General features: G+C 61.3%; 49 protein-coding genes. 34 read left to right on the top strand and 15 right to left on the bottom strand.

Annotated elements, in window-relative coordinates:
• The coding region (locus tag SYN65AY6A5_RS01235) for a transposase (protein ID WP_206336947.1) at positions 1–396 on the top strand (396 nt) is incomplete at its 5' end.
• Positions 397–598: 202 nt separating this feature from the next.
• The gene (locus SYN65AY6A5_RS01240) at positions 599–856 is read left to right on the top strand and encodes a hypothetical protein (protein WP_049749773.1); all 258 of its coding nucleotides are present in this window, start codon (positions 599–601) and stop codon (positions 854–856) included.
• Between the two features lie 210 nt (positions 857–1,066).
• Here SYN65AY6A5_RS01240 and SYN65AY6A5_RS01245 read toward each other — a convergent pair whose 3' ends face one another.
• Positions 1,067–3,235 carry a toll/interleukin-1 receptor domain-containing protein gene (locus SYN65AY6A5_RS01245; protein ID WP_041438461.1) on the bottom strand — a complete coding sequence of 723 codons (2,169 nt, stop codon included), beginning with the start codon at positions 3,233–3,235 and terminating at the stop codon, positions 1,067–1,069.
• 196 nt (positions 3,236–3,431) lie between these two features.
• On the opposite strand from SYN65AY6A5_RS01245, the gene SYN65AY6A5_RS01250 reads away from it, so the two are divergent.
• The 3 genes from SYN65AY6A5_RS01250 to SYN65AY6A5_RS01260 are packed head-to-tail and all read left to right on the top strand — an operon-like array spanning position 3,432 to position 5,898.
• Entirely contained in the window at positions 3,432–4,940 is a 1,509-nt protein-coding gene (locus tag SYN65AY6A5_RS01250) for a hypothetical protein (RefSeq protein ID WP_011430892.1), read from the top strand.
• Between the two features lie 33 nt (positions 4,941–4,973).
• Complete coding sequence (locus tag SYN65AY6A5_RS01255) at positions 4,974–5,360, top strand: hotdog domain-containing protein (RefSeq protein WP_099813344.1); 387 nt, start codon at positions 4,974–4,976, stop codon at positions 5,358–5,360.
• Positions 5,347–5,898, top strand: a complete 552-nt coding sequence (locus SYN65AY6A5_RS01260; RefSeq protein WP_011430890.1) for a hypothetical protein — start codon at positions 5,347–5,349, stop codon at positions 5,896–5,898. The genes SYN65AY6A5_RS01255 and SYN65AY6A5_RS01260 overlap by 14 nt, the downstream gene beginning before the upstream one ends.
• Before the next feature lie 39 nt (positions 5,899–5,937).
• Here the strand turns inward: SYN65AY6A5_RS01260 and SYN65AY6A5_RS14740 are convergent, their stop codons facing one another.
• Entirely contained in the window at positions 5,938–6,093 is a 156-nt protein-coding gene (locus SYN65AY6A5_RS14740; RefSeq protein WP_346426067.1) for a PepSY domain-containing protein, read from the bottom strand.
• A gap of 532 nt (positions 6,094–6,625) precedes the next feature.
• On the opposite strand from SYN65AY6A5_RS14740, the gene ilvB reads away from it, so the two are divergent.
• The gene (gene ilvB / locus SYN65AY6A5_RS01265) at positions 6,626–8,422 is read left to right on the top strand and encodes a biosynthetic-type acetolactate synthase large subunit (protein WP_099883747.1); all 1,797 of its coding nucleotides are present in this window, start codon (positions 6,626–6,628) and stop codon (positions 8,420–8,422) included.
• A gap of 282 nt (positions 8,423–8,704) precedes the next feature.
• Here the strand turns inward: ilvB and SYN65AY6A5_RS01270 are convergent, their stop codons facing one another.
• The 7 genes from SYN65AY6A5_RS01270 to tatA form a co-directional block, all read right to left on the bottom strand.
• Positions 8,705–10,312: a 1,4-alpha-glucan branching protein domain-containing protein gene (locus SYN65AY6A5_RS01270; protein WP_011430886.1), complete on the bottom strand. Its 1,608-nt coding sequence runs from the start codon at positions 10,310–10,312 to the stop codon at positions 8,705–8,707.
• A 152-nt stretch (positions 10,313–10,464) separates the two neighbouring features.
• The gene (glgA, locus tag SYN65AY6A5_RS01275) at positions 10,465–11,940 is read right to left on the bottom strand and encodes a glycogen synthase GlgA (RefSeq protein WP_011430885.1); all 1,476 of its coding nucleotides are present in this window, start codon (positions 11,938–11,940) and stop codon (positions 10,465–10,467) included.
• 197 nt (positions 11,941–12,137) lie between these two features.
• The gene (locus SYN65AY6A5_RS01280; protein ID WP_099813003.1) at positions 12,138–12,590 is read right to left on the bottom strand and encodes a DUF2996 domain-containing protein; all 453 of its coding nucleotides are present in this window, start codon (positions 12,588–12,590) and stop codon (positions 12,138–12,140) included.
• A 74-nt stretch (positions 12,591–12,664) separates the two neighbouring features.
• Entirely contained in the window at positions 12,665–13,030 is a 366-nt protein-coding gene (locus SYN65AY6A5_RS01285) for an NAD(P)H-quinone oxidoreductase subunit M (protein WP_011430883.1), read from the bottom strand.
• A 270-nt stretch (positions 13,031–13,300) separates the two neighbouring features.
• Positions 13,301–14,161: a bestrophin family ion channel gene (locus SYN65AY6A5_RS01290; protein WP_240527344.1), complete on the bottom strand. Its 861-nt coding sequence runs from the start codon at positions 14,159–14,161 to the stop codon at positions 13,301–13,303.
• 193 nt (positions 14,162–14,354) lie between these two features.
• Entirely contained in the window at positions 14,355–15,188 is an 834-nt protein-coding gene (locus SYN65AY6A5_RS01295) for an anti-sigma factor (RefSeq protein WP_011430880.1), read from the bottom strand.
• Between the two features lie 238 nt (positions 15,189–15,426).
• Positions 15,427–15,705 (bottom strand): twin-arginine translocase TatA/TatE family subunit, encoded by a 279-nt coding sequence (tatA, locus tag SYN65AY6A5_RS01300; protein ID WP_011430879.1) that lies wholly within the window; start codon positions 15,703–15,705, stop codon positions 15,427–15,429.
• Between the two features lie 200 nt (positions 15,706–15,905).
• Here tatA and glgB point away from each other — a divergent pair, with 200 nt between their 5' ends.
• Entirely contained in the window at positions 15,906–18,218 is a 2,313-nt protein-coding gene (gene glgB / locus SYN65AY6A5_RS01305; protein WP_099883749.1) for a 1,4-alpha-glucan branching protein GlgB, read from the top strand.
• 24 nt (positions 18,219–18,242) lie between these two features.
• Positions 18,243–19,634 carry a TldD/PmbA family protein gene (locus tag SYN65AY6A5_RS01310; protein WP_099883751.1) on the top strand — a complete coding sequence of 464 codons (1,392 nt, stop codon included), beginning with the start codon at positions 18,243–18,245 and terminating at the stop codon, positions 19,632–19,634.
• Positions 19,635–19,672: 38 nt separating this feature from the next.
• Here SYN65AY6A5_RS01310 and SYN65AY6A5_RS01315 read toward each other — a convergent pair whose 3' ends face one another.
• Together SYN65AY6A5_RS01315 and lpdA are read right to left on the bottom strand one after the other, a co-directional pair.
• Positions 19,673–20,980: a class I SAM-dependent methyltransferase gene (locus tag SYN65AY6A5_RS01315; protein ID WP_240530957.1), complete on the bottom strand. Its 1,308-nt coding sequence runs from the start codon at positions 20,978–20,980 to the stop codon at positions 19,673–19,675.
• 99 nt (positions 20,981–21,079) lie between these two features.
• Entirely contained in the window at positions 21,080–22,462 is a 1,383-nt protein-coding gene (lpdA, locus tag SYN65AY6A5_RS01320) for a dihydrolipoyl dehydrogenase (protein ID WP_099883753.1), read from the bottom strand.
• Positions 22,463–22,606: 144 nt separating this feature from the next.
• On the opposite strand from lpdA, the gene SYN65AY6A5_RS01325 reads away from it, so the two are divergent.
• The 13 genes from SYN65AY6A5_RS01325 (at position 22,607) to SYN65AY6A5_RS01390 (ending at position 33,920) form a co-directional block, all read left to right on the top strand.
• Positions 22,607–23,389 carry an HAD family hydrolase gene (locus SYN65AY6A5_RS01325; RefSeq protein WP_099884476.1) on the top strand — a complete coding sequence of 261 codons (783 nt, stop codon included), beginning with the start codon at positions 22,607–22,609 and terminating at the stop codon, positions 23,387–23,389.
• The gene (locus SYN65AY6A5_RS01330; protein WP_099883755.1) at positions 23,386–24,240 is read left to right on the top strand and encodes a M28 family peptidase; all 855 of its coding nucleotides are present in this window, start codon (positions 23,386–23,388) and stop codon (positions 24,238–24,240) included. The genes SYN65AY6A5_RS01325 and SYN65AY6A5_RS01330 overlap by 4 nt, the downstream gene beginning before the upstream one ends.
• Positions 24,241–24,516: 276 nt before the next feature.
• Positions 24,517–25,278 (top strand): ChaB family protein, encoded by a 762-nt coding sequence (locus tag SYN65AY6A5_RS01340; protein ID WP_099883757.1) that lies wholly within the window; start codon positions 24,517–24,519, stop codon positions 25,276–25,278.
• 121 nt (positions 25,279–25,399) lie between these two features.
• Positions 25,400–26,332 carry a DnaJ C-terminal domain-containing protein gene (locus SYN65AY6A5_RS01345; protein WP_011430869.1) on the top strand — a complete coding sequence of 311 codons (933 nt, stop codon included), beginning with the start codon at positions 25,400–25,402 and terminating at the stop codon, positions 26,330–26,332.
• Positions 26,329–26,610, top strand: coding sequence for a chaperone modulator CbpM (locus SYN65AY6A5_RS01350; RefSeq protein WP_011430868.1), 282 nt, complete (start codon positions 26,329–26,331; stop codon positions 26,608–26,610). Before SYN65AY6A5_RS01345 ends, SYN65AY6A5_RS01350 begins: the two co-directional genes overlap by 4 nt.
• Positions 26,611–26,662: 52 nt before the next feature.
• A complete protein-coding gene (locus SYN65AY6A5_RS01355; RefSeq protein ID WP_099883759.1) occupies positions 26,663–27,412 on the top strand; it encodes a photosystem reaction center subunit H in 750 nt (249 codons plus the stop codon).
• Positions 27,413–27,569: 157 nt separating this feature from the next.
• Complete coding sequence (gene rplU / locus SYN65AY6A5_RS01360) at positions 27,570–27,977, top strand: 50S ribosomal protein L21 (protein ID WP_011430866.1); 408 nt, start codon at positions 27,570–27,572, stop codon at positions 27,975–27,977.
• Positions 27,978–28,036: 59 nt separating this feature from the next.
• Positions 28,037–28,306, top strand: coding sequence for a 50S ribosomal protein L27 (gene rpmA / locus SYN65AY6A5_RS01365; protein WP_011430865.1), 270 nt, complete (start codon positions 28,037–28,039; stop codon positions 28,304–28,306).
• A 126-nt stretch (positions 28,307–28,432) separates the two neighbouring features.
• Positions 28,433–29,926, top strand: coding sequence for a cellulose synthase (locus tag SYN65AY6A5_RS01370; RefSeq protein WP_099834820.1), 1,494 nt, complete (start codon positions 28,433–28,435; stop codon positions 29,924–29,926).
• Between the two features lie 258 nt (positions 29,927–30,184).
• Positions 30,185–31,951, top strand: coding sequence for an MBL fold metallo-hydrolase (locus SYN65AY6A5_RS01375; protein ID WP_099834821.1), 1,767 nt, complete (start codon positions 30,185–30,187; stop codon positions 31,949–31,951).
• Between the two features lie 59 nt (positions 31,952–32,010).
• On the top strand, positions 32,011–32,754 hold the full coding sequence (locus SYN65AY6A5_RS01380) for an ABC transporter ATP-binding protein (protein WP_011430862.1): 744 nt from the start codon (positions 32,011–32,013) through the stop codon (positions 32,752–32,754).
• A gap of 87 nt (positions 32,755–32,841) precedes the next feature.
• Positions 32,842–33,426 (top strand): TIGR04376 family protein, encoded by a 585-nt coding sequence (locus SYN65AY6A5_RS01385; RefSeq protein WP_011430861.1) that lies wholly within the window; start codon positions 32,842–32,844, stop codon positions 33,424–33,426.
• A gap of 197 nt (positions 33,427–33,623) precedes the next feature.
• Entirely contained in the window at positions 33,624–33,920 is a 297-nt protein-coding gene (locus tag SYN65AY6A5_RS01390) for a PipX family protein (RefSeq protein ID WP_099834822.1), read from the top strand.
• Position 33,921: 1 nt separating this feature from the next.
• On the opposite strand, the gene pheS is transcribed toward SYN65AY6A5_RS01390, so the two are convergent.
• Both pheS and SYN65AY6A5_RS01400 read right to left on the bottom strand, forming a co-directional pair.
• Positions 33,922–34,923 (bottom strand): phenylalanine--tRNA ligase subunit alpha, encoded by a 1,002-nt coding sequence (gene pheS, locus SYN65AY6A5_RS01395; protein ID WP_011430859.1) that lies wholly within the window; start codon positions 34,921–34,923, stop codon positions 33,922–33,924.
• Positions 34,924–35,074: 151 nt separating this feature from the next.
• Positions 35,075–35,686: a chromophore lyase CpcT/CpeT gene (locus SYN65AY6A5_RS01400; RefSeq protein ID WP_041438454.1), complete on the bottom strand. Its 612-nt coding sequence runs from the start codon at positions 35,684–35,686 to the stop codon at positions 35,075–35,077.
• A gap of 719 nt (positions 35,687–36,405) precedes the next feature.
• On the opposite strand from SYN65AY6A5_RS01400, the gene SYN65AY6A5_RS01405 reads away from it, so the two are divergent.
• The 6 genes from SYN65AY6A5_RS01405 to murJ all read left to right on the top strand — a co-directional run bounded on the left by SYN65AY6A5_RS01405 (position 36,406) and on the right by murJ (position 41,965).
• A complete protein-coding gene (locus SYN65AY6A5_RS01405) occupies positions 36,406–36,924 on the top strand; it encodes a phycocyanin subunit beta (protein WP_011430857.1) in 519 nt (172 codons plus the stop codon).
• Positions 36,925–37,111: 187 nt separating this feature from the next.
• A complete protein-coding gene (locus SYN65AY6A5_RS01410; RefSeq protein ID WP_011430856.1) occupies positions 37,112–37,594 on the top strand; it encodes a phycocyanin subunit alpha in 483 nt (160 codons plus the stop codon).
• Positions 37,595–37,868: 274 nt separating this feature from the next.
• Positions 37,869–38,726 carry a phycobilisome rod-core linker polypeptide gene (locus SYN65AY6A5_RS01415; protein ID WP_011430855.1) on the top strand — a complete coding sequence of 286 codons (858 nt, stop codon included), beginning with the start codon at positions 37,869–37,871 and terminating at the stop codon, positions 38,724–38,726.
• 32 nt (positions 38,727–38,758) lie between these two features.
• Positions 38,759–39,586, top strand: a complete 828-nt coding sequence (locus tag SYN65AY6A5_RS01420) for a HEAT repeat domain-containing protein (protein WP_099813014.1) — start codon at positions 38,759–38,761, stop codon at positions 39,584–39,586.
• 213 nt (positions 39,587–39,799) lie between these two features.
• Positions 39,800–40,165, top strand: a complete 366-nt coding sequence (locus SYN65AY6A5_RS01425) for a DUF4278 domain-containing protein (RefSeq protein ID WP_011430853.1) — start codon at positions 39,800–39,802, stop codon at positions 40,163–40,165.
• Positions 40,166–40,330: 165 nt separating this feature from the next.
• Positions 40,331–41,965, top strand: a complete 1,635-nt coding sequence (gene murJ, locus SYN65AY6A5_RS01430; protein WP_011430852.1) for a murein biosynthesis integral membrane protein MurJ — start codon at positions 40,331–40,333, stop codon at positions 41,963–41,965.
• 10 nt (positions 41,966–41,975) lie between these two features.
• On the opposite strand, the gene sigC is transcribed toward murJ, so the two are convergent.
• Entirely contained in the window at positions 41,976–43,079 is a 1,104-nt protein-coding gene (gene sigC, locus SYN65AY6A5_RS01435; protein WP_041439130.1) for an RNA polymerase sigma factor SigC, read from the bottom strand.
• A gap of 456 nt (positions 43,080–43,535) precedes the next feature.
• On the opposite strand from sigC, the gene SYN65AY6A5_RS01440 reads away from it, so the two are divergent.
• Positions 43,536–44,192 carry a cofactor assembly of complex C subunit B gene (locus SYN65AY6A5_RS01440; RefSeq protein ID WP_099813015.1) on the top strand — a complete coding sequence of 219 codons (657 nt, stop codon included), beginning with the start codon at positions 43,536–43,538 and terminating at the stop codon, positions 44,190–44,192.
• A gap of 2 nt (positions 44,193–44,194) precedes the next feature.
• Here the strand turns inward: SYN65AY6A5_RS01440 and mutS are convergent, their stop codons facing one another.
• Entirely contained in the window at positions 44,195–46,882 is a 2,688-nt protein-coding gene (gene mutS / locus SYN65AY6A5_RS01445; RefSeq protein ID WP_071813525.1) for a DNA mismatch repair protein MutS, read from the bottom strand.
• 209 nt (positions 46,883–47,091) lie between these two features.
• On the opposite strand from mutS, the gene SYN65AY6A5_RS01450 reads away from it, so the two are divergent.
• The 6 genes from SYN65AY6A5_RS01450 (at position 47,092) to SYN65AY6A5_RS01475 (ending at position 55,369) form a co-directional block, all read left to right on the top strand.
• Positions 47,092–48,372, top strand: coding sequence for an RNA-guided endonuclease TnpB family protein (locus SYN65AY6A5_RS01450; RefSeq protein WP_011430848.1), 1,281 nt, complete (start codon positions 47,092–47,094; stop codon positions 48,370–48,372).
• 391 nt (positions 48,373–48,763) lie between these two features.
• Positions 48,764–49,807, top strand: a complete 1,044-nt coding sequence (locus SYN65AY6A5_RS01455; RefSeq protein ID WP_011430847.1) for an iron ABC transporter permease — start codon at positions 48,764–48,766, stop codon at positions 49,805–49,807.
• A complete protein-coding gene (locus SYN65AY6A5_RS01460) occupies positions 49,804–50,649 on the top strand; it encodes an ABC transporter ATP-binding protein (protein WP_011430846.1) in 846 nt (281 codons plus the stop codon). Before SYN65AY6A5_RS01455 ends, SYN65AY6A5_RS01460 begins: the two co-directional genes overlap by 4 nt.
• A 37-nt stretch (positions 50,650–50,686) precedes the next feature.
• Positions 50,687–53,107, top strand: a complete 2,421-nt coding sequence (locus SYN65AY6A5_RS01465) for a TonB-dependent hemoglobin/transferrin/lactoferrin family receptor (RefSeq protein ID WP_099813016.1) — start codon at positions 50,687–50,689, stop codon at positions 53,105–53,107.
• Between the two features lie 40 nt (positions 53,108–53,147).
• The gene (locus SYN65AY6A5_RS14635) at positions 53,148–54,467 is read left to right on the top strand and encodes an energy transducer TonB (RefSeq protein WP_011430844.1); all 1,320 of its coding nucleotides are present in this window, start codon (positions 53,148–53,150) and stop codon (positions 54,465–54,467) included.
• Between the two features lie 29 nt (positions 54,468–54,496).
• The gene (locus SYN65AY6A5_RS01475) at positions 54,497–55,369 is read left to right on the top strand and encodes an ABC transporter substrate-binding protein (protein WP_099813017.1); all 873 of its coding nucleotides are present in this window, start codon (positions 54,497–54,499) and stop codon (positions 55,367–55,369) included.
• Positions 55,370–55,655 lie beyond the last annotated feature (286 nt).

Consider the following 55,655-nt stretch of genomic DNA (forward strand, 5'->3'; position numbering starts at 1 on the left):
AAGAGTGAAAAGTATACGGTTATTGGAGCTATTTCCTTGAGAGGTGTAGTTGGCTGTCGTGTCATCAAGGGTGGGATGAAGAAAGGAGATTTTTTGGAGTTTTTGAGAAGCGAGCTATGTCCGAAGCTAGATGCGAGGAAGGATTTAAATATCCACAAGAGTCGGGAAGTTGAGGAATTGATTAGGGGGACAGGAGCACGAATCCTATACCTACCTGTGTATGCGCCGGAGTTGAATCCCATTGAGATGATGTGGTCGGTGTTGAAGCATTTTATTCGGCAGCTTTGCAGAATTGGGAAATATAGCATGGGGCAGATAGTGAAGACTTCTTTACTACTGATCAATCCATCCTCCTTCCAAAGTTGGTTTGCTAAGTGCTGCTATTGTACCCCTTGAGTCCTTAACAGGCTGTAAGCTCAACCACTTTACGGTCATTTCGGCTGATGGAGTTTCTCTTTCCTGACAGAAGCCAAAACCAGTGGTACACTACCGCTACGGTGAGTTGGTCAGATTGATGGCAGGGATCCCTCATTTCTATTGGCGTTGGGCTAGGTGGGCTACACCGGCTCTGTGGGCGTTGCTGCTGTCGCCTGCTCCTATGGCTTGGGCTTCTGCTCTGGAGGTGCCTCAATTTGATCTGAGTGTTGTCCGCTCTCGTTCTTTGCCGTGGCGGCACCCGCTCCCTTGGCCAGAGATAGGGGATCCCAACCCATCTGAAGCTGAGGTCGAGGCGGCGGAGCATCTTTTCTTGGAGTTCACCCTCGAAGAGAGCAACGCCGCCATTGCCCTGTTCGGGTGTGATTGCCCAGCCCATATCAACCAACTGCGACGACTGCGCGGCCTGCCCTTGCTGTGAACGGGGGAGAGCTGACGGCCCCTCTGAACAGCACAGTTTGTATATTGCTAAGGCTGAGGTTCTCCCCCTGCTCAGTAGCCTGCTTCCGCGCTTCAGTTCGCGGATGGTCTACATAGCCCTGAGCCGGTGGAGTTTTGTCAGGCAGGGAGGCAAGCTGTCCCTGGGCATAAATCCAGTCAGGGCGTTGTGGGGATTGGCACAAGACAAGGGCTAAGCGGAGGGATCCGGTAGGGGCCTACGGTCTACCGGTTGCGGCTCCTCTTGAGGGGTGAGGGTTTTCAGTTCTGGCAGCGCCGTTCCTGCCGGCGCGTCAGCAGCAGGGCTCTCGGCAAAGTTGCCCGGCAACGGTGTCGGCGAGCTGGAGCCGGCGCGGTTCAGCTCCTGCAGAGCAGCTTGGGCCGGCTGAAACTGGGGATCCAGTTCCAGGCAGCGCTGCAAACTGGCCTGGGCCGCCTCCCGCTGGCCGGCCTGTAGTTGGATTAGCGCCAAGGTATGCCAGAAGGCGGGCCGCTGCGGCTCCAGTTCTGTGGCCCGTTGGGCGTCGGCTAGAGCCAGCTCCAATTTCCCCAGCTTCAGGGCCTCCCAGGCGCGGTTGTTGAGGGCCACCGCGTCTTCTGGGGTGAGCTGCAAAACCCGCGAGTAGGCCTCCACCGCTTTTTCTGCCTCTTTCAGGTCGCCATACACTAGCCCTAAGGCAAACCAGCCCCAGGGATCCCGTTCGTTGAGGCGGGTCATCTGTTGGGCGGCAGCAAGGGCTTCTTCCAACCGGCCCAAGCGCCGCAGGCTGGTGATCTGGCCAAACCAGCAGGCAAAGCTGCCGGGACGCTGTTGCACCAGGCGCCGGAACTGCTCCAGGCTGGCTTCGTATTGCCCCAGCTCCTGCTGGGCCACCGCCAGGGCGTAGCGAGCCGGGAAGTCCTCTGGCCGGATTTTCAGGGCTTCCTCGAAGTGAATGCAAGCCTCCCTCAGGTAGCCCAATTTCTGGAAGGCCACGCCGCGGGCATACCAGCTTTTGGGGTTGTCGGCGTCGTAGCGCAGAGCACGTTCCAGGGCCTTGCTGGCCAGCCGATACTGCCCCAGGCGCAGCAGAGCCACCCCTAGGTTGTGGAGCGTAATGGGATCCCGGCGGCGCAGCCGCAGCGAGCGCTTGTAACACTCGATGGCCGAGCGCAGCCGCTGGCAGTGGAACAGGGCATTGCCTTGGTAGCGCCAGACCCGGCCACTTCTGGGGTTGAGCTTCAGGACGCGGGCAAAGCTGGCCGCCGCCGAGCTGGGCCGCCGCAGCCGCCGCAGCACGATCCCACGCGCCAGCCAGGTGCGGGGCTGTTGGGGGTTGTAGCGCAGCGCCTTGTTCAGGCTGTTGAGGGCCAGCTTGGGCCGCTTCAGTTGCATGAGGCGAATGCCGCGATTGTGCCAGGCCAAGGCATCTTCGGGGTTGCTCTCCAGCACCTTGTCGTAGTTGACCACCGCCGCTTTGTACTGGCCCAGGCGCCCCAAAATCAGGGCCAGGCGCAGCCGCGTCTCCTCGTCGTAGGGGTTGATGCTCAGGGATCCGTTGTAGCTGTCCACCGCCTCGCGGTAGCGGGCCAACTGCACCAGCACATCGCCGCGCCGGCTCCAGGCCAGGGCAAAGTTGGGATCCATGTTCAAGGCACGGTCGTAGGCGGCCAGCGCCTCGCTCAGGTTGCCCCGCTTGCGCCACTCCTCGGCCCGCTCAAATTGAATGTCGGCGCTGTTCCACTGAAACAGCCGCTGAATAAATTGCAAAATGGCAATCTTGCGTGCTCCTTCCTCCGGCGTGGCAGAGGGCATTTCGCCGGTGGCAATGCGCAGGATGGCCATTTGAATGGCCCGCAAAAAGGCCTGGAACCCCCGCACCTCCTCATCTTCAGGGAGTTCCTCGCGGCGACGGTATTGCAGCCGAAATCGCTGCAGATCCCCGGGGGCGGGAAAGCTGGGATCCAAAAAGTGCATCAGCTCCCGGGCCCGGTACTCGAACAGCACCGGATCCTCATCGGAGCCGCTAAAGTCCAGCAGCGGCGCTTCTGCCAGGGGGCGGGGCAGCTCGGCGGGCGTGTGCAGCAGCGTCAGCAGGCGCTGGTTCTGCCGGGGCGGGGCGTGGGAGAAGCCGCTGTAGAGCTCATCTCTGGGCCAGGGATTGGCGACAAACTCCGGCGAGGCCACCACCCCGACCCAGCGGCACTGTTCGATGGCCAGTTGCAGCTCCAGCCGGCGGTCGTCTCCTGGCTGTAGCATCCAGCGGTCAAACCAGACCTTGAAGCCCTCCCGATCCAACCGCTCCGCCAACTGCCGCGCCCAACGGGCCTGGGCCCGGTGGTAACGCAAGAAGAGGTCGAACTTGTAATGCTCGGAAGACATGAACGCCCGCTCGCTGCTCTTTTCCAGCTTATCTTTGCCACCGCCTCGGCGGCTTGGGGCATTGCCCTTCCCCGGCTGGGGGATAAGGCACCAAGTTTCTGTCAACCCTTTTGCCGTTTGCGCCAGCGGGACGGAGTCCTTCGATGGCCAGACCAAGATCGGCGATAGTTGAGGAAGGGTTGGTCAGGAGGGGGAGATGGTAAGCGGAGCGCTGGCGATTGGGGCTGCAATTGGCTTGGTGGTTTTGCTGTTGGAAGCGATTCGCTATCGCCGCTGGGGATCCCTTCGCCGTTGGCAGCCGGCAGTGGGGCTGGGCTTGGCAGCCTTGGCGGCGCTGGGGGCAGGGCTGGGACAGTTGTCGGAGCCGATCCCGCTAGCGGTGTTGCTGGGGGGACTGGTGGGGTTGGGTCTGCTGGGCTTGAGCGGCTGCGGGCGGGCCGGGCAGGGGCTGGCGGTGCTGCTGCTCAGCTTGGCCAGCGTGTGGGGCCTAGCCCGCGGTGCTTTCGAGGAATCTGAGGCGGGAGCTGCTTTTTCTCTGCTGCTGTGGGGCTGCGGCCTGGGGATGGGCTTGGTGGGGATCCCGTTGCTGGGCTGCTTGGCCGAGGCGGAGATGCTGTCTGTGCTGATGGGTCTGGGCCAGGGCTGGAGCGGCATCGCCGCCTTGACCTGGGGATCCCGCCTGCTGGAGATGGGCTCCCCCCAAGATCTCCCTTGGTCGGTGCTGCTGCCGGTGGGGCTGGCTGCCCTCAGCCTGGTGGCGGGCACGCTGCCCCTGCTGATCCTCCCCGTTCCCGCCAGCGGGACGGAGTCCTCGCGCGACAGCGAGGTGGGCTCCAACCGGCTGCTGTCGGCCCTGGGGCACGGTGTGGGATGGCTGGTGGCGACGGCGCTGGCTTTGGCCCTGGTGCGCAACGGGCTGTACCAGGATCCCTTTTGGGCGCTGCTGTACGGGGCGGGGGTGCTGCTCTCGTGGGCTCTGCTGGCTTTGGAGGGCGGGATCCCGGCACCCGAGGGAAAAGAGGCCTTGCTCTGGCGGGCCTGTGTGAGCCTGACGCTGGTAGGCGGTGGGGCGCTGCTGGCGCTGCGGCTGGGGGGATCCTACGGGGCGGCGCTGCTGGGGCTGGGGTGTCTGGCTTTTCCCAGCCGCTGGGGGGCAATGGCCGCCCTGTTTTTGTCGGCCCAACCCCTGCTGCAAAACCTGCTGCACCAGTTCAACCTGCAGGTGGCCGGGATCGACCTCACCCAGCCCTATGTGGCGGCGGCGCTGTACCTGGGCATGGCGAGCATGGGGCTGGCAGCGCTTGTCCACTGGGTGTACGGGCAAGACAGGCCGCTGCCGACGGGGATCGGCCTGACGCTGGCCAGCCTGCTCCTGCCGCTGGGGGTGGGCTATTTCGTCCACGCCCAGCCGCAGGCGGCCTTCTTGCTGGCAGCCTTGATCACCGCCTTGATCTTGGCAGCGCTGCAGCCCATAGCCCTAAACCAAGAAAGGGGAAGGGCACCTTGGACAGGGACCCAAGCTTTGGGCCTGGCTATGCTTGCCATTTTGGGCTCCAACCTCAGCCGCAACTGGACGGTGACGGGGTTCTATGCCACCCGCCTGGAGCGGGCCCTGGTGCTGGTGGTTCTCGTCGGGATCCTGGTTCTCTGCCTCTTGCTTGGGCAGGGCTGGCGCCTGTGGCAGTCCAGGACTGCATCCCGCTAAATGCCCACCCTCGCCTGTTGGGGCTCCCAGACCGTGAAACCTGTTCCTCTCGGCACCCGCGGCACCTGGCAAGGGATCCCCGGCCCCGAGCAAACGGCAGAGGCCCTGGGCAACCCCGGCGTGAGGGTGATCGGATCCCCGGCGCTGTTGGCGCTGATCGAGCGGTGCGGCCACAACACCTTGCAGCCCTTCTACGAGGGGGAAGAAGCCGTCGTCGGGATCCGCTTTGCCCTGGAACACTGCTCGGCAGCCGTGGTCGGGGATCCTCTACACGTTCAGGTTGAGGTTGTGCAAGCGGTGGGAAGGCGCATTGAATTTCAGGTGAAGATCACGCAGCAGGGGCGCTTGGTCATGCAGGGATCCTATACCTGTCAGGTGGTCGATTTGCCCCGTTTTCTGGCTCGCTATGGGCTGGCCTGAGGTCATCCAGCGCCTGGCAGGGCTGTTGCTGGTCACGGGGTTGGGGCTGTTTTTGTTCTGGCCACAACAGCTCCTGCTGCGCTACCGCAAGCCTTGGCAGGGCCCCCTCGCCTGGGTTGGGGAATGGCGCGGGTGGAGGGGCTTGGCTCTGCGGGGCAGCCGTCGGGGTTGGGAATGGCGCTGCGGGTCCCTATACGTTCGCGGGCATTGGCCAGCCTGGGTGGGCTGCCGTCTCTCCTTTGCCGACTGGCCTCGCTTCTGGCCCCTTCTGAGGCGGTTGGCCGAGGGGATCCAGATCCAGTCCTGGCGAGGCGGCCTGGAAATCGGCTTTGCCGACCCGGCCTTGACGGGGCAGTGCCTAGGGCTTTTGGCAACCCTCCCCCCCTCGCTGGCTTGCCACCTGCGCTTGACCTTCGCCCACACCGGCTGGCACGGACAGGGATCCCTGCTGCTTTGCTTTCGCGCCTGGCGAGTGCTGGGGCCGGCCTTGGAATTGGCATGGCTCATCCTGCGCAGCAGCCGCTCGAGGATCCGATAGAACTCGTCAGCCCTCTCTTGGGCTCTTGCAGCAGCCCAACTACCAGTCATCATCGATGTCTAGAATTTTCCCGGCTCTGCCATCGATTTTGACCTCAATGTCGTTGGCAAACCCCACCTTCCAAACCCAGCGCCCATTCTCCCGCTCCAGTTCGACTTCTTCAACGGAAGCAGCGGGAACAACTAAGCGAGCAATCCAATAGTTTCTTCATCGATTGCTGAGACAGAAGACTGGGCAAAAACCAGCTCTGGGCCGGTCTTGAGGCCAGCCAGCGGGTTGCCGACCAGCATCGCAATCATCAAACCTAGATAGATAACAGCAGGTTTTAGAGAAGTAGGGGAGCTCGAGGGGCAATAATCCCCTCAATAAATATTGAGGGGAGGATGCCATCAATTTCAGGTTCAACCCTCTGAGAACCGGATGGTCTCACGTCGGCCTGGGCAGGTTTTGCAGCGCAGGATCCCCAGGGCAGCGGATCCCTTCTCATCTAGAGCCACCTCTGCTGGGGATGCGACAGCTCAGCCTTAAAGGGCTCTCCAAGGCAAAAGCAGGGTGAAGGAAAAAACCGGTTGCCACCCCCCAGGCAAATCTCAACCCTGCGGAGCAAACCCCTGCTAGACTGTTGAATTAAATACACAACCTAAAAAGCCGGCCAATAGCTGGCTGGTCTTCTAGCTCAAACCCTTCAGGTTGAGCGCTCGGTCGTCTTCAGTGGGGAGAAGATATCGTGGCAACAGGGGCCTATGCACTGGTGGATAGCCTGCATCGACATGGGGTGCAGCACATTTTCGGCTATCCAGGAGGAGCGATCTTGCCCATCTACGACGAGCTGTACAAGGCCGAATCCCAAGGGCTACTCAAACATTTCCTAGTCCGCCACGAACAGGCCGCTGCCCATGCTGCCGATGGCTACGCCCGCGCTACCGGCAAGGTGGGGGTGTGCTTTGCCACCTCGGGGCCAGGAGCAACCAACCTGGTGACGGGCATTGCCAATGCCATGATGGACTCTGTGCCCATGGTGGTGATCACCGGCCAGGTGCCCCGCCATTTGATCGGCACCGACGGCTTTCAGGAGACCGACATCTTTGGCATCACCCTGCCCATCGTCAAGCACTCCTACGTGGTGCGGGATCCGCGCCAAATGGCTCGGATCGTGGCCGAGGCTTTTCACATTGCTGGCACCGGGCGACCGGGGCCGGTGCTGATCGACATTCCCAAAGATGTGGGGCTGGAAGAGTTCGACTACCAGCCGGTTAGCGAAGTCAACATCCCCGGCTACCGGCCCACGGTGCGGGGGAACCCGCGCCAGATCCACGCGGCGGCCAAGCTGATCCTGCAGGCCAAGCGGCCCCTGCTCTACGTGGGGGGCGGGGCCATCATCTCGGGTGCCCATGCCGAGATTGCCGAGCTGGCCCACACCTATCAGATCCCGGTGACCACCACCCTCATGGGCAAAGGGGCCTTCGATGAGAACGATCCCCTCTCGGTGGGGATGCTGGGCATGCACGGCACCGCCTACGCCAACTTCGCCGTTACCGAGTGCGACCTGCTGATTGCCGTGGGGGCCCGCTTTGACGACCGCGTAACCGGCAAGCTGGACGAATTTGCCAAGCACGCCAAGGTTATCCACATTGATATCGACCCGGCAGAAGTGGGCAAAAACCGCACTCCGGACGTGCCGATTGTGGGAGATGTGCGCACCGTCCTGGTGGAGCTGTTGGCGCAGCTAAGCAAAATGCCCTACACCCCTGGCCAAACGCAAGCTTGGCTGGCGCGGATCGAGCGCTGGAAACGGGACTACCCCCTGCAGGTGCCCCGCTATGAGGGCGTGATCGCCCCGCAGCAGGTGATCGATGCCTTTCGTCGCCATGCTCCCCACGCCTACTACACCACCGATGTCGGTCAGCACCAAATGTGGGCGGCGCAGTTTCTGCGTAACGGGCCGCGCCAGTGGATCTCCAGTTCTGGCCTGGGCACCATGGGCTACGGTTTCCCGGCGGCCATGGGGGTCAAAGTGGCCCTGCCCCACGCCGAGGTGATCTGCATCAGCGGCGACGCCAGCTTCCAGATGAACATGCAGGAGCTGGGCACGGTGGCCCAGTACGGCATTGCCACCAAGGTGGCCATCATCAACAACGGCTGGCAGGGCATGGTGCGGCAGTGGCAACAGGCTTTCCACGGCGAGCGCTATTCTCACTCCGATATGGCGGCGGGCATGCCAGATTTTGTCAAGCTGGCCGAAGCCTTTGGTATCAAGGGCATGCGCGTCGATCACCCCGATCAAGTGGACGACGCCATCCAAGAGATGCTGCGCCACGAGGGGCCGGTGGTGGTCGATTTTGTGGTCAAGCGGGACGAGAACTGCTACCCGATGGTGCCCGCCGGCAAAGCCAACTACCAGATGATCGGCCTGCCGGAAAAGCGGCAACTGGAGCAAGCCGCCGAGCTGATTTACTGCCCCAATTGCGGCACCAAAAACCCCAGCCTGCACAAGTTCTGCGCCGAGTGCGGCACCAAGCTCTAGAACCGGCAGGGCTGGCCATCAGGGCAGGGAAGTTGGGATCCCTTCGCAACAAGGCCCGCCCTCGGCAGCGGAAAGTCCGCAGGGATGCCGATGATGGCTATTTCAAACTGCAGTCGTTTCAAACCCGATTGAAGAAAACACTTCCCGAGCGCCCCTCTGCTGCGACCAACCCCAGCCCATCGTCCAAGAGGAAGGGGGGGAGTGAGGCTCAAGTAGTCGGAAATTCTTTTTTCCACGCGGTGCGGGTGGAAGTTGCCAAAAGGTTCCGGCCTTACCCAATGGTCAGAGGGGCCGGTAGACACGGTAGTTGAGGTTGGGGAAGATGTTGTCCATGTATTCCACCTTGGCCAGCCACTGCTCGTCTTCAGGGGTGGCTTTTTCTCGCCGAAACTGGCCGGCTTGGATCTTCTCGTAGAGGTGATTGAAGCGCAGCAGGTGGGATTTGGTGCGGCGTACCGCATAGGGAACCATCGTCCCCGTGCGCATGATGAAGGCCCAGTCGGAAGATTGGGCCAGGAGCAATTCCCGCGCCGCCTGGTTCAGGGCCCGCCACTCCAGGTCATCGGCAGGCTCGCGGCGGCTCAGCTCGATCATCCGCTCGGTAGCCTTGTGCAGGTGGGGGTAGATCCAGGCGTTGGTGGGGTTGAGCCAGTACTCGTGGAAGCCGCGCGCCCCCCAACTGGACTGGGCAGGTTTGCACACCTGGTGGGTGGGGTTCTCCCGCAAGTACTCCGCCAGGTGAGTCATGCGATAGGTATTTTGGTCGAAGTAGCTCTTGCGAATGAGGAAATCCAAAAACCAGGGGCCCTCATACCACCAATGGCCGAACAGCTCGGCATCATAAGGGGCCACCACCAGCGGCGGACGCCCCATGACGCTGTACAAATACTCGATCTGCCGCTGGCGGTTGAACATGAAGTTGCCCGCATGTTCTGCCGCCTTCTCCCTGGCCCAGTAGGGATCGTAAAGTTGCTTCTGTCCCAGATCGAGGTTGCGCCCCGTGATGCGGTGGTACTTGATGCCGGTGTTTTTCCGCTGGCCGTTGGGCATGATGTAGGGCTTGATGTACTCGTAGTCGGCCTCGTACCCCAGGTCTTTGTAGAACTCGCGATAGACGGGATCCCCAGGGTAGCCCACCTCCGCTGACCACACCTGCTGCGAAGACTCGTGATCCCGACCGAAGACGGCAACGCCAGTCTCGGTGAAGATGGGGGCGTACATGCCGTAGCGGGGCCGCGGCTTGGCATAGAGCAAACCGTGGGCGTCGGTGATCATGTAGCGCAGGCCGGCATCGGCGATCATCCGCTCCAGCCCCTGGTAGTAGGCGCACTCCGGCAGCCAGATCCCTCTTGGCCATTGGCCAAAGTGTTCGTTGTAGTGCTCGCAGGCCACGATAAGTTGGGCCCATACCGCCTGCGGGTACATCTGCATCAAGGGCAGGTAGCCGTGGGTAGCCGCGCAGGTAATGATCTCCAGGTTGCCGCTGTCTTGAAACTGTTTGAAGGCCCGCACCAGATCCCGGTCGTAGCGCTCCCAGAGATCGCGCACCATGGCAAATTGCTTGATGTAGTGCTCGGCCAGGTAGCGAATGTGGCCGTTGGTGGCGTTCTTGTCGTATTCCAGTTGGGCCAGCTCTTCCAACTTGGTTAGGTAGTGGTCGTAGCGCTCCTGCAGCAAGGGATCCCGCAGCATCGACACCAAGGGCGGCGTTAGGGACATGGTGAAGCGAAAGTCGATGCCATCTCGCCGCAGCCCCTCGAACATGTGCAGCAGCGGGACATAGGTCTCGGTGATGGCTTCGTAGAGCCATTCTTCTTCCAGCACGAAGTCCTGCTCAGGGTGGCGCACAAAGGGCAGGTGTGCGTGGAGTACCAAGGCGAGATAGCCCATCATAGCGGCCAGGGATCCTCAGGTAGGAGAAGATAACCGAGCAAGCTCCCCTTCCCCGGCAATAAATCTGTAGGGAAGGTTAAGAGCGGCATTGCTACCTATCGTCCAGCATTTCCCCCTTGTGGTCAAGGGCTGGGATCGCTGGGGATCGCTCAGCGGTGGCGAATGAACTCGTAGATCTCCAGGTATTCTTTGCCGGGGTAGTTCCAGGAGTAGTCGTAGCTCATGCCCTGGACTTGCAGTTGGCGAAACTGGTCGGGAGCGGTGTACCACAGGTCGATGGCCCGATCCAGCGCCGACTCCAGAGCCGCGCGATCCGTGTGGTAGAACACGTAGCCATTGCGCTGCTCCGGCAATTTGCGAGTGTCGTAATCGCGGTCGAAAACGGTATCCACCAGGCCGCCCACGCCCCTCACCACCGGAACCGTGCCGTACTTGAGGCCGATCATCTGGGTAAGGCCGCAGGGCTCGTAGTGGCTGGGCACCACAAGGATGTCTGCCCCCGCATAGATGAGGTGGGAAAGTTCTTCGTTGAAGCCCAGCTCGATGTGAACATCGGGGTTGTCGTTGAGGTAGCGTTTCTCATGGGCAAACCAGGCGCCGATCCCCGGCTCCGTGGCGGATCCCAGCAGCACGAATTGGGCATTTTTAAACAGGGAGCGGTAGATGGCATGATGCACCAGATGCACGCCTTTTTGCTCGTCCAGCCGCCCAATATAGGCCACAATGGGCTTATCAACATCTTGTAGCCATAGCTGATCCCGCAGTGCTTTTTTGTTTTTGGCCTTGTTTTCCAAAGTTTGCGCCGTGTAGTGAAAAGGAATAAAGCGATCGATCTCAGGGTTCCAAATATCGTAGTCGATGCCATTCAAGACGCCGCGAAACTTGTGCTGGTGCAAGTAAAGAGTGTGTCCCAGTCCATAGTTGTAATTACCAAATCGCGCTTCCAGGGCATGGGTGGGGGAAACGGTGGTCACGAAGTTGGAAAAGACGATCCCGCCCTTCATAAAGTTGAGGGCAAAGGGGTTAAAGTTATCTCGCAGGCGGTCGTAATGAAAGTAATAGGGCTCCCGGTTGAGGCCGGTGGCCCAGAGGATTTCCGGGCCGCCAAAGCCTTGGTGTTTAAAGTTGTGGATGGTGTAGCATACCCGCTGGTTTTCCATGCCGTGGTACTTGTAAATCTCAAAGAGCAGCACCGGCACCAATCCTGTCTGCCAATCGTGACAATGAATGATATCGGGGCGCTTATTGCTTTTGAGAAGAAACTCCAGAGCCGCCTTGCTGAAAAAAGCAAAGCGCATGTTGTCGTCCGGGCAGCCGTAGTAGCAGCCACGATTAAAAAAGTTGTCGCCGGAGTGGGGCTCAATAAAAAAGCAAAGGCGGCCATGTACCCAGCCGCAGTACACCGAGCAGTGAATAGCTCCCCCATACCAGGGCACCCAGAGGTCGCGGTAGGCATCGTGCAAGCCCCAGATCTGGTCGTAGCGCATGGTGTCGTACTTGGGCAAAACCAGCTCGACACAGTGCCCCCGCACTTCCAGCTCTCGGCTGAGGCCGTACACCACATCCCCCAGCCCCCCCGCCTTGATGACCGGGGCACATTCCGACGCAATCTGCACGATGTACATTTCGCGCTCTCCCGTAGCACCGCCTTACTTTTCTTCACAAAAGATAATCTCTTTTGGCTTCTACAGCCCATCCCCCGCCTCAGCGAAAAGGGATCCCTGTCCGGGGATCCCTTCCTTGCCTAACAGGTGGCTAGCTCAATCTCTGGCTGCGCTGCCTACGGGTTTGGCTGGCGGCTCAGGCATCTGCCTGGGATCGCTCAATACCACTGCTGGGCATAGAGGCGCTGCACCAGATAGAACACGAACAGGGGCACATCGACGCGACGCTCGTCGATCATAAAAGACTCAATGGTGCTGGCCGGGGATCCTTCAATAGCGCAGCGGAAGAACTTGGGCCCATTGAGGGATCCCTCGGCAAAGAGGACGCTAAACTGCTTTTTGCCGCCGGCAAACGAGCCAATCAGCGTCTTGCCCTCCAGCCGCAGTTGCAGATCGGTGACGCCGCGTTTCTGAAAAGCGGCGATGGTTGCCGGGATCACATCTTCTGCAATGAGTTGCTCGAAAGGCTTCTCTTCCTTGGCTGGTTTTTTTGCTGCGGCTTTGGGCGAGGCTTGGGCAGTGTCAGTCTCCTTGGGAGCAGGGTTGGCGGCCTCAACCCGGGCCGGCTTTTCGACAGCGGTTTCCTGGGCGGGGGTAGGTTCTCCAGACATGGGCTGATACTCCGATAACAGGTCAACGATTGGCGTGCGGGCTGGCAGGCCCAGAGTCAGGGATGGAAGAGAGGCTAACCTTTGGGGATGTACTGGCCGACAATTTCTTCAGCAGGGATCTGGGGGAAGCCCATGCTGTAGTTGGGGGTACGCCCCTGCAGGTTGTAGGCAATTTCCCCTTGCTTGAGGAGAGAGCGAATGAAGTGTTCCAGGTCAGAGCCGATGCGCCGCAGGTTGTACTCAGTCAGATCCCGGCCCCTGTACTCTTCTACCAATTCCTCAAAACGAGCATAGACCTTCTGCAAGGCGGCATCGTTCCAGACCAGCTCGTTGTCGGGATCCACATCGAGGGTGAGCAGATCGTCGCGAGGCACAAAGTGGTTATCGGCGGTCACCTCGCCAGCAAAGATGTGAACGTGGCGGGTGGTGCATTTCAGCATGGCTGTCGCTCCGGTCGAGATCCTACGCCTTTGTTCAAGGTATCATTCCTGGCGCCGAGGTGGGATCCCTTGTCGTCCAGATCCCAGAAAGTTGCCCAGGCCAATCTCCCCACCCAACAATTCTGGGGAGAAGCGGGATCCCTCTGGCACAGAAGAAGCCTAAAAGTACGGCTGTCGGCTGCGTAGCCGGTGTTACTGGAAAAATTTAAAAAGCCGGACTACCTTCCCCAGGGAAACCTAAGCTTGTTTATGAGATAACCCATGGTTGTTCTAGGCAGACTGGATCAAATCAGCGATATTCTGCTTCATCCTACTGCAAATCACATCAAGGGGCAGGTCGTTCGGATCCCGTCCAAAGGGGTTCTCAATTTCAATGCCGATCTCCTCGACGCCAAACAGCATAAAGGCCAGCAGCCCGACAATGGGGCCGGTCATCCAGCCCAATCCCTCCACCATCTGAAAAGGCAAAGACAAACAATACAGCAGCAACAACTGCTTCAAATGTAAGGCGTAGGCCATTGGCGTTGGGGTCATGAGAATGCGCTCGCAGGCGCCCAGGACATCGACCATGTTATTGAGCCGCTCCACCATGATCGTTAGCTGATAGACTTCAACGCGGCCTTTTTGGTATTGGCGCTGTAGGTAGTCTCCAATCCAAAAGGCAATTTGCAAGGAGGGATGGTTGAGGTTTTTAAGACGTTGCAACTGCTCTGGGCTGAGGAGGGTCTGAAGCTCATCTGGCAAAAATTCTTGGCGCAGATGTTGCTTCATGGCGATGGCAAAAGCAGGCAGGAGATAGAGGATTTTGATTTTTTCTTCCCGATCGTCTGGCTGCTTCTCTTCAATGGCTACCCAAATCAAGCGGGCTAAGTTGCGCACGTTGCTCACCACGCATCCCCAAGCTTTTCGCCCCTCCCAAAACCGCTCGTAGGCAGTGTTTGTCCGAAACACCAGCATCAAGCCAAAAACGATGTTGGGCACGAACGCCACCAACGAGGACAGCGCTATGGGCAACCCCAGCTTGTAGAGAACGGAAACCAGCACTCCCAGGAGACCACAGATGAGGGTGCGAGGCAGCACTGCCGGCACAACCGATCCGTGCAACTGCAGGGCCAAGCGAAACCAACGCAACCCATTTCCCGATAGATACTGGCGAATCCTGGTGTGGCGTCGGCAAGCCTGCCCCCTGATCCTACTACCGTCATGGCAACGGTTGTTGACCGAAACCTTGGCGGCGCAGGCCCCCCTCTTCCCCGCCGTATACGGGGGGATGAATCCCTTGACCTGACGGGGCAACTTCCAGGGTCTCAGGAGTCATTTCAAGCTAGTTTAAGAGGTTCTCTTTGCTCTCCTCAGGTTGAGAGGCAGGGATCCAGAAGTTGCTCTGCAGCAGAGGGGCGCCAGTGGGGGATTCGCTCCCGCCTGCCGGTTCGAGGGTAATCCAAAGGCGGGTCGGCTGCTGTGAATGGGTGGGCTGGCTGAGCCATTGCAGGGATCCCTCGGCGTTGACGGTGAAGGTGCCGGCGCTTTCCAGGCGCTGCCCAGCCGACTCCAGCCACAGTTGGTAGGTGGTTCCCGGGGGGGCAGGGGGCATTTCTGAAGCCAAGAGCAACACCTGCTTGGCGCGGGGCGACCAGAGAGCTTGTACCAACAGGGGGTTGCGGAAGCTGGGGTCGCGCAGAAGGGTTCGCCGTACCTGCGGTTGTCGTTGCCACTCCTGATAGAGCCGTTGAATGGCTACCGACTCCCCCTGCCAGCGCAGCCGCCAGTAGGCCGCTGTTATGGCCACTGCGTAGATCCCTAACCCTACTAAGCTGCCCCAGAGGAGGCGCCGCGGCCACCAAGGAGGTGCGACCCGGATGGAGGCAGGGGCGGGCAACCAGCTCCAGCGCCGCAAGCGTTCTTGGGCTTGAAAGGCCGTCAACTCGTAAAGCCACAGGGCCACCGAGCGATCCCGCTGCAGGTCAAAGGCCTCCGCATGTTTCCAGCAGAACTCAAACACCTGGCGCACCACCTCTTCGGCCTGGTGAGGCTGCTTGAGAGTGGACAGCGCGATCTCCAGCAGGCGCTTTTGGTAGCGATCCTTAAGTAAAAAGTGGCTGCGGCGATCCCGCAGTTGGATCTGGCGCATCAGCTCGAAATCGGTCGGCTCCGCCATAGCCCCCCATCTGCTGCGCCTGTCCAGCCCGGCTTTGGGTCAAGCGGTAGCGCCAGGCCGGTAGCTTTTTCAAAAATATACATCAGCCCTGGATCCAGCTCACCGGCAAGCCGACTTCATTTTGTTGCGGCTGGTGCAGATGCCGGCCGTGCAACTTGCGGTATCCGCTTTTACTCGCACCTATCTCCTACAAAACGAGGAGCCGACCCAAGACACCATTTTTTCAGTGCAGATGCCCTCAGGCGGCATCTTTCTCGACCACCTTCTCCGCTTCTACCTTCAGGGACTCCGTCCCGCTGACGCGATCGGCACCGGCGGTGGGCTCGTCATCGCTGCTGGGGTTGTTCATCTCTTGCTTGAAGCTGCGCAACGCTTTGCCGAAGGCGCTGCCCAACTCCGGCAGCTTCTTGGGGCCGAACACGACCACTGCAATTATCCCAATCACGGCCAGCTCTGGCAGGCCCATGCCGAAGATGCTCACGGCCAGGATAGGTTCGCTCGACAGCAGGATAGCCATAAGTCCCCAAAACCCCAAAAATAGAACAAGCCAACCAACCTCGCTGGCAAGGAGGGGAATTATCCCCTCCCAACTCTAGCAGGTTTTCCCGGGGGCAGAAAGGTTTGGCTGCTACTGCCATGGCTCTGGAATCCATGAGCTGCCAAAAGCGGCAGCCGACGACCGCTAGACTGAGATTGTTGCTTTGTTGAAGCTTGCCGATGGGCTTTCTCCTGTCTGCCGAACAAGTGCTTCAGTTCGTCACCAACCAGTGGCAGGATCCCTATGCTGTTTTGGGGCCGCAGCAGATAGAGCAGGGGGAGACGTCCTTCTGGCTGGTGCGGGCCCTGGTGCCCAATGCCAAACAGGTTTGGTTGGTAGAACGCGCCACTGGGCAGGCCTACCCCATGCAGCCGCTGCATCCAGAAACGTTGTTTGAGCTGTGCTTTGCGCCTGGCACGCCGGTTCCAGACTACTTTCTGCGGGCGCAGCGGGTCTGGGATCCGGAGGGCCAGCACTTGGAAGAGTGGGAGGATCCCTATCGCTTTCCCCTGGAGAAGGTCAACCACATCGGTGAGCTGGATCGCTACCTCTTCAACGAGGGCAACCACCACCGCATCTACGAGAAGTTGGGCGCTCATCCCATCAGCGTAGATGGGGTTCAGGGAGTCCACTTTGCCGTCTGGGCTCCCAACGCCCGCAATGTCAGTGTCATTGGCGACTTCAACCACTGGGATGGCCGCCAACACCAGATGAAGCGGCTGGGCGAAAGCGGCATCTGGGCGGTGTTCATCCCTGGTGTTGGGCCAGGAGCCGTCTACAAGTACGAGGTGAAAACTGCCTGGGGGGATATCTACGAAAAGTCAGATCCCTATGGCTTTCAGCAGGAGGTGCGACCCAAAACCGGCTCAATTGTAGCCGACCTCCACACCTATACCTGGCACGACCAGGAGTGGCTGGAAAAGCGGGCTGCCACCGACCCCCTGCGCTCGCCCATCTCGGTGTACGAGGTGCATTTGGGATCCTGGATGCACGCTTCCACGGAAGACCCCCCCGCTGATGGGCACCTGGTGCCGGTGGAGCAAAAGCCCAACACCCGCTTTCTTACCTACCGGGAGCTGGCGGACAAATTGATCCCCTATGTCAAGGAGCTGGGCTTTACCCACATCGAGCTCTTACCCGTGGCCGAGCACCCCTTCGACGGCTCCTGGGGCTACCAGGTTATTGGCTACTACGCGGTAACCTCCCGCTACGGCTCGCCCCAAGACTTCATGTACTTTGTCGATCGCGCCCACCAGGAAGGGATCGGCGTCATTGTCGATTGGGTGCCGGGGCATTTCCCCAAAGATGGGCATGGGCTGGCCTTTTTTGACGGTACCCACCTCTACGAATATGCCGACCCCCGCAAGGGCGAGCACAAGGGCTGGGGCACTTTGGTTTTCAACTACGGCCGCAACGAGGTGCGCAACTATCTAATAGCCAATGCCCTCTTTTGGTTTGACAAATACCACATCGACGGCCTTCGGGTGGATGCGGTGGCCTCAATGCTCTATCTGGACTACGACCGCAAAGAATGGATCCCCAACTGCTACGGCGGGCGAGAACACCTGGAGGCCATCGACTTTTTTCGCCAGCTCAACACCCTTATTTTCAAGTACTACCCTGGCGTTCTTTCCATTGCCGAGGAATCCACTGCCTGGCCAATGGTAACCTGGCCAACCCATGTGGGTGGTCTGGGCTTTAACCTCAAGTGGAACATGGGCTGGATGCACGACATGCTGAATTATTTTCGCATGGATCCCTGGTTCCGCCAGTTCCATCACAACCTAGTGACTTTCAGCCTCATGTATGCCTTCAGTGAAAATTACATGCTGGCTTTTTCCCACGATGAGGTAGTGCACGGCAAAAGCCACATGTTGGGCAAAATGCCAGGGGATATGTGGCACAAGTTTGCCAGTTTGCGGGCCCTCTACGGCTACATGTTCACCCACCCCGGCAAGAAAACTTTGTTCATGAGCATGGAGTTTGGCCAGTGGAACGAGTGGAATGTTTGGGCAGATCTAGACTGGGAGCTGCTGCAGTATGAGCCCCACGCCAAGCTGCGCCACTACGTAGCCACCCTCAACCATCTATTGCGCTCGCAGCCAGCTCTCTACACTCAAGACACCAAGCCAGAAGGGTTCCGCTGGATTGACTGCAGCGACCATCGGGGCATTATCTCCTTTATCCGATATGGGGAGGATCCCAGGGAGTGGCTAGTGGTAGTCTGTAACTTTACGCCGGTGGTTTGGCCGAATTACCGCATTGGCGTGCCGCAGCAAGGGTTTTACCGGGAACTGCTCAACAGCGACGCGGTAGAGTTCTGGGGCAGCGGGGTTGGCAACCTAGGGGGCAAGTGGACGGATGACTGGCCCTACCACAACCTGCCCTACTCGCTTGAGCTCTGCCTGCCCCCCCTTTCAACCTTGGTGCTGAAGTGGCAGCCGCCCCAGCTGGCGGAGGATTCAGGCGAAAACAAAGCTATGCTGGAGTGAGTACGGCCTTCCCGCCTCATTGCCATGCGAGATCTGCTGCGCGACATCCTTCGAGACTATTCTGGCTTTGTGGAACTGCGCTACCACAGCAAAGTCTTTCGCAGTGTCACGGCGGAAAAGGGGCGCATTGAGCGCACGGCAGTTCGGCGGCGCTCAGGTGTGGGGGTGCGGGTGCTAGAAGCCGGCACCTGGGGCTTTGCCGCCACCGGGGATCCCTCGCCAGCAGCCATTCGCAAGGCCATTGCCGAAGCTCAGCAAGCGGCCCGCGCCAGCGCCGACTGCCGCAGGCAGAAGCTGAAGGCTTTGCCCAGCGTATCCCTGGCCCAGGGGGAGTTCTGCGAGCCCGGCGTGGAGGAGGTGGTCAACAAACCCCTGGAGGCCAAGATCCAGTTGGCTCTGGAAACAGAAGCCCAGGCGCGCAAGTCTTCCGCCCGCATCACCTCCGCCAGTTGCACTTACAACGAGATCTACGAGGAAAAAGCCATTGTTACTACGGATGGGGCGGATGTGGCCTTCCGGCTGGTGCGCCCTGAGCTGCGGATCCAGGCGGTGGCCGAGGCGGATGGCCAACTAAGCAGCGGTACTGAGTCCATTGGCGTGACGGGGGGGTGGGATTGCCTTTTTCGGGCGGATCCCTTGCAGATGGCGGAGAAGGCGGCTGCCACAGCCGTCGATCTCCTCTCTGCAGGCTATGCTGAGGGGGGATGGGCCACGGTCATCTTGTCCCCTTCCATCGTGGGGCTGCTGGTGCACGAGGCCATTGGCCACACGGTCGAGGCGGATTTTGTCTTGGCCGGCTCGGTGGCAGCCGGCAAGCTGGGGCAGCGGGTGGCCAGCGAGCTGGTTACTCTCAAGGACTCTGGCCGTTCTGAATTGATGCCGGGGGCAGGGGGAACGCTGCCTGTGGACGATGAGGGCGTCCCCACCCAAACCACCACCATCATCCAGAACGGCATCCTGGTGAGCTACCTGCACAACCGCGAAACGGCTGCCCACTTCGGCGTCGAGCCCACCGGCAATGCCCGCGCCTGGGAGTACGCCGACGAGCCGCTCATCCGCATGCGCAACACCTACCTTGAGCCGGGATCCCAGACGCTAGAAGAGATCCTCGCCAGCACTCCCGACGGCTACTTCCTGGATGGGGCCAGAAACGGGCAAGCCGACTCCACCGGTGAGTTCATGTTTGGCGTGGAGCGGGCCTACCGCATTCGCAACGGCAAGCTGGCGGAGCTGCTGAGGGGAGTTACCATCACGGGCAATGCCTTTGAGGTGTTGCAGTCGGTGGATGCCGTGTCGCGGGATTTCCGGTGGGACTTGGGATCCGGCCACTGCGGCAAGGGTCAGCCGGCCAAGGTAGACGCCGGAGGGCCCTACATTCGCTGCCGCGCCATTGTGGGTGGCCGCCAGCCTGCTTAGCCCTCACCCCCAGCCTCTCTCCCAAAGGGAGAGGGGAGTTAGGGAGCAACTCTTAGAACCAGGCGGTCGGCTTCCCACTGCTGGAAGAGGCGGAGGACGTGGCCGGCTCTCTCGCGATGGTCGGCCAAGATCTCGGCGCCGGAACGAGCTTGCTTGGCCAATGGCAGCAGCAGCTCCACCACCTGGTAGCGGCTAGAAGCGATCATCTTGCCCGGGATGCGGGCGATGGGCCAGAAGATGTCCATCTTTTGGGTCACGATCTGGGCCGGATCCACTTTGCCCAGCAGATCCGAAAAGGGGATCTTTTGATCCCAGTAGCGCACCTTGCCGTACTGGAGAAAGAGGGGGTTGAGCTGCCAACGGGAGCTTTGGAAAAACTCGGGAGTAAAGGGATCCCAATGGGCCAACTTTTTGCCCTGGTGGCAGCACCAAAAGAGATTTTGCGTGTGGTAGAGGGGCTCCAGGTACTCGATGACCCGCAGTTGGTCAATGCGGGCAAGGGCCTCGTAGCGGCGGTGGAACTCCGGGTGGGTGGCGGCAATCAAGGGCCTGGCGTTCCAATAGTCCAAGTAGGGGGCGACATCGATAAACTCCAGTCCCGCCTGGGCCACCAGGTCGGGAATCTCGCCGATGTCAAAAGGGATGTCGTTGGCGTGGAAAAAGTTATCGACGATATTTTCATCGTGGAGGTAGTAGTCCTGGTGGGCCTTGGCATGCTGGGCCAGCATGGAAGTAGGATGAGCTGCCTTTAATAATTGCCGCACAAATTCGATCTTTTCCGGCGTGGCCGGTGGGGTAATCCCCAGCAGCTCCAGAGCGCGGCGAATGCGGTAGAGGTGCCAACGACCAGAACGGTTGTAGAGCATCAGGGCCATTACCCCGTCAGGGGCCAGGCGCGAGGCCAGGTTCTGCAAAGCCTTGACCGGATCGGCGGTGTGGTGAATTACCCCATAGGAGCTGATCATGTCGAAGCTCCCCTCCGGCCAGGTGGAGGGATCCATGAGATCGCCGTAGTGCACCGAGCAGTTGCGCAGGCCGTGGTACTTGATCCGCTTCTGGGCAATCTCTAGGGCCGGGCGACTGAGGTCGATCCCGACCACGGCGCCATAGCCGGGGTTGCTGGCGGCAATGCCGTGCACCTCCCAGCCGGTGCCACACCCGGCCACCAAAAACCTGGCGCCCGTCGGCTCTTGTAAGGTGCGGGTGCGGGCATATTGGGCCAACGTATAGCTGCCCAGGCTGGAGAAGCCCTCAAAGGGTTGGTCGTAAGGCACAGGCGGGTAGGGAAACGCCTCGTACTGGGCCTGCACTGCCTGGGTGATCTCCGCTTCGCTTGCCAAAGGCACGTCCTCCCACCTCTTCCCCCCTATCCTAAGAGTCTTTGTAGATTCTTAGACCGGTTTTGGCCGTCAAGTCGGCCCGTGTCGGTCGGCAGCAGGGCAGGGCTAGGCCGCCGTCAAACTGTGGGCAGCTCGCCGGTAGGCCTCCTCCAGCGTCTCTGCCAAGGTGGGGTGAACATGCACCAGGCGGGCCAGCTCTTGCACCGTGGCGCGGCGAGCAATGGCCTGAGCTGCCTCGTGGATGAGATCGGCGGCATGCGGCCCAAAAATGTGGGATCCCAGCAAGAGGCCCGTCTCTTTATCAAAGACCAGCTTCACCATGCCCTCAGTCTCGCCAGCAGCAATGGCCTTGGAGTTGCCGCCAAAGTAGGTGCGCACCGTGCCTACGCTATAGCCCTCGGCTTTGGCCTGCGGCTCGGTTAGCCCCACAAAGCCCATCTCCGGATGGGTGAACACCGCCGCCGGGATGCTCAGGTAATCCATGTAGGCAGGGCGGCCACAGATGTTTTCCACCGCCACCCGCCCCTGCGCTGCCGCCGCGTGGGCCAGCATCATCTTGCCCGTCACATCCCCAATGGCCCACAGGTGGGGCAATTCGGTGGCCATGCGGCTATCCACCGGCACAAAGCCGCGCTTGTCCGTAACAACCCCCAGCTCCGCCAGGCCCAGCCCTTCTGAGACCGGGATCCGCCCAGCGGCCACCAGGCAGCCATCCACCTGCAGCGTCTCCCCGTTGGAGAGGTGGATCGTCACCGGCTGGCCGGGGATCACCTGCTTGGCCAGCACGCCCACATAGGTCTGGATCTGGCGGGGTTTAATCAGCACCCGCTGGGCCAGGCGGGCAATGTCGGGGTCAAAGGCCGGCATCAGGGTCTCCAGCGCCTCGATGAGAATAACTTGGGATCCCAGCGCCGTGTAGACGTCGGCAAATTCCTGGCCGATGTAGCCGCTGCCGATGATGGCCAGCCGCTCCGGGATCCACTCCAACCGCACCGCCTCGTCGCTGGTAAACACGGTGCGGCCATCCACCTGGATCCCCGGCGGCACAAAGGGTCGAGAACCCGTGGCCAGGATCACATCCCGCGCCGTGTAGGTCTGGGATCCCTTCTCTTCCTGGACTTCGACCGTTTGTGGCCCCGCCAGCCTGCCCCGCCCCCGCAGGATTGTTACCCCCAGCTTCTCTAGGGAGCGGGTCATGTCGGCGCGGATCTTCTCCACCACTTGGGCAGCATGATTGGCAATAGCCTCTCGGTTCACCTGAAGGGATCCCACTTGGATGCCCAGCTCAGAGCTGTGTTGCAGTTCCCGCAGACGTCCGGAGGCGGCCAGGAGAGCTTTGGAGGGGATGCAGCCGCGGTTGATACAGGTGCCGCCCATTTCCGCACCTTCGACGATGGCGGTTTTGAGGCCGGATTCGACGGCATGCAGCGCCGCGCCATGGCCGCCGACGCCAGCACCGATGATGATCAAGTCAAAATCAAAGCTCATGGCGAGACTTGGATAACCGGTGCCTCATTTTCTCATCTTGTTGGCCTTCCCAGGAACCTGGCTGAGAGCATCCAAACCATGAGGTAGCATAGGGTCGCTTGCCCAGTTGACAAGAGGCTGGCGGGGTGGGAACGGGGGATGCGCATGGAACTGCAGGCGTTCATTTTTGATGTGGATGGCACGCTGGCGGATACGGAGCGGGATGGGCACCGCGTGGCTTTCAACGCCGCCTTTGCCGAGGCAGGGTTGGACTGGCACTGGTCGGTGGAGCTCTACGGCCAGCTCCTGGCCATCACCGGCGGCAAAGAGCGCATTCGCCACTTCGTCCAGACCTGCCAGCCGCCGCTACCCCCTGGTGAAGATTTAAATGCCCTCATTGCCCGGCTGCACCAGGCCAAAACCCGCCACTACACTGCCCTATTGGCCCAAGGGGGGATCCCACTCCGCCCAGGGGTGAAGCGCCTCCTGCAGGAGGCCAGAGCTGCTGGGATCCGCTTGGCCATTGCCACCACCACCACGCCGGAAAATGTAACAGCCCTTTTGGAGCACGCGCTGCCGGAGAGCCTGAGCTGGTTTGAAGTGATTGCTGCCGGCGATATTGTCCCCGCCAAAAAGCCCGCCCCCGACATCTACTTCTACACCCTGGAACAGATGGGGCTGCCCCCCCAGGCCTGCCTGGCCTTTGAAGACTCGGAGAATGGGCTGCGCTCGGCCCAGCAGGCCGGTATTCCCACTGTGGTGACGGTAAACGACTATACCCGGGATCAGGATTTTTCCGGAGCGGCTCTGGTGCTGGATCACCTGGGGGAGCCTGAGGATCCGTTTCGGGTGTTGGCGGGAACGGTGGGATCCCACCGCTACTTCACCCTGGAGTTGGCCCGACAGATCCATGCTCAAGTTGCCCGGTCTGGAGTGGGAAGCTCATGATGGCGTCAGATCTCCAAGACCTGCGGCAGCGCCTAGAGGCTCATCTGCAGCAAGTGGCCCAGCCGCGGGATCCCGACTGGTCGCCCCTGGGCCATAGCCAAGTGGAGCGCTACATCCAAGAGCAGCTTTCTAAGTGGGGATCCCTGGAGTCCTTCCCCTTTGAGGCCAATGGCTGCCAGCACCGCAACTGGATCTTGAAATTGCCGGGATCCCGTTCTGGCCGCCAACCCATCCTCATCGGAGCCCACTTTGACGCTGCCCCGGCAACCCCTGGAGCAGACGACAACGCCAGCGGCATAGCGGTGTTGCTGGAATTGGCCCGCCATTTTGCCGCCGAGCCCGCCCCTTCCCCCCTGTGGCTGGTGGCTTTTGACCTGGAGGAGCGGGGAATGGTGGGCAGCACAGCCTACGCCCGCTTTCTTAAACAGCAGCGCCAGCCCCTGCGGCTGATGCTCTCTCTGGAGATGCTGGGCTACCGGGAGCCCACGCCCGGATCCCAGCGCTACCCCGCCGGCCTGGAGCGGCTCTACCCCGACCGGGGAGATTACATCGGTCTCATTGGCAACTGGCCCGCCCTGGGGGATCTGCTTAGGCTGCAGCGCGGTTTTCAGCAGGTGGGGATCCCGTGTTGCTGGCTGCCAGCCGGCCAGCGGGGTTTGTTCCTGCCGGTTACCCGCCTCAGCGACCACTCCCCCTTTTGGGATGCGGGCTACCCTGCGGCTATGGTGACCGACACCGCCTTTTTGCGCAACCCCCACTACCACAAGCTGAGCGACACCCTCGAGACCCAAGATCTTGCCTTTTTGAGTGGGGTCTGCCGCGGCTTGAGGCAGGGTCTTGGATCCCTCTAGGCCGTGAGATCCCTCGATTCCCAACTCCCCTCTCCCTCTGGGAGAGGGGCTGGGGGTGAGGGTGCCTCTGGGAGAGGGGCTGGGGGTGAAGGCCAGCGGCGCGGGGCGCTTGGGCAGGCCTCCTCAGTACGGAGATCGCTCCAGGAGTTTCGCGATCCCTCGACTCCCGCTTGGGCGACAGAGGGAGATAATAGGCGGCATAGGCAAAGAGGGGAAAAGTTTGCCAAAAAACCTCCCTTAGCCTTTTGGGTCAAAACTTTCACAGGAGCCTTTTTCATGAATACCTTCGCCCAAGCCCCCAAAAAGTGCGTCTCTGCCGTTTTCAAAGAAGAAGCCAAAGTCCAAGAGTGCATCCAGCGCCTGCTCAACCGCGGTATCCCCAACGACCGCATCTCCATCATTGGCCGCAACTTTCAAACGGAAGCCAAAATTAGTGGCTTTATCACTCGCAAAGATGTGGTTCTCGATAGCTTGACCAGCGGCGCCATCTACGGATCCCTGTTTGGATCGCTGCTGGGGCTCCTCACGGGGGTAGGGGTGCTGTTTATTCCCTTTTTGGGGGCGGTGGTGGCCGCCGGGCCACTAGGAGCGGCGCTGCTGGGGGCAACCGGTGGCGCTCTCTACGGGGCGCTGGGAGCGGGGCTGGGATCCGCCCTCATTGCCCTGGGCATGCCACAGGAGAAGGCCGCCATCTACCAGACGCGGGTGCAGGCGGGCGAATTCCTGTTGGTGGTGCAGGTGCCGGAGGAAAAAGCGGGCGAAATCTACTTGCTGCTGCAAAGTGCCGGCGGCGAAGAGGTGGCCACTGCCGACTTGAACTTGCCCAGCGAGCCAGAGGGATCCCTGACTCCCGAAACCATCTCCCCCGAGATCCGCGCCGATCTCTCAGAAGAAGCCCAGCAAACCTTTGTGGAAGCCTATAACCAGGCCAAGGCAGAGGGCAGCCCGGTCACCCAGGCGCTGCTCAAGGCTTGGGAAAAGGTCAAACAAGTTTTCACAAGAGACGACAAGGGGATTTTCTCCAGGCGCAAACCCTAGGGGAGTGCTCTCAGGGGCAAGGACAGAGCTAAGTGTTTCTCCCTCGCTCTGGGTTTTCCGATTGCACCTCTAGCCTGAAGGTATCCTAAAAGCCTTAACCTGATTTCGTAGGGGTGAGCTTATGGCTGCGAGCGATTTCAAGGACTACTACCAGATCCTGGGCGTCAGCCGAGATGCCTCTTTAGAGGAGATCAAGCGCGCCTATCGCAAGCTGGCTCGCCAGTATCACCCCGACGTCAACCCCGGCAACAAGGCGGCCGAGGAGCGCTTCAAGCAGATCAACGAAGCCTACGAGGTGCTCTCGGATCCCGACAAGCGGCGGCGCTACGACCAGTTTGGCCAGTACTGGCAACGGGTGGGCAGCGGCGCGGCGGCGGGGCCGGGCATGGAGGGATTTGCCCAGTACGCCAGCTTCGAGGACTTCATCAACGAGCTGCTGGGCCGCATGGGATCCCGCCGCGGCGGCTTCCAGGGCTTCACCACGGGGTTTGGGCCGTTTGTCTCGGTGGATCTGCCAGGGCAAGACGTAGAAGCCACGCTGGGCCTCACCTGGGCAGAGGCCTTCCACGGCACCCAAAAGCGGCTGAGCGTGGATGGCGAAACCCTCACCATCCGCATTCCTCCCGGCGCCAAACCGGGCAGCCGCATCCGCGTCAAGGGTAAAGGCCAATATAGCCCCTTTGGCGGGCCGAGGGGGGATCTCTACCTCACCCTGGAGCTGCCCCCGCACCCCTTCTTCCGCTTCGACGGCGACAACCTGCTCTGCGAGCTGCCCATCACCCCTGACGAGGCGGTTTTGGGCGGCACAGCGGAAGTCCCCACCCCCACCGGTCGGGTGCAACTGAAGATCCCCGCCGGCGTCGATAGCGGCCAGACCCTGCGGCTGCGCGGCCAGGGCTGGCGGGATCCCCAAGGGCAGCGGGGCGACCTGCTGGTGCGGCTGAAGGTTGTCACGCCCAAATCCCTCTCCCCCACTGAGCGGGATCTCTACGAGAAGCTGCGGCAAAATCGGAGCTGGGATCCCCGCGCCTACTTGCAGGAGGTGAGGCTATGAGCTTGGCCATTGTGCGGGTAGAAGAACGGCTCTACACCTTTGAGCAGGCCAGTGAAGTAGCCGGGATCCCGACCCACCTGCTGGAGTGGCTGCTGTTGCAGGGGCTGGTGGAAGCGCAAAGCAGCTACCTCACCCCCCAACAACTGCGGCGCCTGCTGCAGATGATCCGCCTGCATCGGGACTTGGGCCTCAACTGGGTTGGGGCGGCCATGGTTTTGGATATGGCCCAGGAAATTGCCCGCCTCAGGGCGCAGCTACACTACTACCGCGGAGGCTAAGCAGCCCAAGCCTCCATCTCCCTTAAATCCCGCAAGTCAGGAGAACTTCTCTATGGAACAAGTCGTCCGACGCAGCCAAGTGGTGGGCCTGCTGGCCCTGGATAGCAGCACTGCCACGGCCCTGGGCACTGTCGAAGAAATCTGGGTCGATGGACAAGGGCGGGTCTGCTACTTCACCAGCCAGCAGGGCTACACCCCCCTGGAGCAAATCTCTCTCATCGGGCCGGACGCGCTGCTGATCTACTCCACCGTCTTCGCCACTCCGGCAACGCCGCTTAGCTCCCTCTACCGGCGAACCGTGCGTATTGGGGATCAGCCGGTGGGCTGGATCGAGGATTTTCTCTTCGATTGGGAAACCGGAACGATTGCCGCCTACATCCTGGGGGGCAGCATCGCCGAGCCCTGGGGAGGGCGCGCCGTCCTGTTGCCGGAGGATGTAGAGGCCATCGACGTAGATGCCGTGGTGGTCAAGGAAGATGCGCCGCAGCGCCTCAAATCAGAAACTGAGGGCCTAAAGAACTTTTGGAGCGAAAAGTCTCGCCAAGTCAAGCAGCTCATCCAGCGCATGGGGGATCGCCTCAAATCCCTGGTCGGCCCCCAGGATCCGCCGGAGGTGGTGCGCGTCAAGGTCAAGCAAGTGCGGGACGAGCTGGCCAAAGGGGGCAAGTTCGACCTCTCCCTGCTCGATGAGGCGGCAGAGTTTTTGCAGCAAAAATGGACAACCTGGCAGCAGCGCCTTAGCCGCGCCGCCCAGCGCATGCAAGCTGCCCTCCAGGCCGCCTGGGAAAAGCTGACCGAATGATGCTCCAACTCCCCTCTCCCAAAGGGAGAGGGGATGGGGGTGAGGGAATAGCCCTAGCTGACAGAGGGCAGGTTTTTCCGCTAGGATTAAAAATCGCTGTCAATGCTCGGATCAGGTTGCAAGACCCCTAGGGGCACCTGTACGGCAAGGAAAAGGCATGACCTACGCAATTGTGGAAACCAGTGGCAAGCAGCTTTGGGTAGAGCCAGGGCGCTTTTACGACGTCGATCGCCTGCCCGGCACAGAGGAAAACAGCCCCTTGGCCCTGTCCCAGGTGTTGTTAATCAACCACGAGGGACAGGTGACGCTAGGGCATCCGTATGTTCCCGAGGCAGTGGTCAGGGCACGGGTCTTGCAGCACCGCCGCGGCAACAAAATCATCGTCTACAAGATGAGGCCGAAGAAGGGAACCCGCAAAAAGAGAGGACACCGGCAGCCGCTCACCCGCGTGCTGATCGAGTCCATCGAACTCAACGGCACAACCCTGGCCACGGCCCAGTCTGCTCCGCCATCCACTTCTGAGGCGACCACTGACACCACAGGGATCCCAGCGGCGGAGGAATAGATCCTAAACTCAGGATCCCAACTTATCTTTGGCGACGACACAGTTGCAGAGGAGGCGTTATGGCTCACAAGAAAGGAACCGGCAGTACCCGCAACGGTCGCGACTCCAATGCCAAGCGGCTGGGGGTGAAGTGCTTTGGCGGCGAGCTGGTGCACCCTGGCTACATTTTGGTGAGACAGCGGGGCACCAAGTTTCATCCAGGGGTGAACGTGCGCCGCGGCGGCGACGACACCTTGTTTGCGGTGGCCACCGGCATTGTTACCTTTGAGCGCTACGGCAAGTGGCGGAAAAAGGTGAGCGTCTACCCGGTTGAGGCGGCTGCCCAATAGGCAGTGAGCTTCCCGTTCTGGCTGGGCAACTGGGCAAGACAGCTCAACTGGTTCCATTCCTCAGCCTGCAGCTGGGCAAAGGGGGGATCCTGGCTTGGCCCAATCCCAATCCTGTGTGGAGCGCCTGTGAGATCCAGGGCTGTGCGGGTGTACTTGTTTCGGGGAGTGGGGTTGCTCCACCTTATCGCTGGGGTGGCGTACCTCTACTGGCGCATCAGCGAGGGGCTGACCGGTCTGGGATCCCTTCTGTTTTGGGGGGCAGAGCTGTACGTTTGGCTGGCGGCGGTGGGCTTTATCCTCAGCCGCTATCCCCAGGTGCCGCAGGAGGGGGTGCCCGCGCCCGAGGTGCTGCGGCGGGCGTTTTTTCAACTGCCGCGGGTGGACGTGCTGGTGCTGCGCCAGCGGGATTCCGTGGAAGCGACCCGGCAGACGGTGCTCTCGGCCCTGCGCCTGGATTACCCCTGGGAGCGGCTGTTTGTCCATATTGTGGATCGGGTGGAAGATGCGGAGATGGCTAAAGTGGCGCGGGCCATCCCCTGCGAGTACTGGTCTTGCCCAAGCCCCACGACCGATCCCCTAGCCTACATGCTGGGATCCGGCCAGCTCCAGGGAGAATATCTGCTCCTGCTGCATCCCGGCCATTTTGTCGAGCCGGATTTTTTGTGGCAGACGTTGCCCCTGTTTTACGACTTTCCGGAGCGGGCCCCGATTGCCAATGCCACCGGCTTTGTGCAGGCAACGCTGCGCACCCTGGGCCAGCCCAGGGCGGTTCACCCGCTGCAGCAGCTTTTGGCGGTGGGATCCCAGGGCTACCAGGCGGCGCCGCTGCTGGGATCTGGCTGTCTCATTCGGCGGGCAGCTTTGGAGGGGATCCCGCAAATCGACATTCGCCGCCCTGTGCAGTTGGGGTGTCAGATGCACTGCCGCGGCTGGCAGTCCCACCTAGTGCGCCCAGCCCAGGTCACTGGCATTTTGTTGCCGTTGCGCAACCGCCGCGTCGCTCTGCTGGCGGTGTTTTCTGCCCTGCGGGAAAACCCCTTCTGGAGCAAGCCCACCACGCAGCAGCAGCGCTTTCAGTACCTGTGGCTGGCCCTCTGGGCTGCGGGCGGGGTGGCGGAGCTGGCCTATTTGGCGGTGCCCATCCTCTTTCTCTGCACAGGCTGGATGCCGGTGCCGGCCTTTGATAGAGTCTTCTTTGCCTGGTTTCTTCCCTACGCCCTGCTGGGGCGCCTCACCTGGCTGTTGGCTTTTCCCCCGTCGCTGTGGGGAGCGGCGTGGCAGTCGGAGCGGCAGACGGGCAGCCAGTTTTTCCAGTCCATCCAGGCGCTGGTGCAGGCGGTGCGGGGGGTGCCCCCCTACCCCGAACAGCCGTCCCAGCTTGCCCTCGGCCCGCAGGCGCTGGCTATTGTGCTGACGTTGTTGGCCATGGGGGTGGGATCCCTGCGCTTTGCCGGCAACTGGGATCCAACCTGGCCAGAGCTGCTGTTTGGCCTAGTCTGGGCCTTCTACAACCTGATGGTTCTAACGGTGCGCCCGGACGATCACGATTTTGCCGGCTTTGCCTTGCGTAGCCACAACCCGGCAGCGGAAGAAACAACAGATGCGCTCTCCAACTCCTAGGGCTGCCAAGCCAGGCACACGGCAAAGCCAAATCCCCCTATTATTCCGCTGTTGCATGGAGAGCATAGAGAAAATGGCCGGCTGCCCCGGCGGAAGTGGTCAACAGCTATGCTGGAAGAAGGATAGGATAGCTAGATCGGCAGAGGTTGCCCCTGCCTTTCCGGGAGGTGTACGGAGGGGGAGGGGCGATCCCTGGCCGAGCCGCCCTTGTGGTTTGCAGGATTGAGCGTGGTCTTCTAGCTTAAAAACAACACATCTGTGGAGTCAGAAAGACCCCCCCTTCGACTGTTTCCCCTGGGCACGGATCCCCGCCGGCAGGGCTGTGCCTACTGGCTGGAGATGGGATCCCACCGCTTGCTCCTCGATTGCGGTTTGCCTGCTTCCTCCCTCTTCAAGGCCCTGCCAGGGATCCCGGATGCGGTGATCTGCAGCCATGCTCACTTTGACCACCTGCAGGGGCTGCCCGCCTTTTATCGTCGCTACCCGCAGGTGCCTATCTATGCCACTCCCCTGACCGCCCACTTGGCGGGCGGCCTGTGGGAGCGGGGCGTTTGGCCGGGCTACGACCGGGAAATTCGCTTTCCTCCCTTTCGGGCACTGCCCTTTGGCCAGGCACGAGAGATCCTGCCCCATCTGATGCTCACCTTTTTCACAGCCGGGCACCTGCCGGGAGCAGCGGCAACCCTGCTGCAAAATACCCAGACCACTCCGGCCCAAACCTGCGTCTACACCGGCGACTGTTCCCTGGCCTCAACCCGCTTTGCCCCCGGCTTGGATCTCACCGCTTTGCGCCATTGGCAGCCGGACGTGCTGCTCATCGAAGCCTCGCTGGGATCCACTCGCCATCCGCCCCGTCGCCATCTGGAAAACCGCCTGCTGGAGCGTCTGATCAGCGCCTTGGCAGCAGGGCAGACGGTGCTGTTTCCGCTGCCGGTGTTGGGGCTGGGGCAGGAGCTGCTCTTCCTCCTCAAAGCCCACCACCGCTTTACCCAGGCTTCCCAAGAGCTGACCGTGTGGGTGGCGCCGGGGCTGGCGGCAGGCTGCAACCTCTACGAACGCTTGCTCCCCTACCTGCCGGAGCCGGTGCGCAATTTCGCCACCTATCAGCCCTTGTTCTGGGAAGACCGCCTGCAGCCGCGGGTGCAGCCCCTCACGGAGGCGGATCCCCTGCCCCAGGGCCTGTTGCTGTGCGATGCCGATGCCGGGCCTGAAGCCTGGGATCCCATCTGGTCGCGCTTGCTGGCCCAGCCGCAGCGCTCCTGTCTGCTGGTGCGGCTGCCGGAAGTGGAGCTGGCCACCCCCTTTGACCAATGGCCAGCGCCGCTGCGCTCCCGCATCGGAGTGGAGTGGCTGGCCTGGCACAGCCACAACGACGTTGGGCATCTGACCCAGATCGTCCACACCTTTCGCCCCCAACATGTGGTCTTGGTGCACGCCAGCCCCCAGCAGGCGCAGGATCTGGCGGATCTGCCGGAGCTGTGCAACCGTTACCATGTCCACTGCCCCCAACCCGGCCATTGGTTGGAGCTGCCTGACGGCCGCCTGCAAACCCAAGTCAAGCCGTCAGAATTTCCCAGGGATCCCGCCTTGCGCTACGAGGGGGAGGTGGAAGAGATCTGGCAGGAACAGGGCTCGCCCCGCGCCTTGGCCGGCGTACAGGTACGGCTGCCCCCTCAGATTGCCCAGGATCCCCGCTGGGCCGCCTGGGCTGAGACTGGCTTGGTGGAGGCCCGCTGGCAGGGATCCGAACTGGTGTTGCGCGGCCTTTCGCCGCGGGAGCTGATCCGCCCGGCAGGGGCCGCCCCCGCACCAGCAGGAATCGTGCCGCGTCCAAAACAGCCTTCTGCCTCCACCGATAACGGTGGCAGAAAGTGCCAGAACTGCCGCTTTGCCCGCCAGATCTTAACCTCACAAGCCCAAGCCTTTCGCTGCGACCAAGAGCGCTCCCCCCTCTACCGCCTCCGGGTGGATCCGCAAGGAAGCTGTCCCTACCATCAGCCGCTGGAAATCCGCTCTTCCGGTTAGTCAGCCCCCGAAGCCCCAGCAGCCCAAAGGCTAGAATGGGGCCAGTCGCGGTACCCACCATGCTTGAGCAACAACCCTGGGCAGATCGTCGCCAGGGGCTGGTCGGATCCCTGGAGCGCCCTACCACACCCCACCTGCCCGTGGTGCAAATGGTCGGGGTGAACAAAGTCTACCCACTGCCGGAAGGCAGCTTTCAGGCCCTCTACGATATCGACTTGGCGATCGAGGCAGGGGAGTATTGCGCCATCATGGGGCCCTCTGGCTCCGGCAAGTCCACCCTGATGAACCTCATGGGCTGCCTGGATCGGCCCAGCTCAGGGCGCTACTGGCTGGACGGCGTGGAAGTCTCTACTCTGACGGATCGGGAGCTGGCCCGGATTCGCAACCAAAAGATTGGCTTTGTCTTCCAGCAGTTTCACCTCCTGCCCCTCTTGACGGCTCTGGAGAACGTGATGCTGCCCCTGGCCTACGCCGGGATCCCGGAGCCAGAGCAACGCCGGCGGGCCAAGCAAGCTTTAGAACAAGTGGGCTTGGGGAGCAAGCTGCACCAGCGCCCGGCTCAACTCTCCGGCGGCCAGCAGCAGCGGGTGGCCATCGCCCGTGCCATCGTCAACCGGCCACAACTGTTGTTGGCTGACGAGCCTACAGGAGCCCTGGACAGCCGCACCGGCCAGGAAGTGCTCAACCTCTTTGCCGAGCTGCACCGCCAGGGCATTACCCTTGTCGTGGTTACCCATGACCTGGAAGTGGCCCAGGCCGCCCAGCGCATCATCCGCGTTGCCGATGGGCATTTGCTGGTCTAGGCTGCGATCCAACGGGGGCCTATCGGGAACGAGCCGGCTTGCGCTAGCCTAAACGCAACTGAGCGCTCGGCCAGTGAGGATCGGCCCATGAAATTGATCGAAGATATCATCCGATTTTTGGAGACCCGCCTAGAGGAATTCCTCAAAGCCCACCCAGAGATCGAGTTGCAAGCCCTCGACGAGCAGTTGCGCCAGCAGGAAGAAGAAACTCGACGGCTGCGGCAGGAAAGCTTGGCCCAGAAGCAAGCCCTGAGCGAAGCTCTCGCCAAGCTGGGCGAGGAGATCAAGACCTGGCACTTTCGCATCGAAAAAGCCGAGCGGGCCAACCGCCCCGACCTGGCCGAAGGGGCGCGTCGACGGGAAGCCGAGCTTTTGGAGAAAGGAAGCCGGTTGTTCAACCAAGGGAAGGCTCTGGAGGAGAAAATCCAGCAACTGGAAGCTCTGCTGCCGCAAATTGCCCGGCGCCGCCAAGAGGTGAAAACCAAGCTGCAAGAAGTCAAGGCCGCCCAAGCCAAAACTGCCGCCGAGCCGGCTTGGGGCTTCAGCCCCTGGGGAAAACCGTTTGAGGAAGATAAGTTGGAGGAGGAATTTCGCCGGCTGGAGATGCGGCTAGAGGTAGAGAAGGAATTGCATGACATGAAGAAAAAGGTGGGGGAACAGCAGCGGCGGTAGCAGCCTGGCCTGTGTCTAAAAAAACTCTGTTAACCTCGAATCCAGTTGCAACAGCCGAACCAAAATCAAGCTGGGTGGAACCTACGATTTGCGCTCTCGGTCTCAAGAGCCGGAGCGAAATCGTTTCGGCAACTTTCTCGGCCACCGAACGAGAAGGAAAGCCCCTCTTCTCCACCAAGAGTGGTACGCTATTGGGCATGAATGAGCTCTATCTAAATCACCCTACATTTGGTTTGCTCTACGGCCTGTGTCGGGTTAACGAAGGTGAGGCCATCTTCACCACCCTTTATGCCCAACGGCTGTTTTTTCGGGTTTACTTCAAGCCCCCCGATCACAACGCCGATCCATCTGCTGTGGAAGAATTGGTCTTTGACCCGATTAGCCGCAACGAAGCCCGCCAGGTCATCGAAGAACAAATGCGCCTGTTGCGCCGCGCCAATCGCAAAGACGAGCTGGAGCACCTGCAGTTGGTTTACAAACGCACCTTCTCTTGACCTAAAATTGCGACAAAAAGCGCAGGTCGCTGCTGTAGAACAGGCGGATATCTTGAATGCCATGTAAGAGCATGGCCACCCGCTCAACGCCGATCCCTGCCGCAAAGCCGGTGTAGCGCTCCGGGTCATAGCCGACCGCCTGAAATACATTGGGATCCACCATGCCGCAGCCAAAAATTTCCAGCCACTTGGAGCCAAAACGCACATCCATCTCGGCAGAAGGCTCCGTGAACGGAAAATAGCTGGGCCGGAAGCGGGTTTCTCGCTGGCCCAACAGGCGAGTGACAAACTCCTTGAGGGTGCCCTTCAGGTCGCAAAAGGTGAGGTTCTGGCCCACCGCCAAGATTTCCATTTGGTGAAACACAGCCGAGTGGGTGGCATCGACACTGTCGCGGCGCATCACTCGCCCGGCATGCACAATGCGCAGGGGCGGCTGGTGTTGCTCCATATAACGCACCTGCACCGAAGAGGTTTGGGTGCGCATCAGATAGCCCTTTTCCAAATAGAGGGTATCCTGCATGTCCCGCGCCGGGTGGTCGGCGGGGGTGTTGAGGGCCTCGAAGTTGTAGTACTCTGTCTCGATCTCCGGGCCGTGGACCACCGTGTAGCCCATCCCCACAAAGATATCGAGCATGCGGTCGATGGTGGCCTGCAAAGGGTGAATCCGCCCTAGAGGCCGGCGCGGCCCCGGCATAGTGACGTCCAGCCGCTCCGCCTCCAGGCGAGCCTGGAGCTGAGCTTCGGCCAGGGCCCGTTTGCGCTCATCCAGCCTAGATTGCAGGGCCTCTTTGAAGGTGTTGGCCAAAGCGCCAATGGCAGGCCGTTCTTCCGGGGGCAGCTTCCCCATGCCCCCCAAGATCTTGGAGAGCTTCCCCTTCTTGCCCAGATAGTCGATGCGGATCTGCTCCAAGGCGTCCAGATCGGCGGCCTGCGCCACCTGGGCAAGCGCCTCACCTTGGAGGGTGAGAAGCTGTTGGCGAAGCGTGTCTCGTTCGTCTTGCATGGGGAAAGTTCATTCGCACATTCGCGTCAGCGTTGCCGAGCAGCCGGCAGACAAGGATCCCTATTGGACATGTAGCGGGCCGCAGTTGCTTTCTCCCAAAGTATCATCTTTCACCGACGGCGCCGAGATTGGCAAGGGATTCTCTTCCCACCTACTGCAGCAGCTCCGCCTGCCAATCGACAACCTTGCGAAAGCGAAAAGGGCCGGCCACAGCTCCCCACACCTGGCGGTGGGTAACCGGATCCATGCCGCGATCGTGGCTGCAAAACTCGTTCTCGCTCAGGTGCAAGGTGGTCTGCAAATAGGTGGTTTGACCGTTGCGCACCACGCAACAGCGGCAACCCGGCTCCGTCACGCCGACAAAAAGGGATCCCTGCCTCTTCACCTGCACATCACACCCCGGCAGGTAGGCCAGATCGGCAGCGCTCAGTTGGCTGAGTTGCTCCGCCCTCCCCCGAGCACACCCCCGCCACCGCTGCGGCTGCAGAGGACGGTAGTTGCGGATCACGATCCCGTCCCCCACTTGAGTGAGTTCCACCACTGCCTGACGATAGGGCTCCTCCAAATGGCCGCTGTAAGCCTGCTCCACATAAAAGCCGATTCCCCCCAGCACAGCAGTTGGCAAGGGGCGATAGGCCACCCGGATCGAGGCAAAAAAAGGTGGGTTCTCCCAGGCTTGCTCTTGGTTGCTGAAGTCTCCCGCCAGCCAACGTGCCATCTGCAACAGCTCAGGGGAAGAGGTGGACTCCAACCAGTTCGACATAACCACGCATCCAGAAATACCGTAGGGACTTATACCGAAAATCCCAGGCGGTCGATGAAAACCTGCTCAGATTTTCCCCTAACCTCTGCTCTGCCGAGGAGGTTCCACAAATGTTAAATTATGTATCCTTTATGAGAAGGTTTGCGTGGATACTGAAGCGGGCTTGCCTCTTGGCCGAAAGCCACAATCACGGTTTATATTTTTCTTCATGTCGTAAAGCTGTGTAAAGTAACATTTTTTTCTGTAAAAACTAAGGCCCTGAAGGATGGAGAGAAGAGGGCGGGATTGCTCGTCTGGATGAGGATCCAAGACTTTTTGCGGCAAGTAAAGTCCCTTTACATTTTTTGATTCAATCGCTCCCTGTCCTCGCGATAGAAAAAGACTGGAAACAAGGCGAGCCAGATTTTCCTCATCTGTCCAGTTCAGGTTGTCGGCAGTGGAGGATCTTTAAGAAGCGGGATCCGTTGACATGTGTCGGCAAGCGGCTTCGCCTGCGAGGCCGTTTGACTGGAGGTGGGTCGAGGATTAGCTTGCCCATCTTGTTTCTACGGGCTTTGATCCCGTGGGCAGGTCTGTTGGGACAAGGAGCTGTGCCAACGGTGCCGGTCGGCATCAGGGATCGGGGCATTGCTGCATTCCTGGCTGGCGGGAGCTTCCACTTCCGCGGCAGGGAGTGACGATTCATAACCTCTTTTGCTTTCGCTAGGAGATTTAAAGCCATGAACGATGTATTTGGCAAAGTTGTTGCGCAAGCTGATTCCAAAGGCGCTTTCTTGGGAGAAAACGAGTTTGCGGCTCTGCAGCAGGTGATTGCCGAGGGGAACAAGCGCTTGGACGCCGTGAACCGCCTCACCAGCAACGCTTCTAAAATTGTGACCGATGCCATCCGTCAGTTGTTTGCCGAGGAGCCCAATTTGAACGCTCCCGGCGGCCCTGCTTATCCCAGCCGCAACGTGGCCGCCTGTATGCGGGATATGGATATCATCCTCCGCTACATCACCTATGCGGTGGCAGCCGCTGACCCCAGCGTGCTGGACGAGCGCTGCTTGAACGGCTTGCGGGAAACCTATCAGGCGCTGGGCACCCCTGGCAGCTCTGTGGCCAACGGCATTCAAAAAATGAAAAAAGCTGCGGTGGCGGTGGTGAGCGATCCCAACGGCATCACCCGGGGTGATTGCAGCGCTTTGATCGCCGAAATCGAGTCCTACTTCGATCGCGCCGCTGCTGCCGTGGTCTGATAGGGCCGGAATCTCCATCGCTTTGCCTGGAACAGTCGGATCCTAGGGTGAAGGCCGCCGTGGAGTTCAACTCGGGTTGGCCTGGGATCCCTGAGAAGGCAACCTTTTTTGCAGTCATTTTGCAGTTAAGCCGCTTTTGCAGTGTTGGATTTTTGCGTTGAGCTTAAGTAAAGGAGCGTTTTGAATCATGCAAACCCCTATTGTCGATGCCATTGCTACCGCGGATAGCCAGGGGCGCTATCTGAGCAACAGCGAGTTGCAGGCCATCAACGGCCGTTTTCAGCGGGCTGCCGCCAGCATGGAAGCTGCCCGTGTCCTGAGCAGCCGTGCCGAAGAGCTGGTGCGCGGCGCCACCGAGGCCGTCTATGCCAAGTTCCCCTATACCACTCAGCCTGGGGGACAATGCCACACCCAAGCGGGCAAAGACAAGTGCGCCCGCGACGTGCGCCACTACCTGCGCTACATCACCTACTGCTTGGTAGCCGGTGGCACCGGCCCGTTGGACGAGTATCAGTTGGCCGGGATCCGCGAGATCAACGCCGCTTTTGAACTCTCCCCCAGTTGGTTTATCGAAGCGCTACGCTACATCAAAGCCAACCATGGCCTGACGGGGCAAGCGGCCACCGAAGCCAACACCTACATCGACTACGCCATCAACGCGCTCAGCTAGGTTCTGCAGCTTGGGATCCCCCAAAAAGGTGGCCAGCCCGGCGCTTGAGGGGGATAGCGAAGAAAGGTTGTCGAGGGCAACGGTGGCGAGAAAGGGATCCCTTTGGCCGGTTGGGTCTGAGGATCTCTCCCCCAGAGGGAAAAGCGCCGCTGTTGCTCTCGCTTCAACCCCATATTTGTGCTGCTGAGGGTTGTTGAGTTGAGAGGTGAACCCAAGCAGCCTTTTCAAGCTTTTTTCAAAGTTAATCCAGCCAGTTTCATCATGAGGAATTAACATGAGTGGAATCACAGCGGCAAGCCGAATGGGGATCCGGGGCATTACAGAGACGACTCCCTTAGAATTGCGCCCTAATGCCAGCCAGGATCAGCTCAATGCGATCCTGCGGGCCATCTATCGCCAGGTGCTGGGCAACGATCACCTGTTTGGCGCAGACAGGAAGGAGCTGGCCAGTGCGGAATCGCTGCTACGGCGGGGCAGCCTGACGGTGCGGGAGTTTGTGCGCTTAATCGCCAAGTCCGAAGCCTACAAGAGGCGGTTTTTGTACCCTAACTCCCAGACCCGCGCCATCGAGCTCAACTTCAAGCACCTGCTGGGGCGAGCTCCCACCAGCCCTAAGGATATTGCCCGACACCTGGACATCTACCACGCTGGGGGCCACAGCGCGGAGATCGATTCCTACATCGACAGCCCAGAATACCTGGAAGCCTTTGGCGACAACATCGTCCCCTATCCGCGCGGGTTTGAATATCGCAAGGCCCATACCACCCGCGACTTCACCAACCTTTTTGCCCTCTACGGGGGCTACGCCAACAACGACCGTTCCCAGGGGCGCAGGCCGCGCTTGATGGTACCCCTCGCCACCGGCTTTACCCCGGCCATCCGCCGCATCGGGGTGCGGGGGCTGCTGCCCCCCAGCCCCATTACCAAACACTTGGGGCCGCCAACGGGCCAGTCCGATCGCATGTTCTGCATTGAGGTGACGCGGCTGCTTAACCCGCCCTCGGCCCTGGCCACCTCCAGCCGGGTGCGCAAATCCAACCAGCAGATCTTTGTCTCTGCCGATCAGCTCTCGGCGACGATGCAGCGGCTGCTCAAGTCGGGCGCCAAGATCGTCAGCGTCCGCAGCGCTTGAGGCCTCTGCAGGCGCTCTGGCCTGTTGATGCTATGACCACGGCTGTTCCTTCAGATCTCCCTCCGGCCGCCGACCTCACCCCCGCTGGCCAGATCGCCAAGCTGCGCCATGGGGATCCGGGGGAACGTTACTACGCGGCTTGGTGGCTGGGGCGCATGCGCATCCCCGAAGGGATCCCGGCCCTGATCGAAGCCTTGGCCGATGAGACAGATCGCACCACGCAGGGGGGATATCCGCTGCGGCGCAACGCCGCCCGTGCCCTGGGCAAGGTGGCCTCCCCTGCTGGGATCCCGGCTCTGAAAGAGGCTTTACGCTGCTCCGATGGCCAAGTGGTGGCAGCAGCAGCCCAGGCGCTGGTGGAGATCGCCCTAGCCAATAATCTGGATCGGGATCCCAGGCAAGCCGAAGAGCTGGGAGTGGCGTTGCTCGAAGGGCTGCGCTGGGTGGAGCAGGGTCTGCAGACAGAAGCGCCTGCCGCCTTGGAGGCTTTGATCGAGGCGCTTGGACAGTTGCAGGTGGCTGCCGCCCTGGGGCAGATCCGCCCTTACCTAGAGCACCCCTCAATTCGCCTCCAATGCGCGGCAGCGCGGGCCTGTTACCGGCTGACAGGGGATCCCACTTTTGTCCAACCGCTACTGTCGGTGTTGAGCCACCCCAACATCCATCTGCGGCGGGCTGCCCTGCTGGATCTGGGGGCCAGCGGCTATCTGCCGGCGGCCCAAGCCATGGCAGCGGCAGCGGTGGAGGCCAATATCAAGCTGCTCGCCCTCAAGCAGTTGGTGGAGCTGAACCTCAGACGGGGAAAAGAGGCCGGCACCGACCTGCACCAGGTGCTACGGCTAATCGACGAGCTGCTCTAATTCTCTGGATAGGGAGACGACCTCGACCCAAAGTTGACACCCAACTGCTTATTTTGTTAATTCCGATACAGAATAAAATTGGGTTTTACCCTCTGAGCTGCGCCGAGGAAGCCGAAGCTGTTGTCTAACGGCTCTCAACAAGCTGGCTCAGGGGCGTCGCTTTCTTCCTCAGCTCTTTAAAGATCGCCGCAGTCTATTTGGGGGAGTCTTCCTATGCAACTGACCTACCGGGGCATTGCCCACGACTTTGTCCCTTCTGCCCCCGCAACCTGCCAGCGGCAGGAGGTGCCAACGCGCTACCGGGGCCTGGCGTGGAGCTGGCCAGCCCAATCGGCGGTTGTGTCGCTGCCACAGTTTTCTGCCTTGAGGTATCGAGGCCTTGTCCTCAATCCGGCGGCGAAGGCAGCGAGCAGGGTGCCGGCGGCTATTTCCCCGCGCAAGGACTTTATAACCTTGGTCGAAGAAACCCATCGGCAAAACCTGCTGCGGCGACTACAAGAGCGCATTCGCGCTGCCCAGGCCCGCGGCGACGAGCATCTGTTGCGGCAACTGGAGCAGGAGCGACAACTGCTGGCCTGAGCTCTGCCTTGCCCTCCCTCCAGAGGTCGGGAGAATCCGGGATAATGGTGCTGCCCTATGCCGAAGCGAGGGGGGTAGCGGCTGTGAGCCTGTGGGTGAATCCTGGGAAGATTAGGGCATCCCGACAGTTGCCCATTGCCAAGGCGGCGGTGGGGAGCTAGGGGTATGAAAGAGTCTGCCCCGCGAATCCCATCCGCCGCGTCTTCTCCACCCCGTTCCTTGCTCTCGGTAGCAGGGCTGGTGGCAGGGGCCACGCTGCTCAGCAAGGGCATGGGGTTTATCCGTCAGGCCCTAATCGCGGCAGTCTACGGCTCGGGGACAGAGTACAGCGCCTTTAGCATAGCCTATGTCCTGCCTGGCTTTTTGTTGATCTTGCTGGGCGGGATCAACGGCCCCTTTCACAGCGCCATCGTCAGCGTGCTCAAAAAGCAGCAGCCGGGAAGAGAGGATCCGGCCCGTTGGCTAGAGTCCATTTCTACCTTGGTGGGCTGCCTGCTCTTAGCGGTGACGTTGGGCCTCTGGTGGGGAGCCGACTGGGTGGTGCGCCTGAGCGCACCAGGGGCCAGCCCCGAAGTGCATGCTCTTGCCGCCGAGCAGTTGCGGATCATGGCGCCGCTGGCCTTGCTCTCGGGCTGGATTGGCATTGGCTTTGGGGCGCTGAATGCGGCCGAGCACTACCTCTTGCCCGCCCTTAGCCCGTTGATCTCCAGCTTGTCAGTCATTGGGATCCTGCTCGCGTTGGGATGGACGGGGATCCCGACGTTGCTGGCCTGGGGGGTGCTCATCGGGGCCATCGCCCAGTGGTTGGCGCAGGTGCCGCTGCAGCAGCGGCTGGGGCTGGGGCGGCTGCGGCTGCGCTTTGAGTGGGGATCCCCGCCGGTGCGGGCGGTGGGCCTGCTGCTGTTGCCGGCGGTGATCTCCTCCGGCATGATCCACATCAATGTCTATGTGGATCTCTTTTTTGCCTCCTTCGTGCCCGGGGATCGCACCATCGGCAACTTGGGCTATGCCCAGCTTTTGGTGCAAACCCCCCTGGGGATCCTCTCCAACATGGTGCTGGTGCCCCTGATGCCTCTCTACGCCCAGCTGGCGGGGGATGGATCCCGCTGGCCGGAGCTGCGCCAGCGTATCCGCCAAGGGCTGATGGTGACGGCCATCCTCACCCTGCCCCTGGCGATGGTGCTGGTGGCCCTGGCCGAACCTATCGTTCAAGTAGCCTACCAGCGCGGTCGCTTTACGCCGGAGGTGACCCAGGAGGTGGCGGCCCTGCTGATGGCTTATGGGCTGGGGATGACCTGTTACCTGCTGCGGGATGTGCTGGTGCGTATCTTCTACGCCCTGGAGGATGGGGCTACGCCCCTGCACATCAGCGGCCTGGCCATCGGCCTCAACGCCCTGCTGGACTTCCTGTTTTTGCCAACCTTTGGAGCACCGGGCATTGCCTTGGCCACGGCAGGCGTTAACCTGATGGCTCTGATTGGGCTGGGGATCCGCCTCCACCAGCGCTTGCCGGAGATCCCCTGGCAGGAGATGGGGCAGGCCCTGCTGCCGTTGCTGGGGATCACCGCCTTGGCCGGGGGCCTCAGCCATTGGCTGTGGACGCAACTGCGCTCCCACGAGATTCTCGGCTCTTCTCTAATCACCGCCGCCCTCTGGGCCGGTCTGGCCGCCGGCATCGGTCTCAGCTTGTTTGCGGCAGGGGCCCTGTATCTGCGGATCCCGGAAGTGAACTGGCTGGCAGCCCAGATCCAGACGCGCCTGAGCAAGATTGCCAGCCAGCGATCTCCATCCAGATCCTAGGCAGGCCCGACTAGCTGATGGCTTCGAGGTAGTCTCGCACTCGGTTGCGCCGCTTCGGCTGCCGCAGCTTTTGCAGGGCTTTGGCCTCGATTTGCCGTACCCGCTCCCGCGACAGATCCAAGGCGCGGCCAATTTCCGCCAGCGAGTAGGTGCGCCCATCCCCCAACCCAAAGCGCATGCGGATCACATCCCGCTCGCGGCTGGTGAGATCTGCCAGCAACTGCTGTAGATCGCGATGCAGGGCCTCCCGCATCATCGTCTCTTCGGGGGAGATGTCGTCGGTTTCCAGCAGATCCCCCAGCTCAGTGTCCTTGTCTTTGCCCACCTTGGTTTCCAGAGAAACCGAGCGCGGCACCCGCACCAGCAGCTCCCTGACCTGGGGCACCGTCATCTCCAGCTCGGAAGCAATATCCTCAATGGTGGGGGTACGGCCTTTCTCCTGGGAAAGCTTGCGCTGGGCTTTTTTGATCTTGTTCAGCTTCTCGGTGATGTGAACGGGCAAGCGGATAGTGCGGCTCTGGGTGGCGATGGCGCGGGTGATGCCCTGCCGGATCCACCAGTAGGCGTAGGTGCTGAAGCGATAGCCCTTCTTGGGATCGAACTTCTCCACCGCTCGCTCCAGGCCCAGCGTGCCCTCTTGGATCAAGTCCAGCAGCTCCAGGCCGCGATTTTGATATTTTTTCGCCACCGACACCACCAGGCGCAGGTTAGCTTTGATCATGTGCTCTTTGGCGCGCTTGCCAATTCGCTGGATCTGCTGTAGCTTCTCGGGGGTGAGGTTGGCCCATTCGGGGTACTGGTTGGCCCTAGCTGCCCACTCGGCCAGAGTTGGCTCCCGTCCCAACTCTTTCTGCAGGCGCAGGCGCACATCCAAAAGCTTCATGTAGTCTTGGACTCTTTGGGCCAGAGCCACCTCCTCATCGCGACCCAGGAGGGGAACACGACCGATCTCCTGCAAATAAAGGCGCACCAGATCGGTGGAGCGGCGAGCTGGCTCCTCTTCTGCAAACTCGCTCTCGGCCAGATCTACCTCTGCTTCCTCAGCGGGATCGAGGAGATCGCCATCCAACAAAATGTCGTTGAGCTCAGGTTCGTAGTTAGACATGTAAGGTATTGCTGAAACAGCGACAGAGGCAGGCAAACCAAAAGGGCAGGACTGGGAGGAAATCTCTAAGGCTGGTGTCTCCCTGGAGCGGTTGCTTTGCGCCGTCATCGCTCGAGTGGGGCAGGCACCCTCCTCCTCAACCCTCGCTGCAGAGCTCTGCCCTCTTAAAGGAGGCTACCCTGGAAAGGGAGAGAGACAAGAGTCAGTAAAGCAGAAGCCTCTTATCATAACTTAATTATTATTATAGTTGCACTTCCCAGCCGAGAGGCACGAGATCCGGCGTAGCCTCCCCTCCTCTTGAACTGCCACTGAGGTTGCTGAAAAGCGCACTGCCCTCCGAGGGGTTTTTTGCCCATGCGAGCTACAAAGCGATAGAGGTGGCAACTCGGTTTTTCTTTGGAGGAGGGGGCGGCCAGCTCCTCTGAGAAGTCTAAACTGGTCAGCAGGCGTGTAAACTAGCATTCCATGAACTGCTTTCTTGCCAAGTCTCCTTCTTTCTGGTCAGGAGAGAAAGCCCCGATCGCAGTTGCGCCGCCCATCAACTTTGGCTCTCTATCCGAGGCACGTGCGGCAGTAGCCGCCTCTTCTTCCTTGCAAGGGGAGACAATTTCAACGCTACTGCTTACGGTCTTGCTGGCCATCGGCCTGTTCTTTTTTCTGCGAGCCTCTGGCAAAGACCGCGTCGAAGCTCGTCTCTATTTTAGCAGTCGCAACCTGGAAGAAATGGGATCCCTTCTCCGAAAGCACCTGGAGGGGCGCGCCTATCGCTTGCAATCTGCTGACCCGGAGGGGATCGCCACCTTTGTGGGTCAGGCGCGGGCCAGTGTGGGGTTGGCTGTTTTTTTGACGGGGCTGGCGGGGGCAGGGCTGGCCTGTTTGGCCCTGGTGCTGCAGATGCTGCAGCCGGCTTGGGGAGCCTGGCCTTGGACGCTGCTGCTGGCCTCTCCTTGGGCGGGCTGGTACTACTGGCGGCGCAGCCACCGCCCGCAGCAGATCCGCCTGAAGCTGCAAGAGGCCGCTCCGCCCCCCGGATCCCACCTCTGGGTGGAGGGGCAGCGGGAGGAGCTGGAGGTGCTGGCCGCCACCTTGGGGCTGGAAGAACGGGATCCGGAGCGAGGATAGACCTAGAGCTCCTCGGGGTAGAGGGAGGTCGGGATCAGGGATAGTTGATCCCCAGCCTTGGCATCGCAGTCGGGTATCCCGCGGGAATTGGATTCTTGCTTGAACCGTTTCTTGGGGTTGTTTGAAGAAGGGCGGCTTTTCCCCTGGCTGCGCAGGCCGAGGCCGATGCGGCTGTGTTGTTCCACCAGGGCCAGCACCTGTTTGGCCCGCTCGATCACCGGCTGGGGCAGGCCGGCCATGCGCCCCACCTCGATGCCGTAGGAGCGGTCGGCTCCGCCAGGTTGCACCTGGTGCAAAAAGATGATGCGATCCCGGAGCTCTTTGACCACCACCTGGAAGTTGGCCACGTTGGGCAGCAGGGTTTCCAGTTGGTTGAGCTCGTGGTAGTGGGTGGCAAAGATCGTGCGGGCGCGCACCTGGGTGGCCAGGTACTCGGCTACGGCCCAGGCGATAGAAAGGCCGTCGAAGGTGGCGGTGCCGCGGCCAATCTCGTCCAAAAGCACCAGGGAGCGCTCGCCGGCGTGGTTGAGGATGTTGGCCGTCTCGTTCATCTCCACCATGAAGGTGGACTGTCCCGTGGCCAGGTCATCGACGGCGCCGATGCGGGTAAACACGCGGTCGCACAGGCCCAGCTCCGCCCGCCGCGCCGGGACAAAGCTGCCCATCTGGGCCAGGATCTGGATCAGCCCAATCTGCCGCAAGTAGGTGGACTTGCCGGACATGTTGGGGCCGGTGAGGACGATGAGATCCGGGCCGTGGGGGGATCCCAGGCGCACCGAGTTGGGGACAAATAGGCCCTGGGGCAACGATTTCTCCACCACGGGGTGGCGCCCCTCTTCGATGATCAGGCGGCGATCGGCGGTGATCACGGGACGGGTGTAGCCCTGCTGCACGGCCACCTCGGCCAGGCCAAAGAGAGCATCGACAGCAGCCAGGGTCTGGGCCACCTGGCGGATGGCGGCAGCTTGGGATCCCGCCTCCTGGCGCAGTTGTACAAACAGCTCGTACTCCCGCTGGTTGATCTCGGTTTGGGCGGTGAGGATGCGGGCCTCTTTTTCTTTGAGCTCAGGGGTGATGAAGCGCTCTTCGTTGGTTAGCGTCTGCTTGCGGATGTACTCCTTGGGCACCTGCTGGGCCTTGGCGCGGCTGATGCTGAGGTAATAGCCAAAGGCCTTGTTGAAGCCCACTTTGAGGGTGGGGATGCCGGTGCGCTCGCGCTCGGTTTTCTCCAACTGGGCAATCCAGTGGCGGTCTTGCTCCACCTGCTGCCGCAGCCTGTCCAGCTCGGCATCTACCCCAGGCCGGATCAACCCCCCTTCGGTGAGCACAGGGGGCGGCGAGGGCAGGAGGGTGTGCTCGATGCGGTGGCCCAGGTCAACCAGAGCGGGATCCACCTGTTGTAGGCTCTGCAGGAGGGGGGTTTGGGCTTCGGCCACCAGCTCGGCCAACTGGGGCAGTTTGCCCAAAGAGGATCCCAGGGCCACCAGCTCGCGCGGGTTGGCGGTGCCGGAGGCGACGCGGTTGGCCAGCCGCTCCAGGTCGTAGAGAGAGTCCAGCAGGGATCCCAGGCGGGTGCGCAGGGAGGGGCTTTCCAAGAGCTCCTGGATGGTGTCTTGGCGGAGGCGGATTTGCTCTGGATCTCGCAAAGGCTGCAACAGCCAGCGGCGTAGGGTGCGTCCCCCCATGGCGGTGCGGCTGCGATCCAGCACCCAGAGCAGGGATCCGACAAAGGCCCCCTCGCGGATGGTCTGGGTCAGCTCCAGGTTGCGACGGGTTTGGGTGTCCAATATCAGGTAGTCGGTGAGCTGGTAGGTGCGAGGCGGGCGCAGGAGCGGATGGCCCCCCTGAGGGGAAGGCTGCACCAGGTTTTTTTGAGTTTCTTCCAGGTAGTGGAGCAATCCTCCCGCCGCCCGAATGGCCAGGGGCAGCCCCTCGCAGCCCAAGCCCTCCAAGGAGCGCAGGCCGTAGGTCTGCAGCAGGTTTTCCCGCGCCGTGGCCAGCTCAAAGGGTTCGGCTGGCCGCAGGGTATAGGTGTACTGGCCGGGCAGGCCCAGGGGGGCTTGGGGATCCCCGGGCCGCATCAGGCCCAGGCCCAGCCCCTCTTCGGTGGGCAGCAGGATCTCCGCCGGCTGCAGCCGCGCCAGCTCCTGTTCTAGCTGCTCTTGCCCCTCGCCCTGGCAGACCCAGAACTCGCCGGTGGAAATGTCGGCATAGGCCAGGCCCCAGACCGTTTGCTTGGAGCCTCTCAGGCGGACAATGGCCGCCAGGTAGTTATTTTGCCGCGCCTGCAGCAGCTCCTCTTCGATGACGGTGCCGGGTGTGATCACCCGCGTCACTTCCCGCCGCACCAGGCCTTTGGCTTGATCCGCCGGCTCCATCTGGTCGCAGACGGCCAGGGCGTAGCCTTTGGCCACCAACTGGGCGGCATAGCGGTCGAAGGCGTGGTAAGGGATCCCGCACATGGGCACCCGGCCAATGGCCCCTGCCTCTCGCCCGGTGAGCACCAGCTCCAGCTCCCGCGACACCAGTTGCGCGTCCTGGAAAAACATCTCGTAGAAATCCCCCAGGCGGTAGAGCAGAATGGCGTGCGGGTATTGCCGCTTCAGCTCCACGTAGTGCTGCATCATGGGGGTGAGCAGGGCGGGATCCACCTGCAGGGCATCCCAAGTGGTCTCAGCAGAAGAAGCCATGGCACCAATGCTTGCAAGAGGGGGCCAAATTCAGGGTCCATCCAACCCAAGCTAACCGGCTTGGGCCATTCTATTTGATTTGAGATCTTCCCCCCTCTCCCTCCGGAAGAGAGGAGATTACCAAGCGGCGCCATAAAGCCCCGCCCTTTAGGTCAGGGATATAAGGCGCAGATTGTTTTATCTGATAAGACCCAGAATAAAATAGATTCATGTTAGTCAGGGAAGCCAAACTCCTCAACGGGACGCCAAAGCAGTATCAAGCTTTGGACGAAGCCATCCGCACCGCACAGTTTGTGCGCAACAAATGCCTGCGCCATTGGATGGACAATCGGGGGGTAGGGAAGAAGCATCTGTATGCTTTCTGCAAAGACTTGGCGAAGGAGTTCCCATTTGCGAATAAGCTCAACTCTGCTGCTCGGCAGGCGAGTGCGGAGCGAGCATGGCTATCGATTTCCAACTTCTACAGACGGTGCAAGCAGGGCGAAAAGAAGAAAGGCTATCCCCAGTTCAAGAAGCATTGCCGGTCTGTGGAATACAAGCAATCGGGCTGGAAGTTATCTGATGATGGCCTGTCTATCACCTTCACGGACGGGTTTGGAGCAGGGACCTTTGCGCTGTACTGCAATGGAGAAGCAAGACAGGATATCCTGAGCTCCAAAATCAACCGTGTGCGGGTGATCCGAAGAGCAGATGGGTACTATGCCCAGTTCTGTCTGGATGTAGACCGCAAGGAGCAAGGACAATACACAGGCAATGTTATCGGTATTGATCTTGGGCTCAAGCATTTCTACACCGACCAGAACGGCAATACCGTGAATTGCCCGAAGTTTTTGCGCCGCAGCGAGAAGCGGCTAAAAAGGCATCAACGCAAGTTGAGCAGGATGTTCGCAAAAGGGAGAAAACCGCAATCAAACAACTACCACAAACAGAAGAACCGAGTAGGTAGGATTGACCTCAAAGTCCAGCGCCAGCGTAGAGACTGGGCGATTAAGCTAGCCCGGTGCGTAGTGATGTCTAACGACATCGTGGTGTATGAGGACTTGCCGGTGAAGAACTTGGTCAAAAATCGTCATCTTGCCAAATCGATCCAAGATGCTAGCTGGTCGCTATTCACTCACTGGCTAGACTACTACGGCAAGGTGTGGGGCAAGGCAATCGTAGCAGTGCCGCCTCAATACACCACGCAGGATTGTAGTGGTTGTGGGCATAGAGTGGTTAAGACTCTGTCTACGCGAACTCATATTTGCCCCAAGTGTCTGCTTGTGCTGGATAGGGATCAGAATGCAGCTCTGAATATCCTGAAGAAGGGGCTAAGCCTTTTGGGGCTCAGCATCTTTAAGTTAAGCGTCTTAGGGTTGAAATGGCAAAACGGTACCTTAGGGCATAAGGGAACCGCTGCCCCCCGCCCCCCTGTGTCCCCCCGTATACGGGGGGATGTAGGGGGGCCTGGGGGTCGGGAACGCTTGGGGAGAGATGCACCGCTGCTGTAGAGGGGCAACCCGATACGGTAAGTGCGCCCGTAGAACCAAGAACAAGAATCCCCTGCCTTTAGGTAGGGGAGTATGTCAAGGACTTCCCATTCCACGGCTGCTGGGAATGACCCTACCCGGGGCAGTCGGATCCCTGGCAGGTTAGGCCTGAGTAGGTTGGGTGTTGCCCGATCTCACGCCAAAGGGTTGGCACTCAAGGGGGGGACGCGGGCAGAAGCTTATTAGAACTGACTTGCAATAACCCAGAAAGCCTGTTATTCTGGCAGCTACGTCTTTATTGAATCTAAGTCTCAACAAGCTGGAAAGCTTGGCGGGGTTGGGCTCGCTGCTCTGGCGAGCCGGTCGGAGCTGTCTTGCGGCTCTCCCCCTCTCAAAAGTCCTGAGGTTTGCGATGTTGGCCAATCAAGGGCGTCTGTCATCAGGAGTTGACTCGGAGACACGCTGGGGGCAGGCCAGGCGGATCCTCTCGCCGGTCGGCTTGGCGGTTCTGCTACTGAGTGTCATCCTCTTGCTGCTTTGGATCTCGATTGCCTTGGGATCCGTTCCCATGACTTTTGCGGAGCTGTGGCAGGCCCTGTGGGGGCAAGGGGATCCAGTCCGGCAGACCATTGTCTGGCAGTTGCGGCTGCCGCGGGCACTTTTGGCCCAGTTGCTGGGGGCGGCCTTGGGGATGGCGGGGGCCCTGCTGCAGGGGATGTTGGGCAATGGGCTGGCGGATCCCTACCTGCTGGGCATCTCGGCGGGGGCGGGCCTGGCGGCGGTGGGGCTGCTCACCTGGGGGGAGTGGACGGCTTGGGTGCCCTTGGCGGCTTGGGTGGGCGGGGTGCTGACCACGGTGTTGGTGTATGGCCTGGCGCGCACCCGCTCCGGGCTGGCGGTGGAGCGGCTGATCTTGGCGGGGGTGGCCGTCAGCGCGCTCTTTGGGGCCATTAGCTCCACCTTATTGTTGATGGCCGATGAGCGGGTGCAGGTGGCCCTGACGTGGTTGATCGGCAGCCTGAGCGGGCGGGGCTGGCCGGAGGTGCGGGTGGCCGGGGTGTACATCCTGGTCGGGCTGGGGCTGGGCTGGGCGCAGGCGCGGGCTTTGAACCTGCTGGGCCTGGGAGAAGAGATGGCGGTGAGCTTGGGGATCCCGTTGGCGCGGACGCGGGTGGCCATCGGCCTGGTGGCAGCTTTGTTGGCGGCGGCAGCCGTCAGCGTGGGGGGGTTGATCGGCTTTGTGGGGTTGGTGGTGCCCCACATGGTGCGCCAGGGGGTGGGATCGGATCACCGCTGGCTGTTGCCCCTTTCGGCCCTCGGGGGGGCAGCTCTGTTGAGCGGCGCCGATCTCCTCACCCGGCTGGGGGCTGTGGAGCTGCCGGTGGGGATCGTCACGGCGTTGATGGGGGCGCCGTTTTTCGGCTGGCTGCTGCGGCAGCAGGGGGCAGAGCGATGAGGGAGGGCCGGCCAATTTTGCAGGCCGAGGGGCTGAGCGGGGGCTATGGCTCGCGGCAGGTGATCCATCAGGTGAGCTTCAGCCTGCAGGCGGGGGAATGGCTGAGCATTGTCGGCCCCAATGGCTCCGGCAAATCGACGTTGCTGCGGCTGCTGAGCCGAGTGTTGATCCCGCAGGCGGGGCGTGTGTACCTGAACGGTTGGGATCTGCACACCCAGCTCAGCCCGCAACAGGTGGCCCGGCAGTTGGCCCTTTTGCCCCAGCAGCCGCGGATCCCGGCAGGGCTGACGGTGTGGCAATTGGTGAGCTTGGGGCGTTCTCCTCACCAGCCCTGGTGGGTGTGGCAGTTGCCGCGGGCAGATCGGCAGCGGGTGGAATGGGCGCTGGCGCAGACGGGACTGGGATCCCTGGCCCTGAGGCGGGTGGAGACGCTCTCCGGCGGCGAGCGGCAGCGGGCTTTCCTGGCGCTGGCCCTGGTGCAGGAGCCGCAGGTGCTGCTGTTGGACGAGCCCACCACGTTTTTGGATCTGCGCCACCAACTGGAGCTGCTGGAGCTGTTGCGACGGCTGCAGCAGGAGCAAGGGCTGACGGTGATTACCGTGCTGCACGACCTGAACCTGGCCATTCGCTACAGCCGGCGGGTGGCCCTGCTGGGATCCGGCCAGTTGCAGGCCCTGGGATCCCCGCAGGCGGTCTTGACCCCCAGCAGGGTGCAGGAGGTGTTTGGCCTGGAGGTGGAGTGGATGCCAACGCCGGTGGGGCCGCAGCTTTGCCCCCTGCGCAGCGCAGACCCAGCAAGGCCCCTCTGGCTGGGAGGAAAGGGTGTTGAGGCGAAGGTTTGACTTGGTTTTTTGTGGGTTTTTGGGAGAGTGAAACGTTATGCGAGTAACCGGTTGGGGCTGGAAGGCGGTGAGCTTGGGGCTGGGCCTGGGGCTGAGTTGGGGATCCCTGGCCCAGGCGCAACCCGCGGCTCGGATCCCTGAGACTCCTTTGCTGGCCCAGGCCACCCCTCGGGGAGCCACCACCATCCAGGAGCAGATTCGCGAGCTAGAAGCCCAGATCGAAGCTGCCCGCCGGCGGGGGGATCAGGCGGAGGTGGAGCGGCTGCAAGCGGATCTGCAAGTGCTGCGGCAGGGCACCCCCGTCTTCAACCTGCAGCAGGTTACGGTCACCGGCACCCGCACCGAGCGCACCCTGGCCGACTCCCCGGCCACCATCACCGTCATCGACCGGGAGCGCCTGCGGCAGGAGCTTATCCAGAACATCCAGGATCTGGTGCGCTACGAGCCGGGGGTGAGCGTGCGGCGAAATGTCCGCTATGGCCTGCAGGACTTCAACATCCGCGGCCTCGACGCCAACCGGGTGCTGATCCAGGTGGACGGGATCCGGCAGCCGGAGCGGTTTTCCTTCGGCCCCTTCAACATCGGGCGGGACACCTTTGAGCTGGAGACCCTGAAGACGGTGGAGATCATCCGCGGCCCCGCTTCCACCCTCTACGGCAGCGATGCCTTGGGGGGCGTGGTAACCTACACTACTCTAGACCCGGCGGATCTGCTGGGGGAACGGGACAGCCATGTGGGCCTCTCCAGCCAGTACGACAGCAAAAACCAAGGCTTTGTCAACACCCTCAGCTTGGCGGGCCGGCAGGGGAACTTGGAAGCCCTGCTCATCTACACCCGCCGCGACGCCAGGGAGCCGGATATCAAAGCGGATCCCAGCTTTAAAGATCGACAAACGGTGGATGGGGACAACGTTTTGGCCAAGCTGGTTTACCGCTTCAGCCCCTTGGAAAGCCTCACCCTGACCGGCGAGTACTTCAACAGCCGCACCACCACCACGTTCTCGCGGCGCAACCTGGATCCCGGCATCAGCTTATTTAGGGAAACCATCGACACCGAGCGCAGCCGCCTCAGTTTGGAGTATCGCTACGCCAACCCTGAGAATCCCGCTTTTGAGTTGGCCACCGCCCAGATTTACTACCAGCCCGCCCGCACCCGCGAGCCCAGCGTGGAAGAGCGCACCATCACCGTGCAGGGCCGACCCGTACCTGTGCGGCGAGATACCTTCAACGAGCTGGTCAGCAACATTTTAGGAGCCAGCCTGCAGGCCCAAAGCCGCTTCCAAACCGGGGATCTCTCCCACCGCCTGGTGTATGGCATGGAGATTTCCACCACCCGCAACGAACGACCCCGCAACCGTTTTCAGACCAACCTGCAAACCGGAGCGGTAACCCAAAACATTCCCCCAGACACCTTTCCCACCAAAGATTTTCCCGACTCGGACACCGTCCGTTTTGGGCTGTATGTGCAGGATGAGATCGATTTCGGCGGCGGCAACTTGACGTTGATCCCCGGCATCCGCTACGACACCTACAACCTCACCCCCAGTCCCGATGAAGCTTTCCTCAAAAGTGGGTCAGAAGCGGCCAGCCTCTTTGCCGATGCCGTTTCCCCCAAGCTGGGCCTGGTGTGGAGGATAAACCCCAACCTTACCTTTACGGCCCAGTACAACACCGGCTTTCGGGCCCCCCAATACAACGAGATCAACAGCGGCTTCACCAACTTGGTCAGCCCCTTCTTTCGCTATCGCACCCTCTCCAACCCCGACTTGCGCCCGGAAACCAGCCAGGGTTTTGAAGTGGGTTTGCGAGGGATCTACCCGCAGGCCAGCTTCAGTTTGGCCGCCTACTACAACACCTACAACGACTTTATCGAGGCGTTCCGGCGGGTGGGATCTGAGCCCTCGCCCCCCGGCCCCCCCGGCAGCCCGCCGCCCCCGCCGGTCATCCTCTTCCAGAGCCAAAACGTCAGCCGCGCCCGCATCTACGGCGTGGAAGCGACAGGGCAATATTTCTTCAGCCCCGACCTAACCGGCTGGAGCCTAAACGGCAGCTTTGCCTGGGCGGTGGGGGACAATCTTACAGAAAACAAGCCCCTGCTTTCGATTGAGCCGCTGACGGCGGTGCTGGGGCTGCACTACGACGATCCCAGCCAGGTGTGGGGGGCGAGGCTGGTGGCCACGCTGGTGGCGGATCCGCGGGATCCGCAGCGGGAGGTGGTGCAAACTAACCCCAACGCTCCCCCGCAGATTCCCTTTGTGCCCAGCGGCTATACGGTGGTGGATCTGCTGGGCTACTACAACCTGGACGACAACTGGCAGCTCAATTTCGGGGTGTTCAACCTCTTCGACGAGAAGTATTTTCTCTACTCCGAGACCCGCACCCTCTTTGTCGGCCCTGAGGTGGAGCGGCGGGCCCAGCCGGGGCGCCATGTGGCCCTCAGCTTCTCCAGCCGCTTCTAGGACTCCCCGCCAGCCGTGCCCATCGAGATAGCCCCGAGCCATGCTCGCCGAACCCCCCACTCACACCAACCGGGGATCCGCTTCTTCGGGGAGGGGATCCCACCCTCGGCTTTTGTGGCGCCTGCAGATGGGGTATTGGCAGCAGGCAGGCATGGCCTACGGGGTGGGTCTGGCCTGGCTGGAGCTGGGGCTGTGGGCAATGGGGCGGCGCCAAAGATCTGGAGGACTGCGTTGGATCGGCTGGGGGGAGAAGCTACTTAGGGAGGCGCTGCTGGCGGGCTATTGCTCCCTTGCCCTCTCAGTTGCCTGCGCCTCGCTGGAGGATCTCCCTGAGTTGCCTGGGCAAAGTCGGGAGCCCCGCCCGCTGCGCTGGGAGACTTTGCTCTCGCTGCTTCTGCATCTGCTGGGGCTGCTGGGATGGGTTGGGTGGGGATTTCGACCTCTGCTGGAGCCCGAAGTGCGGATCCCGGTCACGCTGTGGCTGGAGGATCCGCTGCCGCCGCAGCTTGCGGCAGAGGCAGATTCGGCCTTGCCCAAGCCGGCAGGGGAGCCGAGCGACCCGGCCCCGGAATCACCTCCCGCGGATAACCCACCCCCACCGGCTCCTGCGCCTCAGGAGAGAGTAGAGACCACGGCCGTTCCCAAGTCTGAGCTGGCTTTGCAAACGCCGCCCCCCACCCCTACGCCTGTTCCCACAGCAAAGCCGGAGCCGACCCCTCCACCCACGCCGATGGCCGCACCAACCCCTCCTCCGCCCTCCCCAACACCGACGGTCACCCCCTCACCACAGCAGCCCCCTCCAACTCCGGTGGCTACCCCCACGGCTGCACCTGTGGCCGACAGGCCGCCCCCCGTGGCTGCTACGAGCGCTCCCATTCCCCGCTTCACCCCCCTCATCCAAGGGATCCGTTCGGGTGGCGGGGGCACTGCTTCCCCCGGCGGGAGCGAGGGATCTGGATCCAGCGCTCCTGGGACGGGTGGCCTCGGTGGATCCCAAGCGCAGGGTTCTGCGCCGACAGCGGCAGAAGGGGCCGGGGAGGCATCCTCCCCCACCTCCTCGCCCGCAGCAGTGGCTGCCAGGCCGGACATCCTGGCCCGCCCCATCCCGGGGCGCAACCCGCCGCCGCAGTACCCTCCCCAAGCCCGCCGCCTCAACCAGCAGGGGCAAGTGCTGTTGCGGGTCAAGGTGGATGCCCAAGGGCAGGTGCAGCAGGTGGAAATTGTCTCTTCCAGCGGCTTCCCGGCCCTGGACAGGGCCGCACAAGAGGCGGTGCAACGCTGGCAATTTAGCCCCGCCTTGAGGAACAACACCCCGATTGAGTCGTGGGTAACGGTGCCGATTCAGTTCACCCTCAATTGACTGTTTTGGAACTGTTTTGGAGATCGTCCATGCCGTCTTGTCTTTCTCGCCGTCAACTCCTTGTCTTGGGCCTGGCCAGCCTGGGGGTTTGGGGAATGGGTCGCTTGGCCCGCGCCCAAAGCCAGATCCCGCCAGCTCCGGTTCGGCGAGTGGCCAGCCTCACCACCTTGACAGCCGATATTCTCTATCGCCTGGCTCCGGACAAGCTGGTGGGGATCCCGTCCGGGCGCTTGTTGGAGGCGGATCCCCGCTTTCAGGGCATAACTCGGCTGGGGCTGGGCAACCAACCTAACCTGGAGCAAATCGTGGCCCTGCAACCGGACTGGGTGGTGGGGGCCAGTGGCTTTCACACGGCTTTGGCAGAACGATTGCAGGCATTGGGGATCCCCACCTATCTCACGCAGGTGGACAGTTGGGCTGCCCTGGAAGCAACCATCGCCACTCTGGCTGCTGCCTTGGGGGCGGATCCGGATCCCTTGCTGCGGGAGTACGGATCGCTTTTGCCCCAGGAGCTGCCCCCAGTTCGCCCCAAAACCCTGCTTTTGGTGGGCACCCAGCCGATTCTCTCTCCCAACCGGCAAAGCTGGGCCGGGGATCTGCTGGAGCGCTTTGGCGCCGATAACCTGACGGCTGCCCTGCAAAGCCAAGGGCAATTTCGCGGCTATGTCACCCTTGCGGCAGAGCGCATCCTGGAAGCCAACCCCGAGGTTTTGTTGGTGGTCAACCCGGAGGCGGCGGATCCCTTGGCCTTTTTCCGTTCCCGCCCCTTTTGGAATCAACTGCAAGCTGTTCAAACCCAGAGGGTCTATGGATTTGACTACTACGGCTTGGTCAACCCCGGCACCCTGGAGAAGATTAGAGCGGCCTGCGAGCAGTTGGCCCGGATTTTTTCGGAGGGCTGACCCAAGGGAACGCGGGAGATAGCCTTCCTGTTTGAAATATCTTGAAATATCTTTCTAGTCCAAGCTGTAGCGGGTGAGGCGCTGCACCTGGTCGGGGGTGAGGCCCAGCTCTTGGGCAATCTGGGCGGCCACCCGATCCGGATCGATCCGGATCCAGCTCCGGAAATTCAAATTCCAGCTTGCGCAGGTGGGGATTGGTGGTAGTCACCTCCACCTTGGTGTAGCCACGGGAGCGGCGGATCTCCGCCTGAATGGAAAGAATATCCAGAGCCAAGGTGGCTTGTTG

It is taken from the genome of Synechococcus sp. 65AY6A5, assembly GCF_002760415.1.
Taxonomy (GTDB): Bacteria; Cyanobacteriota; Cyanobacteriia; order Thermostichales; family Thermostichaceae; genus Thermostichus.

What these genes read in the sequence shown, in the direction of transcription:
- SYN65AY6A5_RS01350 (WP_011430868.1), top strand. Translation starts at nt 26,329, where the DNA reads ATGAGCTTGGCCATTGTGCGGGTAGAAGAACGGCTCTACACCTTTGAG.
- SYN65AY6A5_RS01325 (WP_099884476.1), top strand. Translation starts at nt 22,607, where the DNA reads ATGGAACTGCAGGCGTTCATTTTTGATGTGGATGGCACGCTGGCGGAT.
- SYN65AY6A5_RS01415 (WP_011430855.1), top strand. Translation starts at nt 37,869, where the DNA reads ATGAGTGGAATCACAGCGGCAAGCCGAATGGGGATCCGGGGCATTACA.
- SYN65AY6A5_RS01270 (WP_011430886.1), bottom strand. Translation starts at nt 10,312, where the DNA reads ATGGGCTATCTCGCCTTGGTACTCCACGCACACCTGCCCTTTGTGCGC.
- SYN65AY6A5_RS01455 (WP_011430847.1), top strand. Translation starts at nt 48,764, where the DNA reads ATGTTGGCCAATCAAGGGCGTCTGTCATCAGGAGTTGACTCGGAGACA.
- SYN65AY6A5_RS01240 (WP_049749773.1), top strand. Translation starts at nt 599, where the DNA reads ATGGCTTGGGCTTCTGCTCTGGAGGTGCCTCAATTTGATCTGAGTGTT.
- SYN65AY6A5_RS01380 (WP_011430862.1), top strand. Translation starts at nt 32,011, where the DNA reads ATGCTTGAGCAACAACCCTGGGCAGATCGTCGCCAGGGGCTGGTCGGA.
- SYN65AY6A5_RS01260 (WP_011430890.1), top strand. Translation starts at nt 5,347, where the DNA reads ATGGGCTGGCCTGAGGTCATCCAGCGCCTGGCAGGGCTGTTGCTGGTC.
- SYN65AY6A5_RS01295 (WP_011430880.1), bottom strand. Translation starts at nt 15,188, where the DNA reads ATGGCGGAGCCGACCGATTTCGAGCTGATGCGCCAGATCCAACTGCGG.
- SYN65AY6A5_RS01440 (WP_099813015.1), top strand. Translation starts at nt 43,536, where the DNA reads ATGAACTGCTTTCTTGCCAAGTCTCCTTCTTTCTGGTCAGGAGAGAAA.
- SYN65AY6A5_RS01405 (WP_011430857.1), top strand. Translation starts at nt 36,406, where the DNA reads ATGAACGATGTATTTGGCAAAGTTGTTGCGCAAGCTGATTCCAAAGGC.
- rpmA (WP_011430865.1), top strand. Translation starts at nt 28,037, where the DNA reads ATGGCTCACAAGAAAGGAACCGGCAGTACCCGCAACGGTCGCGACTCC.
- SYN65AY6A5_RS01385 (WP_011430861.1), top strand. Translation starts at nt 32,842, where the DNA reads ATGAAATTGATCGAAGATATCATCCGATTTTTGGAGACCCGCCTAGAG.
- SYN65AY6A5_RS01330 (WP_099883755.1), top strand. Translation starts at nt 23,386, where the DNA reads ATGATGGCGTCAGATCTCCAAGACCTGCGGCAGCGCCTAGAGGCTCAT.
- SYN65AY6A5_RS01450 (WP_011430848.1), top strand. Translation starts at nt 47,092, where the DNA reads ATGTTAGTCAGGGAAGCCAAACTCCTCAACGGGACGCCAAAGCAGTAT.
- lpdA (WP_099883753.1), bottom strand. Translation starts at nt 22,462, where the DNA reads ATGAGCTTTGATTTTGACTTGATCATCATCGGTGCTGGCGTCGGCGGC.
- SYN65AY6A5_RS01280 (WP_099813003.1), bottom strand. Translation starts at nt 12,590, where the DNA reads ATGTCTGGAGAACCTACCCCCGCCCAGGAAACCGCTGTCGAAAAGCCG.
- pheS (WP_011430859.1), bottom strand. Translation starts at nt 34,923, where the DNA reads ATGCAAGACGAACGAGACACGCTTCGCCAACAGCTTCTCACCCTCCAA.
- SYN65AY6A5_RS01475 (WP_099813017.1), top strand. Translation starts at nt 54,497, where the DNA reads ATGCCGTCTTGTCTTTCTCGCCGTCAACTCCTTGTCTTGGGCCTGGCC.
- mutS (WP_071813525.1), bottom strand. Translation starts at nt 46,882, where the DNA reads ATGGCTTCTTCTGCTGAGACCACTTGGGATGCCCTGCAGGTGGATCCC.
- glgB (WP_099883749.1), top strand. Translation starts at nt 15,906, where the DNA reads ATGGGCTTTCTCCTGTCTGCCGAACAAGTGCTTCAGTTCGTCACCAAC.
- SYN65AY6A5_RS01310 (WP_099883751.1), top strand. Translation starts at nt 18,243, where the DNA reads ATGCGAGATCTGCTGCGCGACATCCTTCGAGACTATTCTGGCTTTGTG.
- SYN65AY6A5_RS01245 (WP_041438461.1), bottom strand. Translation starts at nt 3,235, where the DNA reads ATGTCTTCCGAGCATTACAAGTTCGACCTCTTCTTGCGTTACCACCGG.
- rplU (WP_011430866.1), top strand. Translation starts at nt 27,570, where the DNA reads ATGACCTACGCAATTGTGGAAACCAGTGGCAAGCAGCTTTGGGTAGAG.
- SYN65AY6A5_RS01465 (WP_099813016.1), top strand. Translation starts at nt 50,687, where the DNA reads ATGCGAGTAACCGGTTGGGGCTGGAAGGCGGTGAGCTTGGGGCTGGGC.
- SYN65AY6A5_RS01285 (WP_011430883.1), bottom strand. Translation starts at nt 13,030, where the DNA reads ATGCTGAAATGCACCACCCGCCACGTTCACATCTTTGCTGGCGAGGTG.
- SYN65AY6A5_RS01345 (WP_011430869.1), top strand. Translation starts at nt 25,400, where the DNA reads ATGGCTGCGAGCGATTTCAAGGACTACTACCAGATCCTGGGCGTCAGC.
- tatA (WP_011430879.1), bottom strand. Translation starts at nt 15,705, where the DNA reads ATGGCTATCCTGCTGTCGAGCGAACCTATCCTGGCCGTGAGCATCTTC.
- glgA (WP_011430885.1), bottom strand. Translation starts at nt 11,940, where the DNA reads ATGTACATCGTGCAGATTGCGTCGGAATGTGCCCCGGTCATCAAGGCG.
- SYN65AY6A5_RS01340 (WP_099883757.1), top strand. Translation starts at nt 24,517, where the DNA reads ATGAATACCTTCGCCCAAGCCCCCAAAAAGTGCGTCTCTGCCGTTTTC.
- SYN65AY6A5_RS01425 (WP_011430853.1), top strand. Translation starts at nt 39,800, where the DNA reads ATGCAACTGACCTACCGGGGCATTGCCCACGACTTTGTCCCTTCTGCC.
- murJ (WP_011430852.1), top strand. Translation starts at nt 40,331, where the DNA reads ATGAAAGAGTCTGCCCCGCGAATCCCATCCGCCGCGTCTTCTCCACCC.
- SYN65AY6A5_RS01460 (WP_011430846.1), top strand. Translation starts at nt 49,804, where the DNA reads ATGAGGGAGGGCCGGCCAATTTTGCAGGCCGAGGGGCTGAGCGGGGGC.
- SYN65AY6A5_RS01410 (WP_011430856.1), top strand. Translation starts at nt 37,112, where the DNA reads ATGCAAACCCCTATTGTCGATGCCATTGCTACCGCGGATAGCCAGGGG.
- SYN65AY6A5_RS01355 (WP_099883759.1), top strand. Translation starts at nt 26,663, where the DNA reads ATGGAACAAGTCGTCCGACGCAGCCAAGTGGTGGGCCTGCTGGCCCTG.
- SYN65AY6A5_RS01420 (WP_099813014.1), top strand. Translation starts at nt 38,759, where the DNA reads ATGACCACGGCTGTTCCTTCAGATCTCCCTCCGGCCGCCGACCTCACC.
- SYN65AY6A5_RS01400 (WP_041438454.1), bottom strand. Translation starts at nt 35,686, where the DNA reads ATGTCGAACTGGTTGGAGTCCACCTCTTCCCCTGAGCTGTTGCAGATG.
- SYN65AY6A5_RS01390 (WP_099834822.1), top strand. Translation starts at nt 33,624, where the DNA reads ATGAATGAGCTCTATCTAAATCACCCTACATTTGGTTTGCTCTACGGC.
- SYN65AY6A5_RS14635 (WP_011430844.1), top strand. Translation starts at nt 53,148, where the DNA reads ATGCTCGCCGAACCCCCCACTCACACCAACCGGGGATCCGCTTCTTCG.
- SYN65AY6A5_RS01250 (WP_011430892.1), top strand. Translation starts at nt 3,432, where the DNA reads ATGGTAAGCGGAGCGCTGGCGATTGGGGCTGCAATTGGCTTGGTGGTT.